The organism is Pseudomonas sp. 3JA (assembly GCF_036961705.1).
Lineage (GTDB): Bacteria > Pseudomonadota > Gammaproteobacteria > Pseudomonadales > Pseudomonadaceae > Aquipseudomonas > Aquipseudomonas fluorescens_Q.
The window spans coordinates 1-57,144 of record NZ_JBAMDJ010000028.1 but is presented as its reverse complement, the minus strand read 5'-3'; the positions used below and the strand labels follow the sequence as shown (position 1 = coordinate 57,144).

The window sequence follows — 57,144 nt, the reverse complement described above, 5'->3', positions numbered from 1 at the left end:
ACTTTCCCCTGGTGCTGTCCATGCGCTCCGTTGCGCCAGCCCTGGCGGCGGGCAATGCGGTGGTGCTCAAGCCGGATCCGCAGACCCCGGTGAGCGGCGGTTTTCTCATCGCTCGTTTGTTCGAGGTGGCAGGGCTGCCCAAGGGCCTGTTGCAAGTGTTGCCCGGCGCGGCGGATGCCGGTGAGGCACTGTGCCGTGACCCTAACGTGCGCATGATCGCCTTTACCGGTTCCACGGGTGCCGGTCGCAAAGTCGCTGAAGTCGCCGGGCGCAACCTGAAGAAGGTCGCGCTGGAGTTGGGTGGCAAGAACCCGCTGATCATTCTTGAAGACGCCGACCTCGACCTCGCCGCCCGCAATGCGGCCTGGGGCGCCTGGCTGCATCAAGGGCAGATTTGCATGGCCACCGGGTTGATCCTTGCCCATGAATCCATAGCCGAAGAACTGACCCGCAAACTGGTGGAAAAGGCCCGGGCCTTGACGGTAGGCAACGCCGCCCAGGGCGAAGCCGCGTTGGGGCCGCTGATCAATCAGCGGCAACTGAAACGGGTGCACGACATCGTCAGCGACTCCGTGCGCGCCGGCGCCCGGCTGGAGGCAGGCGGCGAGCACGATCGACTGTTCTACCAGGCCACCGTGCTCAGCGGCGTGAAACCGGGCATGCGTGCCTTCGATGAGGAAATCTTCGGCCCCGTGGCAACGGTGGTCAGCTTCGCCACCGATGATGAAGCCGTCGAGTTGGCCAACCGCACCGAGTACGGTTTGGCGGCGGCGATCATTTCGTCGTCGGTGGGCCGGGCCATGGCCATCGGTGAGCGGTTGCAGTGCGGCATGTTGCACATCAATGACCAGACCGTCGCCGATGAGTGCATCAACCCGTTCGGCGGGCGCGGCGCCTCGGGCAATGGCGGCAGCGTCGGCGGCCCGGCGGACTGGGACGAATACACCCAATGGCAGTGGGTGACGGTCAAGGACAAGGCGCCGGTCTACCCCTTCTGACAGGCAGGTTTACAGGGCCCGATGAGCTGAGGGCCCTGCGAGTACACAAAAATAATAAGAGGACTCAACATGAAACTCGACAACAAGATTGTGCTGGTCACCGGTGTCTCGTCAGGCATTGGTGCTGCCACGGCAAGCCTGCTGCGCACTCATGGCGCCCACGTGATTGGCGTCGACCTCAAGGCGCCGCACATGACCCTGGACGGTTTTGTGCAAGGTGATTTGAGTAGCGCCGAAAACATCGAACGGTTGCTGCCGCAGCTACCCGCACGGCTCGACAGCCTGTGCAACATCGCCGGGGTGCCGGGCACCGCAAACCCGCAACTGCTGGCGCGGGTCAACTACCTTGGGTTGCGCCACTTGAGCCGTGCGCTGCTGCCGCGCATCAACGCGGGCGGCAGCATCGTCAATATCGCCTCGATCCTCGGCGCCGAATGGCCGTTGCGCTTGGAAGAGCACAAGGCGCTGGCGCGCATCGAGGATTTTGCCGCCGCGCAAGCCTGGCTGGCCGACCACCGGGTGCCGGACCAGACCTGCTACCAGTACTTCAAGGAAGCCTTGATCGTCTGGACCTATCTGCAGGCCCAACCCTGGTTTCTTGAGCATTCGGTGCGCATGAACAGTGTTGCGCCAGGCCCGGTGTTCACGCCGATCCTCGACGACTTCGTGAGCATGCTCGGCGAGGCCCGGACCCAGGCCGATGCCCATCGCATGAAACGTCCTGCTTACGCCGATGAGGTGGCGGCGGTGATCGCTTTCCTGTGTGCCGACGAGTCGCGCTGGATCAACGGCGTCAACCTGCCGGTCGATGGTGGATTGGCCTCCACCTACATCTGAATGCGCATCCGTAGAACGGTGCAAGCCGCTACCCGAGCGTGTTGGCTGCAAAGCCATGCCCAAAAATAACAATAATGAGAAGCGTCCATGGATAACCTCAAAGATTGCTTTGGTTTCAAGCATTGCGCCCTGTTCCTGGCGTTATGCAGCACCGGTGTGATGGTCGAAAGGGTCCAGGCCATGCAAATGGACCTGGGTGACTCCGACTGGAAACTGCGCTGGGACAACACCATCAAGTACAGCCAGGCCTGGCGCCTGCGGGGGCAGGACAGCCGCCTGACCAACGCCTCGACCGCCAACGGTCTGTACCCTTCGATCCAGAGCCAGGGCGATAAGAATTTCAGTCGCGGCCTGGTCTCCAATCGCCTGGACCTGTTTTCCGAAATGGACCTGAGCCGGCAAAACTATGGTCTGCGCGTGAGCGGCGCAGCCTGGTACGACGATATCTACAACCAGGACACCGACAGCAGCGAGCAGCCCCACTTCCTCAGCGAAACCCGCAAGCTCCACGGCCGTGACGCGGAAATTCTCGACGCCTTCGTGTTCCTGCGCGGTGACCTTGGCGAAGACTCCCAGGGCGTGGTGCGGGTAGGCCGGCATAGCCTCATCTACGGTGAAAGCCTGTTCTACGGCGGCAACGGCATCGCCAATGCCCAGGGACCGAGCGATGTGGTCAAGTTGCTCAGCGTGCCGGGGACCCAGTTCAAGGAGATCCTGCGGCCGGTCAATCAGATTTCCGGGCAGTTGCAGATCAACCCGCAGTTGTCGGTGGGGGCTTACTATCAGTTCGAGTGGGAGCGCTCCAACGTTCCCGGTGCCGGCAGCTACCTGAGCGATGTCGATGCCATTGGCTACGGTAGTGGTCCGTTGCGCGAAGTGTTTGGCAACGACACCGTCAATGCCGGTGACTTGAAGCCGCGCAATTCGGGGCAGGGCGGTATGCAGATCCGCTACAAGCCTGATGGGACCGAACTGGAGCTGGGTTTCTACGCCGCGCAGTACCACGACAAAGCCCCGAGTGGCCTGTACGCCTACCTCGACGGGCCCGCCTCGGCGGCCACTGGCTTGCCGATCCTGGGTTCCTATCGCCAGGTCTACGCCGAAGACATCAAGACCGCCGGCGTCAGTTTCTCCACTGCCCACGGGCCGTTCAACTTCGCCGGTGAAACCTCCGTGCGCTGGAACGCGCCGCTGGTCAGCAATCTGCAAGTGGTCGCGCCAGGCCTGGACGTCGATGGCGGTAACGATGAGCTGTTTGCCCGAGGCAAGACCGCCCACGCCAACCTGTCGGCGATTTACCTGTTGTCGCCCACCTCGTTCTGGGACGGCGGTTCCGCGCTGGCCGAACTGGCCTGGAACCGTACCTTGAGCGTGACCAAGAACGCGGCGGCCCTGGACTCCAATACCACCCGCGATGCCACGGCGTTGCGGGTACTGCTGGAGCCGGCGTACTTCCAGGTGATCGACGGCATCGACCTGACCGTGCCGATTGGCATGGGCGTGGTACTCGATGGGCGTTCGTCGGCCGTCAGCAAGGCAGGCTTCGGCAACACCCACTCCGGTGACTGGAGCGTCGGGGTCAAGGCAACCTACCTGCAGCGTTGGGACGTTGGCCTGAACTACGTGAACTTCTTCGGCGCACCGAAAGCCGGGCTGCGCGAGGACGGCAATTTCAGTTACGGACAGTCGTTGGCCGACCGCGACTTCGTCTCGCTCTACGTGAAAACCTCATTCTAATAAGGTGGATTCGCCATGCAGAACAACACATTGCTCAACACCTGCCTCCTGACGCTGGCCCTGGCCGGGGTGAGCCTGGCCCAGGCGGCGGTGTCGCCTGAACAGGTGGCACGCTTGAAGTCTGAACTCACGCCCCTCGGCGCCGAGCGCGCCGGTAACGCCGATGGCAGTATCCCGGCCTGGGACGGTGGCTACACCAAGGTCGTGGCCGGCTACAAACCGGGCGATAAGCGTCCCGATCCGTTTGCCGGCGACAAGCCGCTGTACTCGATCAAGGCTTCGAACATGGAGCAGTACGCCGGCCAACTGGCGGAAGGTACCAAGCTTCTGCTGAAGAAATACCCGGACTACCGGCTGGACGTGTACCCCACTCACCGCTCGGCGGCGGCGCCGCAATGGGTGTATGACAACACCGCCAAGAATGCCGGCCGCGCCACGTTGGATGTCGAGACCGAGAAAGTCAGCGGTGCCTTCGGCGGCATTCCGTTCCCGATCCCGGACAACGGCACGCAGGTGTTGTGGAATTACCGCTTGTCCTGGCAGGGGGCCGAGACCATCAGTGCGCCGTTCGATACGTGGCTGATGACCGCTGGCGGCAAGAAAGTCCAGGCCACCCGTGCCCTGTTCAGCTACCAGTTTCCCTACTATTCCGAGAACGGTAGCCCGGAACAATTCGCTGGCAAGTACCAGGTCGGCAAGTTATTGACTGAGCTGCCATCCTCCAAGGCCGGTGAAGGCCTGATGACCCATTGGGACCTGGACCCGGGCAACCGTGCGGCCTGGCAATACCTGGTCGGCCAGCGCCGAGTGCGGCGGGCGCCGAACATCGCCTATGACACGCCGGACTTCGTCACCTCTGGCGTTGGTCTGTTCGACGAAGCGTTCATGCTGTTCGGCCCCACCGATCGCTACGACCTGAAGTTGGCGGGCAAGAAAGAACTGATCGTTCCCTACAACAATAATCGCGCCGGCCTGGTCAAGAGCGACGAGCTGGTCAAGCCGAACTTCCTCAACCCTGACCTGGTGCGTTGGGAGAAGCATCGGGTCTGGGTGGTCGAGGCCACGCTCAAACCCGGCAAGCGTCATGTGGTGCCGCGTCGGACCTATTACATCGATGAGGATTCCTGGCAGATCCTGTTGGTCGATGGCTATGACGCCCAGGGCAAGCTGGGACGGCAGATGTATTCGCTGACGCTGTTGGCCCCGGACATGCCGGTCCTCACCTCACAGGTCATGTGGGGCAGCTACAACCTCGATACCGGCGCCTATTTCCTCAATTCGTCGAGCAATGACCTGGCGGTCCAGTACCAGAAGATCGCCACGCCTTCGGCGTCCTTCTACACCCCGGATGCCATGGCGAACGAAAACATGCGTTGAACCCTGGAGCACCGCGGCGGGTGAGAGGCTCGTCGCGGATGCTGGTGATTTTCGAAGTGGGAAAAGACATGAACGTTGAACAATGCTTTGCGAGTTTTGCCCGGCGCTGGGGAGCCTGTGTCCTGGCGTCGTGCCTGTTGGCCAATAGTGCCATCGCGGCACCGGCCACGACGTTCGCCGCGCTCCAGCAATCGGCCTTACCGACGGCCAAGGCACCGCGTGCGGTGTTGCTTGGCTTGACCCGGGCCGGGGAGCGTCTGGTGGCGGTCGGTGAGCGCGGCATTGTGTTGCTCTCGGACGATTCCGGAACGACCTGGCGCCAGGCCCGCGTGCCGGTCAGTGTCAGCCTGACGGCGGTGCAATTCGTCGATGCCGAGCAGGGTTGGGCGGTCGGTCATCTGGGCGTGGTGTTGCACACTCAGGACGGCGGGGAAACCTGGCAGAAGCAACTCGACGGTCAGCGTGCCATCGCCTTGGCGGTGCAGTTCGCTGAGCGCGATGTCAATCAACCCGACGGTACCAGCCACTTGGCGCAGGCACGGCGCATGCTCGATGACGGACCGGATAAACCGTTTCTCGACCTGTACTTCAGTGACCGACTGCACGGCTACGTCGTGGGCGCCTACAACCAGATCTTCCGTACCGACGACGGCGGACGAAGCTGGCAGCCGTGGATGCGGCATGTGGACAATCCCCAGGGCTTGAACCTGTATGGCATCCGCGCCGTGGTCAACGATCTGTGGTTGGTGGGTGAGCGCGGTTTGCTGTTGCGTTCGACCGACGCCGGGCAGTCATTCCAGGCCTTGAAGTCGCCGTATGAGGGCAGCTTCTTCGGTCTGCTCGGCACCCGCGACGGGGCCTTGGTGGTCTATGGCCTGCGCGGCAACGCCTGGTGGTCCGGGGATCGTGGCAACAGTTGGCGCCGCCTTGATACTGGTATCGAATCGACACTGGCGAGCGCCCTCCAACTGCGCGACGGCGGCCTGTTGTTGGCCAGCCAGAGTGGTGAGCTTTTATTCAGCCATGACCAGGGGCGAAGCTTTGACAAGCGGCAGAGCCGCAGCGGCGGGACGCTCGCTGCCGTGCAACAGGCGGTCGACGGCAGCCTGACCAGTGTCGGCTTGACCGGCGTGGCCGCTGACCAGGATCCGCGGGCCGCAGGTCAACCTTGAAACTTCACGGTGTAGCGCTATCGGGCCACGGCTCGTGCAACAGGAGTCAAACTTGAAAGACGATAAAACTCAAACCGTGATCGGCCGCCAGGAAGACTTTGACCGGGCGTCTGGCAACTTCGCCGAGCGAGCGATCTTCAACCATCGACCGCTGGTGATCCTGGTGTGCCTGCTGGTGACGTTGGTGCTCGGTTGGCAAGCCACGCGCATCGGCATCAATGCCAGCTACGAGAAGACCATTCCCACGGGGCATCCCTATGTCGCCAATTTCCTGGAGAATCGCAAGGAACTGAGCGGCCTGGGCAACTCGCTGCGCATCGCCGTGGAGGTCAAGCAGGGGAGCATTTTCACCAAGGACTACCTCGACACCCTGGCCAGGCTCAACGACGAGCTCTATCTGCTGCCGGGCGTCGACCGCCCCTACATGAAATCATTATGGACCCCGACCACGCGCTGGACCGCCGTGACCGAAGACGGGCTCGACGGCGGCACGGTGATCCCTGACGACTACGATGGCTCGGCCACCAGCCTCGAGCAGGTGCGAACCAACGTGGCCCGCTCCGGGGAAGTCGGTCAATTGGTCGCCGGCAACTTCAAGTCCAGCGTGATTTTCGTGCCGTTGCTGGAAATCAATCCGCAGACGGGCAAGGCGCTGGACTATGGCGAGTTTTCCCGGCAACTGGAGGCGCTGCGAGACAAGTACCAGACCGATGACCTGCGGATTCATGTCACCGGCTTTACCAAGATCGTCGGCGACCTGATCGAGGGCATGACCCAGGTACTGCTGTTTTTCGTGGTGGCGGTGCTGGTGACGGTCTTGGTGCTGTTTGGCTACACCCGTTGCGCGCGAAGCACCTTGGTGGTGGTGATCTGTTCACTGGCGGCGGTGCTTTGGCAACTGGGGTTGCTGGCGCTGCTCGGTTATGAACTGGACCCATACTCGGCCTTGGTGCCGTTCCTGGTGTTCGCCATTGGCATGAGCCATGGCGCGCAGAAAATGAACGGCATCATGCAGGACATCGGCCGTGGCACCCACCGGGTGGTCGCCGCGCGCTATACCTTCCGCCGACTGTTCGCCGCCGGCATCACCGCTTTGCTCTGCGATGCGGTGGGCTTCGCGGTGTTGCTGCTGATCAACATCCGGGTGATCCAGGACCTGGCAATCACCGCCAGCCTTGGGGTGGCGGTGCTGATTTTCACCAACCTGATCCTGCTGCCGATCCTGCTCAGCTATATCGGCGTCAGCCCGGCGGCGGCGCAGCGCAGCCTGAGTGCGGAAACCACCGAGCAACAGGCGCAGATCAAGCATCCCCTGTGGCGTGTGCTCGATCTGTTCACCCAACGGCGCTGGGCCACGGGCGCCATGTTGACTGGCTTGCTGTTGGCCGCGTCTGGTTTTGCCGTGAGCCTGCACCTGAAAATCGGCGACCTGGACCCCGGCGCTCCAGAGTTGCGTGCCGACTCGCGCTACAACCGCGATGCGTTGTTCATGACCCAGAACTATGCGGCCAGCTCGGATATTTTCGTGGTCATGATCAAGACTCCCGAGGATCAATGCACCCGTTACGCCAGCCTGTCCGCGGTAGATGCGCTGGCCTGGCAACTGGAGCAATTGCCCGGCGTGGAATCGACCACCTCGATGGCCGCGCTGAGCAAGATCGCCACGGTCGGTTACAACGAAGGCAACTTCAAATGGTATGAACTGATCCCCAATGACGGCGCACTGGGGGCCGTGCAAACCCGTGCCCCGCGAGAACTGTTCAATCAGGGCTGCTCGATGCTGTCGCTGTACGTTTACCTGGCCGATCACAAGGCTGACACCTTGAACCGGGTGGTGGAGGCCAGTGAGCAGTTCATCGCCGGGCACCAGATGCCGGAGGTCAAGTTCATGCTCGCGGCCGGCAGTGCGGGGATCGAAGCGGCGACCAATATCGTGGTGAAGAAGTCCATGCGCGAGATGCTGTTCTGGGTCTACGGCGCGGTCAGCCTGCTATGTCTGGTGACCTTCCGCAGCTGGCGCGCAACCCTGTGCGCGATGCTGCCGCTGATGCTCACCTCGATCCTGTGCGAGGCGCTGATGGTGGGGCTGGGCATGGGGGTGAAAGTCGCGACACTGCCGGTCATTGCACTGGGCGTGGGCATCGGGGTCGATTATGCGCTCTATGTGTTGAGCGTGATCCTGGCGCGAATGCGGGCCGGTGACACCTTGGCCCAGGCGTATTACCAAGCGCTTCTGTTCACCGGCAAAGTGGTGTTGTTGACGGGCATGACTTTGGCTGTGGCGGTGTCGACCTGGGCGTTCTCGCCGATCAAGTTTCAAGCTGATATGGGGATTTTGCTGGCCTTCATGTTCTTGGTGAACATGCTGGGAGCCTTGATCTTGCTGCCGGCGTTGGCTTGGTTGCTGTTGCCGCAGAGGGTGTTTTTAAAAAAGCCTGAGTTGAGTCGGCAGGGGCGGTGGGTTAGAGGGTGATGGGGGATATGGCGCTGCGCAATACCTGCGTTAAGCCAGCGTGGTTAATGGGGCGCCGAGATCAACGTCCACCGCGAGGTGGCCTGATAGCCGAGCTGGTTCTTTGGTGATCGCGTTTCCTCTGTGGGAACGAGCTTGCTCGCGATGACGGTGGTCCAGTCACATGCATGTCGGGCTTGCCGGCCTCATCGCGAGCAAGCTCGCTCCCACAGGGTTTTGTATCGAATCTAGGTGTTGTGAACACATCACCATCCCCAGAACTGCAGCCACCAGCCATAACCCACCAGGCTGCTGGCCAAGACCAGGCAGGCCATGGCTGGCCATCGTCGGATCGGTGGAGTCTGCGCCTGCTGCAGGCGTTTGCAGCCCAGCCATAAACTCCAGGCTATCGCCGCTATCAGCAATACGGCCCGAGCCGGTTGTACCCATTCCAGCAGTAGGCCTTCATAGCGCAGCAGCTTGACCGTGGTGGCCGACAAGCCGAGGAACAACCCTGCACCGCCAAGGGGCGTCAGGGTGATGGCTAAGGGCGGATATTGTGTGCTGTCACCCGAGAGGCGTGCCGCCAGGCGCATCAGCAGCATCAGCGAAGTGCCTATCAGTAGCGCACTCATGCCCAGGTACGCGACGATGCAAAAACCATCGAGCCAACTGAAACTGTCATTGAGTTGCGGATAGTGCGTCAACAGCCACCAGGGCGCGTTGTCCTGGAGTGCCCAGAGCCAATCATGACTGACCAGCCATTGGGCCAGGCTTTGCTTGAGGTTGATGAACCATGGGCTGACAGTCCACTGGAAGGCGCCCATGGCCAGGCCGATGACACCGAACAACAGCAAGCGAACATCCCAGGGCGAGAGGGTGTTAGCCGTCGAGTGCAGGATTTCCTCGCTGCTGGAGCGGGCAATCAGGCGCACCGCATCGCGCTGGCCGCTGCAGCGACCACAGGCGTGGCAATCGGCGGCGCCACGCATGCGGCGGATGTCCAGCAAGGGCGCGCAGTTGGGAGGAGGGCGACGCGGTGCTGGGTTTTCCAGCCAGCGTTGTTCGTCCACCTGAAAGTGCACCGGCGCCAAGCGAGTCAGCAGGGAAAAGACGCCGCTGACCGGGCACAGGTAGCGGCACCACACCCGCTTGCCCCGGGCGAACAACAGGCCGACGATCACCGCAGCGACGGTCGAGCCGCCCAGGATCAGCAACGCCGCCTGGGCGTAGTCGTAGACGCTGATCAGTTGACCGTAGAGGGTCGTCAGGCAGAACGCCAAGGTCGGCCAGCCAGCCCAGCGCAAGCCGCGCGGCACCCCTAAGCCCTTGCCGTACTGGCTGGCCCATTCGCTCAAGGCGCCTTCCGGGCACAGCACGCCACACCAGAGCCGCCCGAACAACACGATCGACAGCAACACGAACGGCCACCACAGGCCCCAGAACAGAAACTGCGCCAGCAGCGTGAGATTGTCGAACAGGCGTGCCTGCCCGCTGGGCAATGGCAGCAGGGCCGGCACCACCAGCAGCACCGCGTAGAACAGCACCACCGCCCATTGCACGGCACGAATGGTTGCACCGTGGCGCCGCATGCCGTCGCCCAGGCGTTGGAGCCAGGGGTTCAGGTCGGGCATGGCAGGTTTTCCGCCTTGCGTGGCCGCAGCCAGCCCGCGACGACGCCCCAATAGCCCAGCCACACCAGCAGCGTCATCGCACTCGGGCTGGCCCGATACCCGGTGAAGTCCGCCAGGAACCCGCCGAAACCATGGCCGTCATCGAGTATCGCGCTGCTGTCCCAAAGCGCGTCGCCAATGGCGCGATACACCGCCTCGGGCCAATCCATCGCGAGCAGTTGCCCGCCGACGCGCTCGATACCGCTGACCAGCAACGCCGCCCCCAACAGCAGCAGGATCGCTTCGCTGATGGCAAAGAAACGCGGCCATGAAATGAACCGGCGGCTGCTGTGCAGCAAGGAGACGGTCAGCAGCGACAGCACCAGCCCGGCCAGCGCGCCCACAGCGAACAAGCCCAGTTGCGGCCCTTGCAGGCGCCCACCGGCACCATACAAGAACACCACGGTTTCACTGCCTTCGCGACTGACCGCCAGCAGGGCCAGCACCAACAGGCCCAGGCCGCCCTGGCGGCTCAGGCGCTGGTCGGCGTGGCGCGCCAGGTCATGCTTGAGCGTCCTTGCGTTTCGATGCATCCAGCCGACCATCTGCACGATCAGCAGGCTGGCGACCAGTGCCAGCGACGCTTGGAACCATTCATTGGCCGTCCCGCTCATGGCCTCGCCGGCCAGCAGGATCAGGCCGGCCAGCACGCCCGAAAGCAACAGGCCCAGCGCCGCGCCGGTCCATACATAGCGCAACAGCTGGCTGGCCTGGTGTTGCCGGCTGACCCAGGCCTGGAGAATCCCGATCACCAACAACGCCTCGACGCTTTCGCGCCATACAATGAACATCGATTGAGTCATGCAAATGCCTCCTGCAGACCAACTACTGAGCGAGAATCCCGCCCTCGGGCAGTTGCGGATTGAATTCGTCGAAAAACGGATAGTGCCCCGGGCGCAGTGGGTGGATGACCACGAAGGTCGTGACACCGGGCGAGAGCACTTTCTCGACGCGCAAAGGCGTGCTTTCGAACTCCGCCGGGCCTTGGCCGATGTTCTTGAGCACGATCTTGAAGCGTTGCCCAGCCGGTACTTCCAGTTGCGACGGCGTGAAATGCCCGTCGCGTATGCTCAGCTCGTAGGTCGGCAGTTCGGCATGGGCGATCGAGGGCAGCAGCAAACCGGCCAGCGTCAACCAGGCCAGGCGTCGATGAGGCGCGACGTGCCGTGGGCAGGATGAGTGGCGCATGCTCAGTACCCGCCTTTTTTACCGATCCCGGCGTAGACGAATTCGTAATGCAGTTCGCAACGTTCGAACCATGGCGCCACGCCGGTTTCCTTGTCGGTATGACGGCCGAGGGAGCCATGGCCGCCAGGTGGCAGGAGGGTGAACGTCAGTTGATATTTGCCAGGGCCGAGCAGCTTGACGTTGTCGCCATAGTGCGGCCCGTCGTTGGCGACCATGGCGTGGAAGTCACCCTTGAGTTCGGTGTCGTTGCCTTGTTTCTTCAGTTGGAACGACACATTGAGGTAGGGCACGAAACTGCCTTCCTGGAAGCCCTGCTTATTGTCCGCCGTGGCGCGGATGTCGGCCTCCAGGTGCACGTCGGAATCGGCAGTGGCGCGCATCATCCCGGCCGGGGCCATTTCAATCGGCTGCAAATACACCGCACCGACCTCCAGTCCCGGGCACAGTTGCGGTTCGCCGATGGGGTATTCCTTGGCCTGGGCCAGCGGTGCGAGAAACAGCAGGGCCAGAGGCAGAGTTGCAAGTGTGCGCATGATGACTTCCTGGTTGGCTAAATGATGGCGCCGAGTCTAGGAAGCTTTGCTGCGAATAATAATGATTCTTGTCAATTTTTAGCGCGAATTTTCCTACAACGAGTGGCGACTCGTTCTTGCGCGGTTGTTCTTGATCGCGATCAAGGGGCACGGCGCCCCGACGCGGTAGGGTGCGGGTACACCCATCCGTTATACGGGGTCGTCATGGCAAAGCCCTTTCCCATCAGTCCCAAACATCCCGAGCGCATTTGCTGGGGGTGTGATCGCTACTGTCCGACCAGTGCGCTGGCCTGCGGCAACGGTGCCGATCGAACGATGCATCCGGCTGAGATGATTGGGGAGGATTGGTATCTGCACGGGGATTGGGGGTTGGAGCTGGTCGATATCACCGCCAAGGTCATCGATCCAAGCGCCACTCACCCGAAGGAATGAAATAACCTGTAGTGAGGGGCCCCCTGTGGCGAGGGAGCTTGCTCCCGCTCGGCTGCGAAGCAGTCGTAAACCGGCGGGTGGGGTGTGTCTGATGCTGCGCATTTGGCAGGTTTAGGGGCCGCTTCGCAGCCCAGCGGGAGCAAGCTCCCTCGCCACAATGGATCATACGCACCTTAGAGCTTCGGCAACTGCCCGATCCGCCCCATCATCTCGGTCACGATCTGCAAGTCCAACAGGAACTGCTCGACCGTCTTGAACTCGTTGTCGTTGTGACCGGTGTACTTGACGTCGGGCATGGCCAGGCCGAATTGCACGCCATTGGGCAAGTCATGAACCGAAGTGGCGCCGGCAGAGGTGCCGTATTTGTGTTCCATGCCCAGGTTTTCACTTGCCACGGCCAGCAGTGCCTTGACCCATTCCCCCTCGGGGTTGCGATACATCGGCTCGTCAATGGAATAGTCGAAGGCCACCGCGACGTGGGACTTCTTGCTCCAGGCGGCCAGTTTGTCGGCGATTTCAGTCTTGAGGGCTGCTGTGGTCTTGCCCACTGGCACTCGCAGGTTGACCGCCACCTTGAAGGTCTTCTCGTCCATGCCGACGTAGGTCAGGGACGCGGTCAGCGGGCCCATGAAAGCATTGGAAAAACCAATTCCCAGTTTGCTGCCCAGATAGTCCAGGCCCCAGTTGTCGGCGGCATAGCGGGCGGCGTCGGTGATGTGGTTGCGTTTGAGCGCGACCTTGCCGTCCAGGCCATGGATGAAGTCCAGCATCCTTGCCACCGGGTTGACGCCTGACTCGGGTTCGGAGGAGTGGGCGGACACGCCAGTGAAGGTCAGTTGGACATCCTTGCCGACAACCTGGCTGGCCACCTCGAAGTGACCGCCATTGCGCTTGGCATAGTCGGTACCGGCCTTGAGCAGGCTGGTAGCCAGTTCGGCGGGCTTGTCGCTGGCGAAGGTGGCAACGGACGTCGACGGAATCTGATTGGTCGCCAGGCCGCCCGTCAGCGCGGTAATTTCTGCCCCCTTGCCCTGTGCAGCGCGTCGGGTAAAGTTCGCCATGATGGTGCCATAGCCTTTCTCGGCGATCACTACGGGGTAGCCGCCATCCAGCGCCAGGTTGTAGTTGGGCGTCGGGTTGCGTTCGAAGTAATAGGGGATGGCGCCGCCAGTGGTTTCCTCGGTGGTGTCGACCAGCAGCTTGAAGTTGCGCGCCAGCGGCAGTTTCTCTTCCTTGATGATTTTCATGGCATAGAGCGCGACCACGATGCCGTTCTTGTCGTCCTCGGTACCGCGGCCGTACATGCGGTCGCCCACCAGGGTGACCTTGAACGGGTCGAGGCGGGTGCCATCTTTCAACACCCAGTTTTCCGGCGTTACCGGCACCACGTCGGCATGGGCGTGAATGCCGACGACTTCGTCACCGCCGCCTTCGAGGGAAATCTCATAGACGCGGTTGTCGACATTGCGGAAGTTGAGGTTGAACGCTTCGGCCAGGCTTTTGATCTTGTCGGCGATCTTGAGAAATTCCGGGTTCTCGTGCTGGGCGACGCCGTCCTTGCGAAAAGTCGGGATGGCGACCAGTTCCTTCAGCGTCTCGGTGGCCGCTTGGCCGTATTTCACTCGGGCATAGAGACCTAACAGGCGATGGATTTCATTCTGCTGTTCAACTGAAAGGGTTTTGTTGCCTTGGAACGCGCTGATGGCCGGGCCGAGGTTCGCGGCTTTGCCCGGGTCGCTCTTGGCCACGTCGGCCAGGAACTGCCTGAAATCGGTGGCTGAGGTGTTGGAGAAGGTTTTGACGATGGCTGCGCCCTGTTGGGCGGTGATGTTGGCGAGTGCTGGTGTGGTGATCGAGGCGAGGCTGGACAGCAGCAGGGTGGTCACTGCCAGATGTTTGAGCGAGAAGTCCATTGCTGGGCATTCCTTTGCAGGCGGTAGGAGACAAGTGTCTGATTTGATGACACAAACGCTTGCAACCTAACACCACGAGGAAAGGGTGGGGGAGACCTGCAGGAAAATCTGTCGCACAGCGAAGCAAAAACGGCGCAGAAATGAAAAAATGGCGCAGAGCCATCAAACAGCCGAGAACCCATGTGGCAGCGAGCCTGCTCGCGAAGGCGGCGATACATTCAGCCTCAATGCAATCAGGCCCACCGCTATCGCGAGCAAGCTCGCTGCCATAGGTGCGCATTGCTTAATGCGGTGCGCGGGGGATCGTCTTGAGCAGGTCTTCGGGGCTGATGTGGCCGACCACGGGCTGCGCCGTGCTGCCAGGCAATGGCAGGTCGAGAATGTGTCCCTTGATCTTGCCGACCACATGCATTTCGCAGGGTTTGCAATCGAACTTCAGCGTCAGCACTTCATCACCGTGTATCAGCTGCATCGGCGCCACCTTGGTGCGCACACCAGTGACGCCCTTGGCCTGCTTGGGGCAGAGGTTGAACGAGAAGCGCAGGCAGTGCTTGGTGATCATCACTGGTACGTCTCCCGTTTCCTCGTGGGCCTCGAACGCCGCGTCGATCAGCTTGACGCCGTGACGATGATAGAAGTCCCGGGCCTTCTGGTTGTAGACGTTGGCCAGGAACGACAGGTGCGATTCCGGGTACACCGGCGGCGGGTTGGTCTCGGCCTTGCGGCCACCGCGTGGGTGGGCTTTGATGCGGGCGCTGGTCAGGGCCTCGATGGCTTCGCGGCGCAAGGCCTTGAGCTGCGAGTTGGGGACGAAGAACGCCTGGGGCGCATCCAGCTCGATCGCGGTGGCATGGTATTCGGTGGTGCCCAGTTGGCCGAGCAGGTCGTGCAATTGCTCCAGGGCCTGTTCCGGCTTGTTGGCCTGGCCGAACGGTCCGTCCAGGGCGACGCTGGCGCTGATGCCTTCTTCGCTGGTGGCGGTCAGTTCCAGGCGCTCTTCGCGCAGGCGCGCAATCCAGGCCAGGCCGACGCGGCGTTCGGAGGAGGTCTTGAGCAACGCTTGCTGCCAGTTGTGGTCCAGGTTGCGGCTCAACGGGTGGTTTGGGCGCAACTGGTACATGCCGGCCGGCATCTCGTTGGGTTCGACACGGTAGCGGTAACGCTTCTGGCCGTCCTCTTCGAACTCACCCTTGGGCTCGGCGATGTTGGCGCGGAAACCGACGACTTCGCGCTTGACCAGTACATTGAGACCGTCGCCGTTGGACAGCGGATCGAAGGTCACCACGTGCAGGTCACGTTTGCCGACTTTTTCCACCACGCCCACCGGCACGCCCGTAAAGGTCGGCGAATCGAAGGCGCCGATGTCGATCTTGCGTTCGCTGACGAAATAGTCGGTGCTGCCACGGTGGAAGGTCTTGTCCGGGTCGGGGACGAAGAAGTGCGCGGTGCGGCCGCTGGACGCGCGGGCCAGGTCCGGACGGTCTTCGAGGACATCGTCCAGGCGCTGGCGGTAATAGGCGGTGATGTTCTTCACATAACCCATGTCCTTGTAGCGGCCTTCGATCTTGAATGAACGCACGCCGGCTTCGACCAGGGCGCGGATGTTGGCGCTCTGGTTGTTATCTTTCATCGACAGCAGGTGTTTTTCGTAGGCAACCACCCGGCCCTGGTCGTCCTTGAGGGTGTAGGGCAGGCGGCAGGCCTGGGAGCAGTCGCCACGGTTGGCGCTGCGCCCGTTCTGGGCGTGGGAGATGTTGCACTGGCCGGAAAACGCCACGCACAGCGCGCCGTGGATGAAGAACTCGATGGCCGCCTCGGTCTCGTCGGCGATGGCGCGGATTTCCTGCAGGTTCAGCTCACGGGCCAAGACCAGTTGCGAGAAACCAGCCTGGTCGAGGAACTTCGCTCGGGCCAGGGTACGGATGTCGGTCTGGGTGCTGGCGTGCAGCTCGATGGGTGGAATATCCAGCTCCATTACCCCCAGGTCCTGGACGATCAGCGCATCGACGCCGGCATCGTACAACTGGTGGATCAGTTGGCGGGCTGGCTCCAACTCATTGTCGTGCAGGATGGTGTTGATGGTGGTGAACACACGGGCGTGGTAGCGATGGGCGAACTCCACCAGCCGGGCAATATCGCCCACTTCGTTGCAGGCGTTGTGACGTGCGCCGAAACTCGGGCCACCGATGTACACGGCGTCGGCGCCATGCAGGATGGCCTCGCGGGCGATGGTCACGTCGCGGGCGGGGCTGAGCAATTCCAGATGATGTTTGGGCAAGGACATTTGTTTTTAGTCAGGCTGGTCACGGTCGAAGCGAGCATTGTAGCCGCCAGGCGCCTTGCAGGCACCTGTGGACTTGGGTTAGCACGACCTTGACCGATACGCGGCGGTCCTGCTGGGGTCACCCAGGCGTCGAGCCGGCGCTGCACCAGCGGTTGCGCCCGGTGTTCTTGGCCAGGTACAGGAAGGCGTCCGCGGCCCTGATCAGCATAGCCGGGGTGACGTCCTCGCCGCTCGGCTGGCAGGTGGTGACGCCCGCGCTGATGGTCACGATGCCCAAGGGATGGTCGCCATGTTCAATGTTCAAGGCCCTGACCGCTTCGAGGATTTGCTGCACGACCTGGGTGGCGCCGGCGCTGTCGGTGTTTGGCAGCAGCACGGTGAACTCTTCACCGCCGTAGCGGACAGCCAGGTCGCCCGGCCGCTTGATGGTCTGCCTGAGCGCGGCTGCAATCGCCCGCAGGCAATCGTCCCCGGCGGCATGGCCGTATCTGTCGTTGAAACGCTTGAAGTAATCGACGTCGAGCATGATCAGGGCCAGGGACGAACCCTGGCGCCTGGCCAGGCGGATCTCATCGGCCAGGGCGATGTCCAGCCGCCTGCGGTTGCCCAGCCCGGTCAGGCTGTCGGTCAGCGCCATGTCGCGCATGGCCTGGTGGGCGCTGCGAATCTGCTTCTCCATGGCCATGCGGTAGCGCAGTTGGCTCAACACGATGAGCCCGAAGCCCACCAGTATCGCGATCAGGAAAATCAGCACCAAACCGGTCTTGAGCAGGTCGCGGCGCCAGGGCGCGATGATCGATTCGCGGGACAAGCCGGCTTCCACCACCAGTGGGTAAGTGGTCAGCGCCCGGTAGCCGTATAGGCGCTCGGTGTCGTCGACGACGGCCTTGGCTTCGGCAACCCCTTGGTTGGAGGTGGGTAAATGTTCTCTGAAAATCACGCTGTTAACCAGGCTCTTGCCAATCACCGAAGCGACGAAGGGACGTCGGACCAGGATCGTTCCGCTGCGCTTGGCCAGGACCAGCGCGCCTTTGCCATCGATTTTGAAGTCGCCGTAGTAGTCGACGAAATAGCTCACCTTAACTGTTCCCAGCAATACGCCGGCAAACGAGCCATCGGGATTGTTCAGGCGGCGGGAAATGGGAATGATCAGGTCATTGGTGGAACGGCTCTTGACGACGTCACCGATGCGCACGCCTTGATCGTTGTGGGTGCGGTGGTATTGGAAGTAGTCGCGGTCGGCGTTGTTCGCCATTTCCGGGATCGTCTCCTTGTCCGTCGCCAGCCATTGGCCGTCCGGGCCATAGATAAACAACCCGTGCAGTTGCGGCATGATGGCGGCCTGCTGCACCAATAGTTTATGGATGCGTGGGATATCCATGTTCTGCAGGCCATCGCCCTCCACTCGTTCGGCGAGGGCGGCGGTGACCACATCCACTTGTCGAATGGTGTCTTCAGCGTGCTGGGCCGTCGCCCGCGCCAGGTTCGTCACTGAATCCCGGGCAGATGCAAAAGCGGCGCGGTAGTCGCGCCAGGTCCGCCAACCTTCGACGGCCAGGAAGGCCACAACCACCACCAGCATGAAGCTCACGGTGAGCCGCAACGCCGCTCCGGCCTGGGCGCTCTGGGGAGAAAAGACCTCATCAGTGTTTTCAATCTTTGGCTCTGGCCGTTTGCGTCCGAGCATCAACATTTCCTTTTACGACGGGTCTGCACACTATTGATGCGCAGCCTATCTTATTCGATTTCAGCACGTTAGCTTTTGCTACGACGAGGCAGGTACAACCGGCGACACACGATTGGGGAGAGAGGTTTCATGAAAGTTGGCGTCATTTCCGACACCCATGGTCTGCTCCGCCCGCAAGCGCTGGCAGCATTGCAAGGGTGTGAGCGTATCATCCATGCCGGTGACATCGGCAGCCCCGAGATCCTGGATCAATTGGCGTCGATTGCGCCATTGCACGTGGTGCGCGGCAATAACGACCTGGGGGCCGATTGGGCCGGGCCGCTTGCTGACCGCCTGCAATTCGACCTGTGTGGATGGCAGGTCTTGCTGGTTCACGACATTGCCGATGTACAGGACTCGCTCGACCCGGGCGTGAACTGGGTGATCAGCGGCCATTCCCACAAGCCGGGCATCGAATGGCGTGGCGACCGGCTGTACCTGAACCCTGGCAGCGCCGGCCGGCGGCGGTTTACGCTGCCGGTGACGCTGGCGTTGGTCGAGGTGAGCGCTGGCGCGATCGAGCCGCGGCTGGTCCAGTTGCTGGAGTGATGGACACGCTTACTTGAAGTATTTGTCGACGTAGGAGCCAGCGTTTCCAGTGCCAGGAATTGTGTGAGCTGAGCTTTCACAGTTATCTGGCCGAGCACTCCAGCGAATGGGAGCTGCTCGCGTCGCGCCTGACGCTGGAGGACGATGAGTTCGCGTATGGCAACACGCTGGATTTGCTCACCGCAGAGCCTGACCTGGTAGGGCTTTATGTGGCCGGTGGTGGCATCGCCGGCGTATTGCGGGCCTTGCGCAGCCTCCAGAAACAGAAGATTCGCTTGCCTGTGGTGGTGTGCCATGACCTGACGCCGTTGACACGCGAGGCGTTGAAGACGGGGCTAGTCCAGGCGGTGCTGTCTCATCCCGTCGTGACCATGGCCGAACAGGCAGTCGAAGCCTTGGTCGAGGCGGCGACTGCCACCTCGCCAGGCGCGGCGCCGAGGCGGGTGGTGCCGCTTCAGATCGATGTGCCGGAAAGCACCTGAATGTTTGATGCATTCTCAGCCGCCGCTTTCGCGAACAGGCTGGTTCCGTCGGCTCCTGGGTATTAAGCCTCTTGGCCTGCTTGAGCCTCTGTCAGGGTCGGATAGTCCGTATAACCCCGCTCGTCGCCCTGGTAGAACGTCGATGCGTCAGGGGCGTTCAGCGCCTGGCCCCGTTTGAAACGCTCCACCAGGTCCGGGTTCGCCAGAAACGGCGTGCCGAATGCCACCAGGTCGGCTTCTCCACGGCTGATGGCAGTGGCCGCGCGTTCGGCGCTGTAGCCGCCATTGGCAATGTACGTCCCGCCGAAGCGACGCTTGAGTTCCAGGAAGTCGAACGGGCCTTCGCCCAATTCCACGATGTGCAGGTAAGCCAGGCCGTAGCGGCTGAGCATTCTGGCGGTGTAGTCGAAGGTCGCTTGCGGGTTGCTGTCGCTCATCGAGAAGTAACTGAAGATCGGCGACAGGCGCACGCCGACACGGCTGGCGCCGAAGACTTCGATCACCGACTCGACCACCTCCTTGAGGAAACGGGCACGGTTCTCGATCGAGCCGCCGTAGGCATCGGTGCGTTGGTTGGTGCCATCACGCAAAAATTGGTCGATCAGGTAACCGTTGGCGCCATGAATTTCCACGCCGTCGAAGCCGGCCAGCTTCGCGTTGGCCGCGGCCTGGCGGAAGTCGGCGACCACACCGGGGATTTCATCGAGCTCCAGGGCCCGTGGCAGTTCATAGGGCTTGAGGCCTTCGGCGGTGTAGATCTCGCCATCGGCCTTGATTGCCGAAGGGGCTACGGGTTGGGCGCCGTTGACCTGCACCAGCGGATGAGAAAGACGGCCTACGTGCCAGAGCTGCAGAAAGATCTTTCCGCCCTCGGCATGAACCGCGTCGGTCACCTGTTTCCAGCCGGTGATTTGCTCAGGGGTAAAGATCCCTGGCGTTCTCAGGTAACCCTTGCCCTGGGCCGACACCTGGGAACCTTCGCTGATGATCAGGCCGGCGCTGGCCCGTTGGCTGTAGTACTCGGCCATCAGGGGCGTGGCGGCGTCACCGGTACCTGCGCGGCTGCGGGTCATGGGGGCCATGATCATGCGGTTTTTCAGGGACAGCTTGCCGACTTGGGCGCGGGACAGCAGAAGATCGAGACCGACGTTGCTCATGATTCACCTCAAAAGAGAACAGATAGGATTGAGTCGAGGGGCGGCTAGGCCAGCCGGCCCTCTTGTTGCAAAAGGGCGCCGATGCGTTGGATTTCTTGCTCGCCTTTTTCCAGGGCTGCCTCGCTGGTGTGCACGGAGTAATAACCCATCACCAGGCCGTGGGGATGCTTGACCGCCGAGCCGAGCACGAAGGAGGTCGCGCCCCGGGCAACGATGTCGATGGCTGCGCCGGACTCTTCGAAGACCACCATTTCCCCGGTATTGACGCGACCGCCGGCGTCGAGGCTGCCGTCGTTGACCGCCAGCCAGGCGACGGTGTGCCCGGCCGGTGGCGTATAGCGCCAGCGTTCTTGGTCTTTCAACTGCACGGCCAGGTAGTTCATGTCCGCAGGGGCTGCAACGCTGCTGCGAGCCGCGCCATATTGGCCGAGCAGCACCCGCACCGGACCTTCCCGGGGGATATCGGCGGGTGCCAGGTAGACGCTGTGGGCCGGAGCGTTTTCTTCAGCGGCCGGCAGCGCGACCCAAAGCTGGAAGCCGTGGATCGACGAGCTGCCGACTGGCCGCGCGTCGTGCCATACGCCGTTACCAGCTTGCATCCACTCCATGCCACCGCTGGGCAGTACACCCGATTGCCCGGTGGTGTCTTCGTAGGCCACCTGACCTTCGATCATGTAGGTCAGCGTGGCGATACCGGAATGCGGGTGCATGCCGAAACCTCTGTGCATGGCATCGGCGTTGAAGGCGAAGAGGTCGAGAAACACGAATGGCTTGCAGAGCTGGCCCAGGTCACCGGGACTCATGAGCCGGGTGATCGGCCCGTGGCTATTGCCGGAGGTGCGATGGACGATGGCGCGGGGCGGTGCTGCGACGATGCTGTTCATGGGGTGCCTCCAAGTCTTGGGCGTTGGGCCTCGATGCGAGAAGGATAAGTGCCTGCCAATAGATTGATTAGCCGATACAATCGGATTGAACTCATCCATAAAACGAAGGAATGTCAGTGCCATGCTCGATCTCAACGATGTTGCGCTGTTCGTTCAGGTGGTCCGCAGCGGCAGCTTCGCCGAAGCCGCCAGACGCTTGGGCATGCCTTCCAATACCGTCAGCCGACGGGTTCAGCAGTTGGAGGCCCAGCTTGAATCGCGACTTCTGCAGCGCTCGACCCGCAAACTCACGCTGACTCATGCGGGCCAGGGGTTTTATGAGCGCTGTGTGGATTCGGTGGACGGCCTGATGGATGCCGGACAGGAACTGATGATGGGCAGCGACGAACCCAGCGGCCTGGTGCGCATCGCGGCGATGGCGGATTTTTTCGATTTCTTCCCGATGCAATGGGTGGCCGATTTTTTAGCCGCGCATCCCCGGGTGCAGCTTGATTTCGTACTCAGCGACGCCCGGGTCGATCTGATTGCCGACCGCATCGACGTTGCCTTTCGCGGCGGTCCCTTGCAGGACTCGGGGTATGTCGGTCGCCAACTGCTCAAGAACGACGGTGACGGCATGGTCGCCAGCCCCGCGTACATTGCCGCGCGCGGTGCACCGCTTTCGTTGCAGGATCTGGCTCACCACGACGGCGTGAGTTTCGCTCATCCCGGCGGTATGACCCACTGGCGATTCGTTGGCCCGGACGGCATCGAGGAACAGGTGCAGATCGCCAGCCGATTCCACGCCAACACCGCCCAGGCGTTGCGCAGGGCGACCGTCGCCGGCCTTGGCATCGCCGTGTTGCCGGGGGCGCTGAGCAGTCTCGACCTGGAAGCCGGAAGGCTGGTGCGTGTCCTGCCACAATACCAACGCGTCGGCTTCGGTCTGAATGTGCTCTATCCGAGCCGGCGGCAGTTGCCGCTGGCGGTTTCGGCTTTCATCGGGTTGGTGATGGAGAAGCTTGAGCTCAAGGCGTTTCCGGCGCGGATGCAGTGAGTGAGCCATCCAGGCCGGTGTCGTGGCGGGATAAGCCCGTTGTGCCGCACCTCAATACCGTGGCGAGGGAGCTTGCTCCCGCTGGCTGCGCAGCAGCCAAAAAACTGGACGCAATCCGCCTGACAGACCTTGGTGATAGGTTGGGGCCGTTGCGCAGCCCAGCGGGAGCAAGCTCCCTCGCCACAAAGGCATTCCCTCTCCAAGATGTGGATGTCAGGGGTGGCGCTACCGCGTGCATCGACCTTCTTGCCACACCGCTAAACCGCTCTTGTGGCGAGGGAGCTTGCTCCCGCTGGCTGCGCAGCAGCCTAAAAGCTGGACGCAATCCGCCTGACAGACCTTGGTGGTCGGTTTGGGGCCGCTGCGCAGCCCAGCGGGAGCAAGCTCCCTCGCCACCGGTTCCGTATGTCTCAGCTGCAAACAAGGCTCGCCTTGTTCCCTTGGGCATCCCCCCGGCAGTAGCCCATTTTTTTCCTTCCCAGCAACGATAAAAACCCTCGTTTCGCAAATCTTCCCCCGCCAACACAATCGCCTCGACATCTGATCTCGATAGCTGCAAGCGCAGCACCACAAAAGATAGAAACCCGAGGCGGCGCTATGCCGGCCTGAACCAAACCTACTGCCGGAAGTGCACAGACATGCCCGTTGAAACCCTACGCATCGATACGCTCGTCATAGGCGCCGGCCAAGCCGGCATCGCCATGAGTGAGCACTTGAGCCGGCAAGGCGTGCCGCATCTCGTGGTGGAGCGAAGCCGCATTGCCGAAGCTTGGCGCACATCACGTTGGGATTCGCTGGTCGCCAATGGCCCGGCCTGGCATGACCGTTTTCCGGGGTTGGAATTCGAGGGGCTCGGTCCTGATGACTTCGCGACAAAGGACCAGGTGGCCGATTATTTCGAAGCCTATGCCAACAAGTTCAACGCACCGATCCGTACCGGCGTGGAGGTCAGGAAAGTCGAGCGCAATGTCGGCCGTCCGGGGTTCACCGTTGAAACCTCTGAAGGCTTGATCGAGGCGATCCATGTCGTCGTCGCCACCGGGCCCTTCCAGCGACCGGTGATTCCACCGATTGCGCCGGACATGGCGACGGTCACCCAGCTTCACTCGGCCCAGTACCGTAATCCCCGGCAATTGCCCGAAGGGGCTGTGTTGGTGGTGGGCGCCGGGTCGTCGGGGGTGCAGATCGCCGATGAACTGCAGCGCACCGGCAAACAGGTCTATCTCTCGGTGGGCGCCCACGATCGTCCGCCCCGGGCCTATCGCAACCGCGATTTCTGCTGGTGGCTGGGTGTGCTGGGCGAGTGGGATGCGGAGGCGGTCCAGCCAGGCAAGGAGCACGTCACTATCGCGGTGAGCGGTGCCCGCGGTGGCCATACCGTGGATTTTCGCCGGCTGGCCCACGAGGGCATCACCCTCGTGGGGCTGACGAAATCGTTCAATGGCAGCGTGGTGACCTTTGAACCGAATCTGGCCGAAAACATCGCCCGCGGCGACGAAAACTACCTGGCGCTGCTGGATGCCGCCGACGCCTACATCGCCCGCAACGGCCTGGACCTGCCGCTCGAACCTGAAGCTCGTCACCGGCTGCCCGATCCGCAATGCCTGACCCAGCCGATCCTGGAACTGGACCTGGTCGCCACCGGTGTGACCAGTGTCATCTGGGCCACCGGCTACTCGGTGGATTACAGCTGGCTGAAGGTCGACGCCCTCGGCGCCAATGGCAAGCCTCGGCATCAGCGTGGCGTTTGCAGTGAACCGGGCCTGTATTTCGTCGGCTTGCCCTGGCTGTCGCGACGGGGCTCGGCGTTCATCTGGGGCGTCTGGCATGACGCCCGGCATATTGCCGACCACATCGTGAAGCAACGCATTTATCTCGCCTATCAGGATGCTGCCCAGCGCCAGGCGTCGGCACTCGACAGCGATTCACAGCGTTCGAAAACCAGTCTCACGGGAGTTCGTTGATGCCTACTCACACGCGCATTCGCATGTTCAATACCAAGGACACCTACCCGAACCAGACGCTGGACAACGATCTGTGCCAGGCCGTGCGCGCCGGCAACACCGTCTATGTGCGCGGCCAGGTCGGCACCGACTTCAACGGTCAACTGGTGGGCCTGGGCGATCCTCGCGCCCAGGCCGAACAGGCCATGCGCAACGTCAAGCAATTGCTGGAAGAGGCCGGCAGTGACTTGAGCCACATCGTCAAGACCACGACGTACCTGATCGACCCGCGTTATCGCGAGCCGGTGTACCAGGAGGTCGGCAAGTGGCTCAAGGGCGTGTTTCCGATCTCCACCGGCCTGGTGGTCAGTGCCCTGGGCCAGCCGCAGTGGCTGATGGAAATCGACGTGATTGCGGTGATCCCCGAATAAGGAGTGCAGCATGACTTTTTCCATCGTCGGACGCTGCGCCGAAACTGGCCAGTTAGGCATCGCCATCAGTTCCTCGAGCATTGCCGTCGGTGCCCGTTGCCCCTGGTTGCGCGCGGGCGTCGGCGCGGTGTCGAGCCAGAACATTACCCTGCCGGCCCTGGGCCCGCAGGTGCTCGATGAACTGGCCGGCGGCCTGGCGGCGCAAGCAGCGCTGGAGCGGACCCTGGCGCGCAACGGCTACGGCCAATACCGGCAGGTGGCGGTGATCGATGCCGAGGGCCGCACGGCGATTTTCAGCGGCGAGCATACCCTGGGCACCCACAACGCCGTGGCCGGTGAGCAATGCGTGGCGGCTGGCAATCTGTTGGCCAGCGCTGCGGTGATCGAGGCCATGATCACGACCTTCGAGCGGGGCGGTGGTTGTCTTGCGTCACGCTTGATGAGCGCGTTGCGGGCCGGGCAGGCGGCGGGCGGAGAGGCCGGGGCGGTGCATTCGGCGGCGCTGTCGGTGGTCGATGACCTGACCTGGCCCATCGTCGATCTGCGGGTGGATTGGGCCGAGGAAAATCCCATCGGCGAGCTGGAAAAACTCTGGCTCGCCTATCAGCCGCAATTGCAGGATTACCTGACCCGTGCGCTCAACCCGACCCTGGCGCCGAGTTATGGAGTGCCGGGTGATGAGTGAGCTGCGCAGTCGCGCGCTGCTTGCCGAGCTGGTGAGCTTTGCCACGGTCAGCCGCGATTCGAACCTGGCCTTGATCGAGTTCGTGCGCGACTACTTGCAAGGGCTGGGCGTGAACAGCGAGCTGATCTACAACGCCGAGCGAACCAAGGCCAACCTGCTGGCGAGCATTGGCCCGGCGGTGCCCGGTGGCGTGGTGTTGTCCGGGCATACCGATGTGGTGCCGGTGGACGGGCAGGCCTGGACGGTCGATCCGTTCTGCCTGACCGAGATGGACGGTAAATGGTTCGGGCGCGGCACGGCGGACATGAAGGGTTACCTGGCCTCGGTGCTCGCGGCAGTGCCGGAGTTATTGTCCAGCCCGCTTCGGCGACCGGTGCACCTGGCGTTTTCCTATGACGAAGAGGTGGGTTGCCTGGGCGTTCACAGCTTGCTGGAGGTGTTGGTTCGGCGAGTTCCGCAACCGGCCCTGTGCCTGATTGGCGAACCCACCCAACTCCGACCGGTGCTGGGGCACAAAGGCAAGCTGGCGATGCGTTGTCATGTGCGAGGGGCGGCCTGCCATTCGGCCTACGCCCCTTATGGGGTCAACGCTATCGAACAGGCGGCGCGCCTGATCGGGCGGTTGGGCGAGATCGGCGCGCAACTGGCCGAACCCTCGCGGCACGACCCGCGCTTCGACCCGGCGTTTTCCACGGTGCAGGTCGGGGTGGTCCACGGCGGCACGGCGCTGAACATCGTTCCGGCGGACTGCCGTTTCGATTTCGAAGTGCGCGCCTTGCCGGATTTCGATCCCCTCGTGGTGGCTGAGCAATTGCAAGGTTATGCCGAGCAGACCCTGCTGCCGGCCATGCAGGCGGTGGCGGGGGATACGGCTATCCGCTTCGAACCGTTGTCGGCCTACCCGGGCCTGGCCACTTCGCCGGACAGCGCGGCCGCCCGACTGGTTGCGCAACTGTGCGGCAGCGACGCGTTCGGCACCGTCGCCTTTGGCACCGAAGGCGGCCTGTTCCATCAGGCCGGCGTGCCGACGGTGGTCTGTGGTCCCGGCAGCATGGACCAGGGGCACAAGCCCGACGAATACGTGAGCGTTGAACAAATGGCCGCCTGCGACCGCTTGATGGATCGACTGGCGAGCTATCTCTGTGAACCCAATGATTGCTGACCGCAAGGTGCCTGAGGAGGACGATTTCAAGGGAAGGAGATTCCTCGCGGTCAGCCAGGCGACACCCATGAACAGGCCGACAAGAGCCTTTGCTGTAGACCTTGCCGCCCGTATTTACGGTCACTTTTGAGTCCCGTCACCGGCTCGTGCGGGCGAGCTGGTATTTTCGAGGAACCGCTTCATGTCCAGATCCTTGCGTTGCAATATTGCGTGTGCCCTGGCGTTGCTGAGTACCAGTGTCCTGGCCGCGCCACAGAGCCTGACCGTGATTTCCTTCGGCGGCGCCACCAAGCAGGCCCAGGACAAGGCCTACTTCCAACCTTTCAACGCCAGCGGCGCGGGAAACATCGTGGCTGGCGAATACAACGGTGAATTGTCGAAGATCAAGGCCATGGTCGCCGCCGGCCACACCAGCTGGGACGTAGTCGAAGTGGAGAGCCCCGAGCTGTTGCGTGGTTGCGAGGAGGGGCTGTTCGAGAAGCTTGACCTGGGGCGCCTGGGCGACCCGGCGAACTATGTGCCGGGAGCGCTCAATGAATGTGGGGTCGCCACCTACGTCTGGTCGATGGTCCTGGCTTATGACCAGAGCAAGCTCGCCAAGGCACCCAAATCCTGGGCGGATTTCTGGAACGTTGCCGAGTACCCGGGCAAGCGCGGCCTGCGCAAGGGCGCCAAGTACACTTTGGAAATCGCCTTGCTGGCCGACGGGGTCAAGGCGCAGGACGTGTACAAGGTGCTGAACACCCCGGAAGGCGTGTCCCGGGCATTCGCCAAGCTCGACCAGATCAAGCCGAACATCCAATGGTGGGAAGCCGGCGCGCAACCGGCGCAGTGGTTGGTGGCGGGGGACGTGGCGATGAGTGCGGCCTACAACGGACGCATCGCGTCGGCGCAGAAAGAAGGCATGAAGCTGAGCATCGTCTGGCCGCAGAGCCTCTACGACCCGGAGTACTGGGCCGTGGTCAAGGGCACGCCGAACAAGGCCCTGGCCGAGCAGTTCATTGCCTTTGCCAGCCAGCCGCAGACCCAGAAGGTGTTTTCGGAAAACATCCCTTATGGGCCGGTGCACCGCAAGACACTGGCGCTATTGCCGACGGCGGTACAGGAGCAGTTGCCCACCGCCGAGGCCAACCTGGCTGAGGCCCAAGCCGTGGACGCGGAATTCTGGGTCGACCATGGCGAGGAACTGGAGCAACGCTTCAACGCCTGGGCCGCTCGCTAGACATATCCCTTGTGGCGAGGGAGCTTGCTCCCGCTGGGCTGCGCAGCAGCCCCGACACCAGGCGCCTCGGTGTATCAGCCTGACCGCGTTCGGCTTGCATGGGGTCGCTGTGCAACCCAGCGGGAGCAAGCTCCCTCGCCACGGGGTTGGTGTTTTACTTACAGGCCGGGGCGGGCAGTTGTGCCTGGCCTGCCGTGGCTCAAGGCAGCCATTGCCTGAACTGTTCCTTGCAGTAGTCGACAAACAACTGCGCCGGTTTGGTAAGGTGCGCGCGCTTGAGCCAGCCGGCCACCAACGCCGACCCCGTCACGTCCTCGGCGATGTCGACGCACACCAGGTGTTGCCCATCGTAGGTGCAGGTGGAGTGCGGGCGGGTCACCAGTACGGCAAAACCAAAGGACTGGCCGACCATGCCCCGCACCATCTCAATGGAGGGCGAGCTGAAGACAATGTTGGGCGTCAGGCCCAGCTCTTCGAAGATGCTCACGAAATAGGTGCGACTGGGCTGCACGTCCAGCAGGATCATCGGCTCCAGCGCCAGGTCACGCAGCGACACTTGGGCCTGATCGGCAAAGCGATGCCCCTGCGGCAACAATGCGTAGGGGCGTTGCGGCGCGGTCAGCGCTTCGGTCTCGATGGTACTGTCGAGGTCGTGTTCATAAAAAATCGCCAGGTCGAAACGCCCCCCCGTGAGACCTTGCACCAGCTCCTGTTGCTCGCCATCCTGCACGCGGATTTCCACCCCTGGGAAGCGCTCGCGAAAGCCCGCGATCAGCCGTGGCAGGTAGAGCGGGGCGACGGTTTCGAAGCAGCCGATGTCGATCTGTCCGCTGACCACATCGTTATCGGCCAGCGCGTTCTGCTCGAACTCCCGGGCCATGCGCAACAGCTCCTGGGCCTTGCGATAGAAGCGCGCGCCGCCGGGCGTCAGCGATACTCCTTGGGCGTGATGACGAATGAGCAATTGCACACCGAAACTGTCTTCCAAGCCCTTGATGGCGGAGGCGATCGACGGTTGGGCGATGTACAGCTTGCGAGAGGCTTCGGCGACGCTGCCACATTCGACGGTGGTGACGAAGTACTTCAGCTGACGCAAGGAATAGGACGCCACGGCACACCTCGATCCGGATGATTTCTGCCTACCTTACCTTGTGCACGGAGGGCGATGGGCGGGCATTGATGCGGATTTTGCTGGGCAGTGACGATATTTAGGCTGGCTTGGGGACGAGCACCGAAAAAAACGCCTGCCCAAGGATCGTCGGCAGGCGTCTGGGAAAGACCGGCGCAGAAAGGAGGGACTGGCCGGGGGCGGAAACGGGTTTCAGGCTACTGGGATCAACGGGTCGGCGGCAGCCAGGGCGGTGGCGCGATCAGCCGCGGGCGGGTAGATCCAGACGGTGTTGATCTGGGTCTTGAGTTCCTTGGCTTCCTGCCCGACCAGTTTGAGCTGGCGATCCCAACCTTCGGTATACACCGCACCCCAGGCGCCCAGATCCAGGCAGGTCACATACTTGGGTTGGCTGTAGGCCATTGGCGCCACGCCCAGCAAGTCGGCCGCGACGTTGTTGCCGGCATAGCGGCCCAGGGCGATGGCGTGCTGGCAGGACATCGCCGCATAGTTGCCCAGCGTGTCGGTGGCGGCGTAGGCCACGTCACCGCTGGCGAATATGTCGTTCTGGCCCAGGACTTTCAGGTTGGCATCGACGTGCAGGCGCCCTTGGCGATCGCGGGTAGCGGGTACCTGCTGGGTCAACGGACTGGCGCGGAACCCCACGGTCCAGATCACGGTATGGGACTCGATACGCTGGCCGCTCGACAGGGTGACGCCACCGGCATCCACCGATTCGACCGAGGCGTTGAGGATCCACTCGATACCCAGGTGTTCGGATGCTTCGACAATGGATGGACGTATACCGTCGCCCAACGCTGCACCAATCTGCGGTCCGCGGTCCACCACGATGACCCGGATGTCGGCATCCTCGCCGAGGACCGCGCGCAGGCGTGCGGGCATTTCGGTGGCGGTTTCGATCCCGGTAAAGCCGCCGCCGGCCACCACCACGGTGTTGCGGGCCGGGCTGTCCGGCAGATTTTTCAGCGACTTGATATGGGCTTCGAGACGGCTTGCCTGTTCGATTTCATCAACGTCGAAGGCATGCTCCATCATGCCCTCAAGGTCGGGGCGAACCAGTTGGCTGCCCGCCGCGAGCACCAGGCGGTCATAGCCCAGGGTGCCTTGGGTACCGAACACATCCACATAGCCAACCCGCTTGTTCTCGACATCGATGCTGCTCGCCGAACCCTGGACGAATTTCACACCCACCGCGTCGAACAGACTGCCCAGCGGTGCCGCCATGGTGTGGACGTCCGGCTCGTAGAAACGAGGGCGAATACGCAGCTCAGCCTGGGGGGCCAGGATGCTGATCTGCACGTCATGACGATCGTGTTGGTCCAGCAGCCGGGCCGCGCTCAATGCGCTCCAGACCCCGCCGAAACCTGCGCCAACAACCAGAATATGTTGTTTCATGATGAGCTCCCGAAGACAAAATCGATACGTTGAATTGTTTAACTGTTTCAGCGTGACCGTGTCGCGAAGTACTCCAAAAGTGCCTGGCTGCATTGAGTTGCTATCGAGCACATTCAGTTTCGGTTCGCTGTAGGGAAGCTTATTGGCAAGACCTGTTTTTGACACTTCTACATAAGGTCATCGCGCCTATGCCTGGGTAGGGGGGATCTATACGAAGGTATGAGGGCGCGACGTAGTCAAGTGGTCCGGGCAAGTACCGATTCGATGCAGGCGATCAATTCGGCGCAGTCGAAGGGTTTCGGGAAAAACGCCACCGGTTCGGGCGTACCGGCGCTGACACGGGGTGGCACGCCAGGATATCCGGTGATGAAGATGATCGGAGTATGAATGCCCAGGGTCGACAATCGATCGTACATCTGAATGCCCGTCATGCCAGGCATTTGAATATCCGATATCAGGCACGCTGTGTTTTCAAGTTCGCAGGAAGATAAAAAATCCAGGGCGCTGGTATATGTTTTAACTCGATATCCGTGGGAGCGTAACAAGCCATCCAGGGCGATTAGAACTGACTCATCGTCATCAATTATCGAGAGCGTTGCGGTGTTGGACATGTCGATACCTGGGGGGTGATATCAGGTAGCCATAAAGGCGCCCGTGTCACTGCAAGATACGCCGTCCAATGGCCCCGCCAAGTATACGTGTGTATGAAAGGGGGCCTGCGCCGAAACGCTCGACTGGCTATCGGCCTGTGTTAGTCAGGCACTGCTCCAGCACCTGGGCCATGCGCACCAGATCGGCAAACGAGTGTGCGCACATCTTGCGCATGGCTTGGCCACGGTGAATCTTGACCGTGATTTCACTCAAGCCCAGTTCCCCGGCGATCTGCTTGTTCATCAGGCCTGACACCGCCAGTGCCATGACCTGCTGCTCCCGGGGCGTCAATGTGGCGTAGCGGTCAAGCACTTGCTGATGGCCGCGTTCGGCGTCGCGCCGCTGGCGGTCCTGGTGATGGGCGGCGGTCACGGCGTCGATCAGGTCTTGCTCGCGGAACGGTTTGGCGAGGAAATCCACGGCACCGGCCTTCATCGCCCGTACGGTCATGGCGATGTCACCGTGACCGGTCATGAACACAATCGGCAGTCGAACGTTGGCTGCGGCCAGCTCCCGTTGGCAATCCAGGCCGCTGGTGCCTTGCAGGCGCACATCCAGGACCAGGCAACTGGGCTGGTCGGGCCTGGGATGGTTCATGAACTGTGCGACCGAACCAAACAGATGGACCTGCAAGCCGATGGAGCGCAGCAGGCTGCCGAGGGATTGGCACAGCGATGCGTCGTCATCGACGATATAGACGATGGGGGCATTGTCGATGATTGGGCTCGAGGGCTGGAGGGAGGTCATTGCCCGTTCTCCGATAAAGCGGTACCGGTGAGCCGCGGCAGCGCGAACCTGAACGAGGTGCCCTGGCCGGCCTCGCTGGTTGCCCAGATCCTGCCGTCATGGAAGTCGATGATGGACCGGCAGATGGACAGGCCCATGCCCAGGCCGTTTTCCTTGGTGGTAAAAAACGCATTGAACAAGCACGGCAGGACCTCGGGGGCAATGCCGGTTCCCTGGTCAGTCACCTCCAGCAGCACTTCGTCACTCTCCGTCCAGGTGCGTATATGCAGGGTTCGTGTATGTACCTTGACCCCGTCCATGGCGTGACAGGCATTGATGATCAGGTTGATGATCACTTGCTGCAGTTGCACCCGGTCTGCGCTGACCTGGCCGTCGGTCGCTGCCAGATCCACCTTGGCCCGGACTTTATGATGAGCCAGTTGCTGCTGGACCAGGTTCAGAGTCTCGCGGACGATGTCGTCCAGTCGCTCGGGCTGGCGCAACGGGTCGCACTTGCGCGACAGCGCCCTGATACCGCTGATGACCTCGCTGGCGCGACAGCCGTTGGCGACGATTCGGTCGAGGCAATCCAAGGCTTCCCCGAGATCGGGTTGCGGGCGCTTGAGCCAGCGGCGACAGGCCTCGCCGCTGCTGGTGATGGCCGTCAGTGGCTGATTGACCTCGTGGGCAATGGACGCGGCCATTTCCCCCAAAGAGGTCAAGCGAGTGACGTGGGCCAGTTGGCTCTGGGCGCGAAACAACGCTTCTTCGGCCTGCTTGCTGGCAGTCACGTCCATGAGTGCGCCGAGATACTGGAAACGGCCATGCTGGACGAGCAGGGGGCTGGCGATCATGTGAATGTGCTTGATGCGTCCATCAGGCATCAGCAGCCGCAGCTTGACCTCGATCTGCGGTTCGCCAGCGGCGGCCTGCTGGAAAACCCCGCGTGCCAACTCGAGGTCTTCAGGATGGGTGCGCTCCAGCATCATCGACACCGTTGGCGTCTTGCTGGGCGGGTACTCGAAAATCCGTGCCGATTGCTCCGACCAGGACAACGCTTGTCGATCACCGCGAAAGCCCAGGCTGCCGGTCTGGCTCAGACGCTGGGCGCCGGTCAGGTAAGCCTCGTTGTGCCGCAGGCTGTCGGAAGCCTGCTTGCTGCGCAGGGCCAGGAACGCAATGGCGGACAGCGCGGTCAGGCAACGGAAGAAGCCGGTGGTAGATTCCCAGCGGTGATAGCCGCCGTTATACAAGAACATCGCGGTGAGCAAGCCCATGCACATCAGCGCGACGGTGATCACCAGATTGATGGAGAACAGGTTGGCCGCCATCAACAGCAAGGTGATGTACAGCAGGGTTGGCGCCAGGTCGGAATGGGTTTCGGAATTGATGATGACAATCCCGCAGGCCACCACCAGGCCTACCGCCCAGCCGAGGGCGTTCACCAGTGGTTGGGTGCTGATTCCCATCGACGGCCGAGGCCCGCTCCGGCTTGGGCTGTATCGAAGGCTGTCATAGACGTTCTTGAACATCGCGGAGGGTAGGGGCACGCTGGCAGACCTTTTGTTTTTACGTGGTCTCGCTCTGGAGTGTCGGGGCGACAGAGCATCGGTTGGTATCTTAGAAGCGCCGCCTTGCCTGAGGTAGGACATAAAACCCTGAAATCCCGCCAAGCTGAGCCAAAGAGAGGGGGCCGCTGCGCGGCCCAGCGGGAGCAAGCTCCCTCGCCACAAAGGCGGTGTTCTCCCGGGCCTGGATACATACATACCGAAGTATCGATGACGTTGCCCAAAGGGTGAGTCGAGTGTCCCCACGTACAACAGACCTGGCACGCCTCGGGGATTACGCTTTCAACACCTCGTCGCCGTAGGCCTTGATGGAGGGCGCAGGCGATGATCTTGTCCACTTCCGACTCAATGGCCTGGCGCCTGGGGCGACGACTATGATGAACAGAAATGACCTGCGTCGTGCTGACATCAATCTGCTGGTGGTCTTCGAAACCATGATGCACGAGCGAAACGTGACCCGTGTCAGCGAAAAGCTGTTTCTCGGCCAGCCAACGATCAGCAGTGCCCTGGCGCGCTTGCGGTTGATGTTCGATGATCCCTTGTTCATCCGTTCGGGACGGTTGATGGAACCGACTTCCCGGGCGCGGGAAATCTTCTCCAACCTGTCACCGGCCCTGGATGGTATCGCCGCCGCCTTGGGCCGCTGCCAGGCGTTCGAACCGGCCACCAGCGAGGCGACCTTCCACATCGGCCTTTGCGATGACGTCGAGTACGCTCTGCTGCCGGAACTGTTGCGTCGGCTGCGGGTCGAGGCACCGGGCACCACATTGGTCGTGCGCCGGACTGATCAATGGCAGGTCTCCCAACTGTTGGTCAGTGGCGAGATTTCCCTGGGCATCAGCCCGACGCTGGAACTGCCGGCCAATGCCCGGCGCAAGACACTGCGGCCGATTCGACCGATGCTGTTGCGCGCCGATTCGCAGCCCGGCGAGCTGACCCTGGACGAATTCTGCCGTCGGCCCCATGCCGTCGTATCGTCCATGGGCAATGTCATCGATGATTCGGACCGCGCGTTATGCCTGATGGGCCGCCAGCGCCGAGTGGTGTTGACCGTGCCGCAGTTCAGCGCCTTGCCCGTGCTGTTGGCCCAGAGCGACATGATTGCCATCGTGCCGGATTACGTTGCCCAGGCGATGGCCATGGTGACCGGCATGCGGGCGCAAGCGGCCCCGATCTGCTTGCCCCAGCACGAGCTTTCCATGGTCTGGCGCGGCGCTTCGCACAATGATCCGGGGGAGCGTTGGTTGCGTGCCCGTTGCAGCGCGCTCCTGGCCGAGCAAGCCGACCCGCAGGAGCATTCCAGGCGAGTGGCCTGACGGACAGTTGCGCAAGGTTTTCGCATTCAGCGGGAAAACCGGCTGCGATACTCCCGGGGGGATATCGAGAGATGGCGCTGAAACGTGTGGCGCATTCGTTCCTCGTCACCGAAACCGCAGGATCGGGCGATCTGGTCGATGTTGCGCTGGGAGTCTTCGAGCATTCGACGCGCCGCTTCAAGGCGGAACATCTCGATGGCTTTGGCCGGGGTCCGGCCGGTCTGGCGTTTGTAGACCCGGGCAAAATTGCGCGGGCTCATCCTGGCCTGCCGGGCCAGCCGCTCGACGGTGAGGTTATTGTCGTCCAGGTGCTCGGAAATCCACACGTGCAGTTCGTCGAACCCGGCGCTCTCTTGCATCTGCAATTGCAGCAGTTGACTGAACTGCGCCTGCCCGCCGGGGCGCTTGAGAAACACCACCAGCTCACGGGCCACCTGCAAGGCCACATCGCGACCACAGTCGGCTTCGACCAATGCCAGTGCCATGTCGATGCCGGCGCTGACACCGGCCGAGGTCCACACATTGCCCTGCTGGATGAAGATCGCATCGAGGTCCACCTCAACCGACGGGAAACCGCTCTTGAGCATCTCGCACATGGCCCAATGGGTGGCGGCCCGGCGTCCGTCCAGCAAGCCGGCCTGGGCCATGAGGAAGGTGCCGCTGCACACCGATGCCGTGCGCCTGGCCTGGACCGAGGCCTTGCGCAGCCAGTGCACCAGATCGACACAGTCGATCATCGCCTGCCGAATGTCCGGTGCGCCGGGCACGATCAGCGTGTCGATGAGTGTCCCGTCGAGCTCATGCAGTGCACGGGTATCAACGACCAGGCCTTCGGCGCTTTGCATTAACCCACCAGCCAGGCTCGCGGTGTGCATGGCGTAGCCGGGCAGGCCGCGCTCGGTCATGGCTTTGGTGGCGGCCCAGAACACGGTCTGGGCCCCGGTCAGGTCCAGCAAACCCATCTGCGGGTAGGCCAGGAATACCAGGGGGCGCGGTTGGGAAACGGATTCGGTGGCGATGCCGATATCCAGGGACATCTCGTTCATGTTCGCTTCGCGCCGGGTGTTCGTCAGGGGAGGTCTGCAAGGTTATCAAGTGATCGTGCCCGTGAGTGCGGCTTCATGGGCTCGGATACTGAATATTTAGGTGCTATTGATATGCTATTAAGGTATTTAAATTAATATTTTTATAGCTTTAAAGTCGTGGCCTTCAGTCTTTTCACCTACTGTGAGGTTCACCAGACCATGGCTTTCAAGCGTCCTGCGCTCACCTTGTTGGTTTCCCTGGCGGCCACCGCGCTGCTCAATCCCTTGGCCCACGCCGAGGGCAAGATCAGCATTGCCCAGCAATTCGGTATCGGCTACCTGATCCTGGATGTGGTGCGCGACCAGCAGCTCATCGAGAAGCATGGCAAGGCCCAGGGCCTGGATATCAAAGTGGACTGGAACAGCATTTCCGGCGCGACGGCGATGAACGAGGCCTTGCTGACCGGCACCCTGGATGTGGTGTCGGCGGGCGTTCCGCCGATGCTGACGATCTGGGATCGGACCCGCGGCAAGCAGAACGTCAAGGCCATCGCCTCGCTGGGGTCGATGCCCAACTACCTGCTGACCAACAACCCGAACGTGAAGAGCCTCAAGGACTTCACCGACAAGGACCGGATCGCTGTCCCGGCCGCAGGGGTCGGATTCCAGTCGCGCACGTTGCAGATCGAAACCGCCAAGGTGTTCGGCAACGATCACTTCAAGAAATTCGACGACATCTCGGTCAGCCTTCCGCACCCGGATGCGACGGCGGCGCTGATCGCCGGCCAGTCGGAGATCAATTCGCACTTCTCCAGCCCACCATTCCAGTACCAGGCACTGCAAAGCCCCAATGTGCACAAGGTGCTCAGTTCCTATGATGTGCTGGGCGGGCCGGCGACGTTCAACGTGCTCTACACCACGGAAAAATTCCACGACGAAAACCCCAAGACCTACAAGGCGTTCTACGATGCCTTGGTGGAGGCGCAAGGCATCATCAAGGCCGATAAGCCGGCCGCTGCCCAGACCTACATCCGCGTTGAACAGTCCAAGTTGCCGCTGGTGCTGGTGGAGAAAATCGTCACCGACCCCGAAATCGACTTCACCGTCGTTCCGCAACGCACCTACATCTATGCCGAAAAACTGCATGAACTGGGCGTGTTAAAAAACAAGGCTGACAGCTGGAAGGACTATTTCTTCGAAGAGGCCCATGCCGACGCCGGCAGCTGAATCCGGGCCGATTATCCGTTTTCGGCACAATTGCCCGATCGGCCCACGGGGCGGAATGGAACTTGCCTGAGCTTTGACCCGTAAGCCCTGGAATCATCAAAGGTCGGGTCAATGAACAACTCCAACATGGCGCAGCCAGTGGTCTCGTCGGACCTGTTGCCGACGCTGCCGATCAATCGGTTCCGCACCGCTGACATCGATGAGCACGCCCGCAACATGGGGGGTTGGCAGGTCTGCTATGACCAGTTGACCCCCGGGCGTTTCGACGGTGAGTTGATCGAGTTCCGCTCGGACTGGATGCAACTGGTGCGCGACCGCTCTAATCAGGCCATGACCAAGCAAGGCATGGCCTGGGAGGGCGCCATCACCTTCAGCGTGCCGTTGAGTGCCGATGGACCGGTCTTTTGCTCCGGGCACCCGATTATCGAGCCCAGCCTGTTGGTCGCCCGTGGCCAAAACCTGCCCGAGCTGCGCACCCCCCAGCATCTGGATCTGCTCGGTGTCGCCATCGACGAGCAGGCGTTGGAACATGTGCTGGAGCGCCAAGGCAGTCGCTTTCGAATTACCGATCTTCCCAAGTGTTACCGTCTTGGCAATTCGACGCTGCCCGCCGAGCTTGCGGCGTTGTTCGATGAGCTTGAAGGGGGCGAGCAGGGGCGTGATTCGTTGCTGGGGTACGAGTCGATTCGCCGGGGCTTGCGGGACACGGTGATGTTGCACATATTGGAACTGGTGGCGCCGGACGAAGCGCCGCCGCTCAGCCCCACGGCGCGCAAACGCATGGTCGACCGCGCCCGGGAATATGCCTTGACCCATGTCGATGAGCCGCTGTCGATCCTCGACCTGTGCAACCACATCGGTGCCAGCCGACGCAAACTGCAGTATTGCTTCCAAGAGACCCTGGGCATCAATCCGGTGGCTTATCTGCGGGCGTTGCGCCTCAATGCGGTGCGCCGTGAGCTGCGCAATGGCGATCAGGTCCTGGGTGTGCAGGAGGTGGCGGCACGTTGGGGGTTCTGGCATTTGAGTCGGTTTTCCAGTGATTACCGGACCCTGTTTGGCGAAACCCCGTCACACACCTTGCGTCGCACGCATCTGTGCTGAAAACGGATAACGGCTGACTGGCCGGCTCCCTAGGATGACCCCGACACCACATGGTCGGAGGGGCATTCGATGTACCAAAACAAAAAAACAAACGTCTGGCACTGTACATGGCTAACCCTGGGGCTGATCGGTGCCTGCACCGCTGCCCATGGCACCGAAAACGGCGCGCCGACCACGGCGGTCGGGGTCTATGATTTCGGCGCGGGCATGATGCCGCCGGCCACGCCCTTTGGCACTGTCGGCCTGCGCACCGCGTTCTATTCGGCCAACGTGCAGAAGGATCGCCACGGCAAGTCCGTGGACAACAATTTCTCCCTGGATGTCTTGTCCATCGGCGTCGCCTACATGCGCATGACCGATTACACGGTGCTGGGCGCCAAGTATGGTTTCGGCGCCGTCGTGCCGTTTTTCCAGATGGACGCTTCGCTACAGGTGCAGACGCCTGTCGGTCCGCTGGACCTTGCGGCCGACCCGTTTCGCCTGGCTGATATCCAGGTATTACCGGTGATCCTGCAATGGACCCTGTCGCCGAACCTGTTCGTCAACGCCCAATTCCAGATCCAGGCCCCCACGGGCGACTACGACAAGGATCGCTTGATCTCGCCGGGTCTCAACCACTGGACCTTCTCGCCGATCCTCAACGCCACCTACATCTCCGACAGCGGCTTCGAGGTGTCTTCCAGCTTTGAAGCCGACATCAACACCCGCAACCACGCCACCGACTACAAGAATGGCGTCGAGTACCGTCACGAATTTGCCGTGGGCCAGCACGTCGGGCCATGGACCTTGGGCGTGGGCGGGTACTACTACCGCCAGTTCACTGATGACGACGCGCCGGGGCTGGAAACCGGCAATCGCGCCCGGGTGTTGGCGGTCGGGCCGGCGGTGAGCTACTTCAAACCCGGCATTCCACCGGTGTGGCTGCATGTCTACAAGGAGCTCGATGCGCGCAACCGCGCCGAGGGCTATACCGCGGCGCTGCGTATTTCCCACAGTTTCTAGAAGGGGCTCGTCATGAACCAATCAAGTTCCGTTTCAACGGCGGCCACCCCGTCGCGCCAGGCCAGTTGGCGCGAAGGCGCAGTACTGATGCTGGGCAGCAGCCTGACGATCATGGGTGCGGTGATGGTCACGCCGGTCCTGCCCCGGTTGGGTGCCGAATTCGGTCCCTTGGAACCGCGCGCCGATCTGTTGGTGCCGTTGGCGATCACCGGTCCCGCCCTGGCGATTGCCGTGTGCGCACCCTTGGCTGGCTGGTTGGCCGACCGGGTTGGACGCAAGGCGTTGCTGGTGATTGCCACGGTGCTCTACGCCTTGCTCGGTGCATTACCGGCCCTGCTCGATAACCTGCCTTCGATTGTCGGTGTGCGGCTGTTGTTCGGGTGCACGGAGGCGGCGGTGATGACCTGCTGCGCGACGCTGATCGCCGACTATTGGCAGGGCGAGGAGCGGTTGCGTTACGTCAACCGGCAGGTGGTGACCATCGGCCTGGTGGGGGCGCTGTTTTTCGTGGTGGGCGGTGTGCTCGGCGAGCACTCGTGGCGTGCGCCATTCCTGTTGTATCTGCTGCCACTGCTGCTGGTGCCGGCCATGATGAAAGTCCTCTGGGAACCGCCGGTGACGAAGCGGCAGAAGGTCGAGCAGCGCGTCGATGAGTCGGCTCCGGCCAAGGTCGCCGTGCTGCCACTGCTGGTCGGCTACCTGATGATTCTGGGCGGCATGGTCTTGACATTCATCATGCCTATCCAGGCGCCGACGCTGTTGGTCAGCTTGGGCATCACCTCCAGCACGCTGATCGGCCTGGCGGCGGGGCTGAGCCTGTTGGCGACCTTGGGCGGTTCGCTGATGTGGCCGTTGCTGCGCCGTCGCTTCGGCATCGCCGGTTGCAACGCATTGTTGCTCGGCTTGATGGGCCTGGGGCTGTGGTTGCTGATGCGCGGACAAAGCTACAACGCTGTGCTGGTGGCGGTGTTCATCCAGGGCCTGGGGGCCGGCCTGCTGGTGCCCAACGTGATGGCGCCGGTGATGAATGCCCTGACCGCCAGCACCCGGGGTCGGGGCTTGGGCGGGTTTACCTCGTGCCTGTACATCGGCCAGTTCGTCAGTCCGCTGGTGGTGGCGTTGGTGGTTGTCTTCGCCGGTGACCTGCGTCACGCCATCCAGTGGCTGGCCCTGGCCAGTTTTGCCTTGGCACTGCTCTGGATCGTTGCCGGCCTGCGCGCACGGGGCCAGGGGCAGGCGAGCACCGTCGGATCACATCAATCGTCGTGACATAAGGAATCTGAAACATGGGTATGCAAGACATCCACCATCTGATGGACAGTGAAGACGCCACGGCGCTGGCCGAGTGGGTCAGGCGTGGCGAGGTTCAGCCCGGCGAACTGCTGGAAACTGCCATCGAGCGTCTGGAGCGGGTCGAGCCGCAGCTCAATGCGGTGGCCGAGCGTTTGTACGATTCGGCTCGGGAGGCGGCGCGCACGCCACAGGTTGGCCAAGGCCTGCTGGCGGGTGTACCGACCTTGATCAAAGACCTGTTTTCGCCGGTCCACGGCGCGGCGATGACTAACGGCTCACGCGCGCTGGGCGACTGTCGTGCGGATTTTGAATCGGAAGTCGTGACGCGTCTGCGCCGTGCCGGGTGCCAAGTGATGGGCACCAGCACTTCGCCGGAGTTCGGCACCTCGTACTCCACCGAGTCCGCGCGCTTCGGCGCCACCCGCAACCCCTGGAGCAGCGAGCACAGCGCCGGTGGCTCCAGCGGTGGCGCGGCGGCACTGGTGGCGGCCCGGGTGGTGCCGTTCGCCCACGGTAACGACGGTGGCGGTTCATTGCGCGTGCCGGCGTCTTGCTGTGGCGTGTTCGGGTTCAAGCCCAGCCGTGGCCTTATGCCGTCGGGGCCGATAGTGGGCGAGGGCTGGGCGGGGATGGGCACGCCCCATGCGATTACCTTGTCGGTGCGCGACAGTGCGGCGCTGCTGGACGCCACCGCCGGGAGGGACCTGGGGGCGCCCTATGCCGCGCCGGTCCAGGCGTTGCCGTATGTGATGGCGGTGCAGGCTGATCCCAAGCCGTTGCGCATTGCCCTGGTCGAGCAACTCGAGCCTTGGCCTACGTCACCCCAGAGCCTTCAGGCGGTGGGCGAGGCCGCGCGGTTGTGCGAGTCCCTGGGGCACCGTGTCGAACCGGTGAGCCTGCCGGTGGGATTGCTGGAGTTTCTCGACCACGTGTTCACCATCATTGGCGCCAGCTCTCGTCACTATGTCGACCTGCTGGGCCAGATGCGTGGGTTTGCCGTGCAGGCCGAAGAGCTGGAGGTGCGCACCCGGATCATCTTGCGGGACAAGGGCAACGTCAGCGGCGCCCAATATGCCGCGGCGGTGGAATGGATTCATGCCCTCGGCCGGCAGTTGGCGGTGTTCATGCAGGATTACGACGTGATCCTGAGCCCAGTCCTGACCCGTGAACCGGTGCTGATTGGCGAGCTGGATCTGCAGGATGTGTGCATGAGCCTGGATCAATTGATCGAGCGCTACCACAGCTATTCGCCATTCACTGCACTGTTCAATGCCAGCGGCCAGCCGGCGATGTCAGTGCCGTTGTCCTGGAGCGCCAATGGCCTGCCGATGGGGGCGCACTTTGCCGGTCGCTTTGGCGAGGAAAACACTTTGCTGGCCCTGGCCGCCCAACTGGAACGCGCCCAGCCCTGGCGCGGCCGAGTTCCACTGGTCAACGCCTGCCGGCGGTGAAACTGTGGGAGCGGGCTTGCTCGCGAAGGCGGTATCAGGTTCAGCAACATGGTTGACTGAATGGTCCGCTTTCGTGAGCAAACCCGCTCCCACAAGCGGGATTTTTGCGGGTAGGGCTCTGGGGTTGTCACAGAGCCCTTGAAGGTCAGTAGCGGATCATCACCGACTTCAGTTCGGTGTAATCATCAATGAATGCACTGCCGAATTCACGGCCTATCCCTGAAGATTTACTGCCGCCAAAAGGCACCGCCGGGTCGAGCAGGGTGTGCATGTTCACCCAGACCGTGCCAGCTTCGATGGCGGGAACCATGCGCAGGGCTTTGCCCAGGTCGTTGGTCCAGAGACTGGCGCTCAGGCCGTAGGGAGTGTCGTTCATCAGCTCCAGCAGTTCCTCTTCACTGTCGTAAGGGAAGAACGTGGCGATCGGGCCGAAGGTTTCTTCGTTGAGCAGGCTGTCGTCGCGGCGATTGGCGAGGATGATGGTCGGCTCCACATAGCAACCCGGTCCATCGATCAGCTTGCCGCCGTGGACGATGGTGTTGTTCTGTGCGCGGGCCTTGGCGAAGAATTCCGCGAGTTTGCGCTGGTGCTGGCGGTTGGTCACCGGGCCGAATTCGGTGCGTTCGTCCAGGGGCGAGCCGATGGTGAGTTTGCTCAGGCGCTGGGCCAGTTTGTCCATGATCGACTCGATCTGCGAGCGATGGACAAAAAACCGTTCCGCTGCGGCACAGATCTGTCCCGAATGCAGAAAGCCTGCCTCGATGATGCCATTGACCGCCACCTCGGGATCGATATCACGCAGGAACCCCGCCGCATTCTTCCCGCCCAGTTCCAAGGTTGCACGGGTCAACCCGGCGCCCATGGCCGCTTGGCCCACCGCCAGGCCGGTGGGCACGGAACCGGTGAATGAGACCTTGTTGGTGCCCGGGTGTTCGATCAGCCCTTTGCCCACTTGGCCGCCGCCGGTCAACACATTCAGGGCACCGGCCGGAAGGCCGGCCTCGATGGCCAGTTCTGCGATGCGCAGGATGGTCAGCGGGGTGAACTCGCTGGGCTTGATGATGATGCTGCAACCGGTCACCAGGGCTGAGGCCAATTTCCAGATGGCGATCATGGTGGAAAAATTCCACGGTACGATACCGACCACCACTCCGACCGGTTCGCGCAAGGTGAATGCGGTATAGCGTTCGCCAGCGAAGGAGGGCAGTGATGGGGTGATCGTCTCGCCGTTGATCTTGGTCGCCCAGCCAGCGTAGTAGCGCAGGAAATGTGCGGCCTGGTCGACTTCGAAGGCCCGGGAGACGTGGATGATCTTCCCGGACTGGCAGGTCTCGATCTGCGCCAGCTCTTCGCGGTTGCGTTCCAGCAGGTCTGCCAACTTGAGCAGCACATGGCCGCGGACCGCGGGTGCCGTTTGGGACCACTGCTTGAAGCCGCGGCGGGACGACTCCACCGCCACATCAATGTCGCCGGAAGTGGCGTCGCTGACTTTGGCGATGACTTGGCCGTTGGCAGGATTGACGACGTCAAGTGTTTGACTGCTCTGGCTTTCGACGTAGCCACCGTCGATGAACAGGGCGTGATGTCTGCCGAGGAAGGCTTCGACCTGAGGCAGCAGGGCAATATCGCTCATGAGGGTTTCCTGATCACGAATAGGGAAAGCCCCGAGGGTAATCCCGGCAGGATCATCCAGCTTGACTGTGCCTGCCGCGCCGTATGTCTGTGGCTGCCAGCCTGGGTGGTTGGCAGCCAGGAGCAAGGCCTCGTGCAGGCAGGGACAAGCCAGCCAGGCCGGTTTGCGATCAGATCCGGGTTTCGACTTGATGGCATAGGGGCGGGCGATGTTTCTCCAGACCAACAAACAGAGACTGGCGTTGACTGCGCAGGTGCAACGCGTGCTGACCGGCGAAACGGAGGACACGCCGCAGCTCGACGCGTATCCGCAACTGCGCACCGTCCTTGAGCAGCATGCACGGCAGGTGGCGAGCGCGACTGCACATCTGCATCAGGTCGAAGCACAAGTGCAGGCGCAAACCCTGCAATGGCAGCATTGCGAGCGTGAGATGCACAGGTTTCGCCAGCAATTGGAGCAAGCCCTTGAGCGCGAGCAGGCGCTTGAAGTTCGTCTGGGCGAACACCGCCAGCAGCTACAGCAACAACGCCAGGATGCGCAGATCTGGGAGTTGCTGCAATCGACCTTGACTGAAGGCTGCTGGGATATCACGGTCGTCAACGGTGACCTCCAGCATCCGGCTAGTGGCATGCGCTTTTCCAGTCAGTTCCGTTCGCTGCTGGGGTATGGGCCGGATGACTTGCCCGATGGCTGGGATGCCCAGGTCGGCATCACCCACCCGGACGACTTGCCCAAGATCATGGCCATTTTCGATCAGGAAATCCTTGGCTCCCAGGGCAGCGGTGAATACGTCTTCGAATACCGGATGCGCCACAAGACCCGGGATTACATCTGGTGTCGTGAACGCGGTCGGGCGGTACGCGACTCGCATGGGCAACTGGTGCGGGTCATTGGTGCGGTGCGTGATATCAGCGATGAGCGCTCGGCCCAGTCCACCCATCAGCGCATGCTCGAACAGAACCAGGTGACCTACGCCCAGATTGCCACGGTGGTGGGGGTGATCAAGGGCATTGCCGACCAGACCAATCTGCTCGCCTTGAACGCCGCGATTGAAGCCGCCAGGGCCGGAGATGTCGGGCGCGGTTTCTCAGTCGTGGCCGATGAGGTGCGCAAGCTGGCGCAGAGCACCCGGCAGGCGACCCATCAGATCCAGACCATGTTGCATCAGCACAAACAGTAAGCCGAGCGGGAGCTGCCGTCGGGGCAGCTCCCGCCACGTTCAGAACGGAACCGCCACCACCAACTGGCTGTAGACGTTGGTGCCGTTGCCGGCAACCTGATTGCCACCGCTGTCCGCATCCTTCTCAGGCTTGTACAGGCCCACCAGCGGCGTGATGATCAGGTGTTCATTCACCGCCCATTCCACGTACAGGTCCAGCTCCTGCGCATCGAGGTTCAGCGCGTCACGGGCATGCAGGGTCTGGTAGTCGAAGAACAGTGCGCCAATGGTCACGGTTTCTGCCGGCTTGAGCTTGAGGCCCACGTGCTGGACGGCGGTATTGCTATTGAACGGGCCGGCATAGTTGCCCGCCACTTCCCCCTGGAACCAGGTGCCATAACCGCGGTTCTGTCCGTTGAACATCGAGTCCCAGCCTTTGGAATAGCGGCTGTAGCGATAGGTCAGGTCCGGTGTCCAGGGCAAGTCGGCGAAGGTGTAGCCGGCTTCGCCGTACCAGGCTTTCTCCGGGCCCGCGTCCTTGTCCTGCCAGGCGTACTCGAAGGCGAAGTGGGCGTTTTCGATGCCAGCATTGCCGGCGCCGCGCAGGCTGTAGATGTCCATGCCTTCGCGCTGTTTCTGGAAGTCGCTGGCGTAGCGGTCATCGACATCGGTGCCATGGATATAGGTCAGCCCCAGGGTGCCAGGCGCGGCGGTATATTCCAGGGTGCTCGCGGCCATCTCGGTGTTGGCTTGGGCGCGGTTGTCGGACTTGATCCACATCAGGCTGCCATGCACGCCTTCCTTGCCGCCCAGGCGCACGACAGCGGTTTCGTCGAAGGCATGCCGGGCCGCCAGGTAATAGGCGCCGCCACGGTTGAGCTCGCCATCGGCCACGCCTTTGCCCAGGTTCAGGCCATCGTCGTTGATGATGAAACCGTCTCCCAGGGTGATCACTTGGCGGCCGTAGGACAGGTCGACACCGTCTTTGCCCAATGCCGGGAACAGGTCCCCCGAACGCCAGCCGGCAAAGGCTTCATCGAACTTGGTGGTGCGTTCGGAGCCGTCGCTCAAGCCGGCTGCATCGCCATCGCCCCAAGTGCCGGAGCTGACCAGGTTGGCCGTCCCGTAGAAACTGCCCAGGTTGCCGAGTGTCTGGTCGATACTCAGGCCATACTTAATGAAGCCTTCGCGCCAGCTTGAACCACCGGTGGTGCCGTCGTAGTTCTTGCGGCTGTTGAACAGCCCGTAGACCGCCAGGAAGTTGCCGGTGACGGTGGTGTCTTCGTCGGAATAAAGCTCATAAGCCTGGGCCGGTGAATCGGCGACCAGCAGGGCGATGCCCAAGCCGATGGCATTGCGCAGCAAAGGTGTACGGCGTGTGTGTCCCATGGTGGGATTCCCCAGTGCGATTGGACAGTAGAGCGCGCATTAAGGGGAGAGGTACCCAGGGAAGTCTTTCACCTGCCTGCCATGGAGTTGATCTAGGCCGCCAGCGCGGCGGTGTTGGCAGGCAGCAACAAAACCGGCGGCAGACATGGGCAAGACGCCCGGCGCGGTGCGGCGCAGAGTAAGGCTGCACGCAACGCCGTTTCGATCAGGGACTGGTTGGGGAAGGCATGATCGCCGGTTCCTGGACGGCTGTGGCATCCATACTAAAAATCCGCTTTCGAGGACCTTGCACCATGTCGATCAATGACAGGCTCACCGAGCACTTGAACCGGGGTTCGGTGGGCTTTCCCACCGCGTTGGCCAGCACCATTGGCTTGATCATGGCAAGTCCCGTGATTCTCACCGCGACCATGGGCTTTGGCATTGGCGGCAGCGCCTTTGCCGTGGCGATGCTGATCGCCGTGGTAATGATGCTGGCCCAGGCGACGACGTTTGCCGAGGCGGCGTCGATTCTCCCGACCACCGGCTCGGTCTATGACTATATCAACTGTGGCATGGGACGTTTCTTCGCGATTACGGGCACCTTGTCGGCCTATCTGATTGTCCATGTGTTCGCCGGCACCGCCGAGACCATCCTGGCCGGTGTCATGGCCCTGGTGAACTTCGAACACCTCAACACATTGGCCGAATCGGCAGGTGGCTCCTGGTTGCTGGGCGTGGGGTTCGTGGTGGTCTTTGGCGTGCTCAACGCGTTCGGCGTCAGCGCCTTTGGCCGGGCCGAAATCATCCTGACGTTCGGCATGTGGACCACCCTGATGGTGTTTGGCGTGCTGGGCCTGATCGCCGCTCCGGCAGTGGAGTTGGAGGGCTGGTTCGGCGCGTCCGTGGTGGGCACCGATATGGTCACGGTGCTGTCGCTGGTGGGCATGGCCATGTTCATGTTTGTCGGCTGCGAATTCGTCACGCCGCTGGCACCGGACCTGCGCCAGTCCGCCCGGACCATGCCCCGGGCCATGATGTTGGGCTTGTTCAGCGTCGCCACCTGCATGTTCATCTACGGTGCGGCGATGAAGCGCCAAGTGGAAAACGTGCTGCTCGATGCCACCAGCGGCGTGCATCTGCTGGACACCCCCATGGCGATTCCACGCTTCGCCGAACAGGTCATGGGCGATATCGGCCCGATGTGGCTGGGCATTGGCTTTCTGTTTGCCGGTGCGGCGACCATCAACACCCTGATGGCCGGCGTACCGCGGATTCTCTACGGCATGGCGGTGGACGGTGCGTTGCCGAAAATCTTCACCTATCTGCACCCGCGCTTCAAGACGCCGTTACTGTGCATCCTGGTGGCGATGCTGATTCCGTGCCTGCACGCGTGGTGGCTGGGCGGCAATACCGACAACATCATGCACCTGGTGCTGGCCGCGGTGTGCGCCTGGAGTTTTGCCTACCTGCTGGTGACCGTGTCGGTGGTCAGCCTGCGGATTCGTCGCCCCGATCTGCCGCGGGCCTATCGCTCGCCGTGGTTCCCGTTGCCACAGATCCTGTCCAGTGTCGGCATTATGCTGGGCATGTGGTTCATCACGCCGCCCGGCATGAACCCGGCAGACATCTACGTGCCCTTCGCGGTGATGCTCGGTGGCACGGCAGCGTACGCCTTGTTCTGGACCCTGGTGGTACAGAAGGTCAATCCATTCAAGCCAGCGTCGGTAGAAGACGTGTTGGCCAAGGAGTTCTCCCATGAGCCAGGGCAACCTGCGGGCGAGTTTGTCGACCCTGCTGCAAAAACTGTCTGAGTTGTTCAGCGCCCAGCGCACCCCGGCCGGGTATCGGCCCGGGGTGACCCTGGAACACCTGCGGCGCAACCTGGCGCTGGCGCAATTCGAGGTGACGGGCCTGACTACGGCGACGGCAGCCACCGACGATGGCAGCTTGCAGTTGGAGATCGTCGAACGCACCGAGTCGCAGTTGTTGATGCACCTGGTGATGACCGAGTTCGTCCTGCGCGTGCCTGCCTCTCGAGAGGGCACGGCGCGCCTGGAGCTGCACCACGGCGGGGCTGTTCGGCGCAGTGGTATTCGCTGCCGGCAGCGGGATGGGCGCAGTGACCTGGCGGACCGGTTGCAGGCGGCGGTGGAGCAGGATCTTGTGCTGTATCAGGCCCTCATGCCCCTGGATTTCAAACGGCTGCGCATCGATTTGCAGGGACGCCAGTGGTGCGTGCGCCTGGAACACATGGGCGGTAGCGAAGTGGTCAATCGCATGCCGGCCTTTCGTCGGTATATCCCGTTGAGCCGCGAGCAGCGCTGCGTCTTGCTGGCAACCTTGAGCGGTCTGCAGCGGGTACTGGCAACGCTCTGATTCTGTTGTGCTGCCCTGGCATCATTCCTGCTACTGCTCTGGTGATCAGGTACTTGTTGCGTGCATATAGATAACATGTTAACTATTGCCGCACAAAAACAATAAGCCACTGCGGAGAATGCCATGAGCATGCAACAGGTTGGGCAGGACGGTCTGGATATCTGGAACCGGGATCTGCGGGCGACTTGCGGCCACTTCGATACCGAGCTGGCCTTCAATCGTTCCCTGTTTATTGGTGAAGTGTCGAATTTCCATCGGGGTGGCCTTGCCCTCGCGAACCTGCGCACCAACGCCGGTAGCATCAAGCGTCACCTACCCAACGCGGATCACGACGATGACCAGGATTGCTTCCTGGTCAGCCAGCGCAGCGGCTACTGCCGCATTACCCAGAACGGCTTGAGCATTCAGCTGGCACCCGGTGAACTGCTGCTGATGGATTCCGTGGGGGCGCTTGAGATCAGCCCGTTCGGCCTGATCGAGCACGCGGTGCTGTCCTTGTCTCGCCAGGACGTGTCGCGACAACTGGGCGGGGAGACCAAGACTTTCGGCAAGGTTTCGTCCAGCAAGGCGTGTGGGCGGATGCTGCATGTCTTGATGGACCAGCTGTGCAGGGACACACCCGACGGCGAGGGCGCCGCGGGCGAGGGTGAAGCGTTGCAGAGTGCCTTCGTTTCGCTGTTGGGCTCGGCCTTGGAGCACAGTAGCGATGCCCGTGATGAGGGGGTTGCGTTGCAGGGCAGCCATCTGCGCAGCTATGTACAGAAGGTCATCGACGAGTCACTGACCCAGCCCGGCCTCAGCCCGGTGGGCCTGGCCAATCGACTGAATATTTCGGTGCGGCATCTGTATCGATTGTTCGAAGAGCAGGATGACAGCGTTTGCCGCTATATCCAGCGGGCCCGGCTCAAGCGCAGCGCTGATGACCTGACCAATCCGTTCCTGCGGGACGAGTCCATTACCTCGATTGCCTACAAATGGGGCTTTACCGATTCGGCGCATTTCAGCCGTTCGTTCAAGAAGCAGTTCGAGCTGTCGCCCAAGGAGTTTCGTTCCAGCCGTTTGCAGGAGGGGCAAGGGATGGCTTGAATGAGGTCGTCGTTGACTGGATGATCGCTATCGCGAGCAAGCCCGCTCCCACAAAGGGATTTGTGATGAACATGATTTTTGTGGGTGACACTGGAAAGTGTGGGAGCGAGCTTGCTCGCGATGACGGTGGTCCATCCACCCTCACCGCAAGCTGACTCCCCCCACTCAGGCTCAAACCTCCGGCAACGTCGACCCCCCATCGACCACCAAAGTCTGCCCGGTCACATAACTGGCCAGGCTCGATGCCAGGTACAGCATGGCGCCGGCGATGTCACTCGGTTGGCCCAATCGACCCAGCGGCACCCGGCGGGCAATGTCCTGGTTGACTTCATCGTCGCCCAGGTTGGCCATGGCCGGTGTCGCGATCATGCCCGGCTCGACCCCATTAACGCGGACATTCTCGGCCGCCAGTTCCAGCGCGGCATTGCGAATGAAACCATTGACCCCGGCCTTGGAGGCCGCGTAGTGGCTGAGCCCTGGATACGCCACCCGCGGGCCGGTGACCGAGGAGGTCACCAGCACGCAGCCTTGGCCCTGGCATCGGAACATCGGCAACGCGGCCTGGGTCAGCCAGAACAGCGCCGACAGGTTCACCGCCAGCGTACGCTCGAGCATCGACGGGGTGATCTCGGCGAACGGTGTCAGCGGAAAATACCCGGCGTTGTGGATCAGGATATCCAGCCTCCCCAAGCGCTGCTCCAGCTCGGCCATCATCCCGAAGACCGCCGTTGCGTCGGCCAGGTCAACCCCCACCGCTTGTACCTGACAGCCCTCGGCGGTCAATTCGTCGGCCACCGCTTCGGCGCGCGCCAGGCCAAGGTCGGCGATGACCACGCGAGCCCCACGCAGGGCAAACGCTTCAACGATGGCCCGGCCAATGCCCTGGGCGCCGCCCGTGACCAATACGGTCTGGCCGCTGAAATCCAGATCCTCAGACATCGCTGGCCTCCATCCGGCTGAAGGCCAGTGTCGGTACATCGACAATGCTGGAGCCGCCATCGGCCACCAGCGTCGCCCCGGTGATGATCGACGCATCAGGGGAGGCCAGGAAACGGCAGACGTTGGCGATTTCCTCCGCACTGGCCGGCCTGCGCAACGGCACGTCGGCGCAGACCCGGTCATACGCCTGTTGCAACGTTTCGCCATGGAACTGCATCAGTGCCTGCATTTCTTCATCGGCCATGGGGGTGCGGACCCAACCTGGGCAGACTGCATTGACCCGTACGCCGTGAGGCCCGTAATCCCTTGCCAGGGAGCGGTTGAGGCCCAACAGCGCATGCTTGGCGGTGGTGTAGCCGCACACGTGGGAGCCTGCCGCCAACGAAGCGATGGAGGCAATCAGCACAATGTTGCCGGCGCTTTCCTGCAGCAGTGGCAGGCACGCCCGGGCGCTGTAGAAGGCGCTGTCGAGGTTGCTGCGCAGGGCCGCTTCCCAGGCCGATGGCTGAGTCTCGGTGGCGCTGCCCATGCCCAAACCACCGGCACAGGCGAGCAGCACGTCGAGTCGGCCATGACGCGTGCGAATCTGCTCGACGAAGCCGTCCCAGGTGTCTGGACAGGCCGCGTCCCCCACCAGCACCAGGCCGCCGATGTCTTCGGCGAGTGCTTCCAGGGGCTCGCGACGGCGGCCGATCAGCACCAGGTTGGCGCCTTCGGCGGCATACAGGCGGGCGCAGGCGGCGCCGATGCCGGTACCGGCACCGGTGATCACCACGGTACGTGATTCAGGCATCGGGATACTCCGTCTGATTGAGTACCTGGCAGTAGGAACTGACCGGGAAATTGGAGAACTCATCGAACGACGCACCGGCGTAGCCGAAGATCTTGCCGTCGCTGCGGTGCTGTTGCAGGTCGATCAGCACCAGGCCCAGGGTCGGGATGATTTTTTCCCGCCAGACGAACAGGTACAACTGATCGGCGATCTTGTAGGTGTCGCAGCGATCGGTGTCGCACAGGCCTTGTTCAACGCCCTTGAGGCACTGCCAGGAGTAGAACTGGTCGTTGAGGTAAATGTGTTCGTAGACCTCGCTCGGGCTGTAGCGATACAAGTTGCGCAGCCCCACCAATTCGGTAGTCGGTGTGTGCGGGCACAGGCCAGGCTGCCAGGGACGATCGAGGCTGCCGTGCAGGAACTGCGCTTGAACCAAGGTCAGGGGCTTGCCGGCCAGCGCCCGGCTGTAGAGGCCTTCGCCGGTTTCTTGCTGGCTCGGCATGCGGCCGATCACGGCGGTGAAGGCGGCGTTGGCGGTATCGAGCACCAGGCTTACCGACAGCGTCAGCTCGCCTTCGCGCTTGATGAAGTCCACCAGGTACAGGCCCGGGCGTACGGATGTGGCCCGGTAGGTCGCGCTGCCGTTGGAGTGCCCATCGACGGCGTTCCAGGACACGGTGTCCTGCTCGAAGCGATGCTCGATCTGCCAACCATTGGCGAAATGCAGGGTGAAGGTCTTGCTGTCCAGGTCGGCCAGGTTTGGCAGGATGAAAGCTCCGGGGGCAAAGCCATCGGCCAGGGCGCCGACGGTGATCCAGTCTGAAGATGTGCTCATTACAAGGCTCCGGTGGTTGAATTAGCCACTCGGATCATGCGGTGCCGGGTAACGGCGGCCTATCAACCAAATGGTTGATCAGAGGAACAGTGCGCTGACCAACTCGGTACGGCTGCTCACGCCTACCTTGCGAAACAGGTGGATCAGGTGAGTCTTGATGGTCGGCAAGCCCACCTCCAACTCCCGGGCCAATTGCTTGTTGCTGACGCCTTGGCGCAGCAGCCAGGCAATCTGGCGCTCCTTGGGCGTCAAGTCGCCCAGTGGGTCCTCATGGCTGGGCAAATGGGCCGCGGCCAGTTGCAGCAAGGCCTGCAACGCGCTGAGTTGGCTCAACTGCTGGCTGGTGAAGACACCTTGCTCGGCAGTGCGCAACAACGAAATCGCGGCTTGAGGCTGACCGTCCCGATGGGCGAAGACTTCCACCACATCGACCACGCCGTAGCGCTGCAGGAAGTCGTGATAACGATGGTTGTCACGCAGCGGTTGGCGGGTCATCGCCAGGCTCAACGGCACCACGGCCAACTCGCTGGACACGCAGTGGCGCGGGTGCAGCGGATCAAATTGGCGATAGTTGTCCAGATAGTCGCGGTGCATCTCGCCGCTCATCTTGTGCAGACTGAAGTCGTGGACCTGCAGTTGCCGATCAACGCAGTAGAACGCCGCCCGGCTGACGGGAACGAGCTGGGTAAATGCGTGCAGGCACTGGCCGGCGATGTCCTGGGTGGGGATGAGGTTCATGGTCGCACCTTCGCCGAGAGGGCTGCCGGTTGGGCCGGCAGCCAAGTCCGATCAGGCTACCGCGAAGTAGTGTTTGACGAAACTCTCACTGACCACTTCCCACAGCACTGGCGTGCCCTTGGTCACGAACCAGCTGTCGCCGGCCTTGTAGCGGGTGCTCTGGCCGGTGGCCTCGTCGGTGAGCACCACTTCACCGGTGACCACGGTGGCGTGTTCGGCGAAGGGATAGACCATCCGGAACTTGCCTTGGGTGGTACCGAAGTAGGCGCTGCTGACGGGGTCGGTTGGTGCGCCGAAGGTCATCTTGCCGAAGGCTTTGACTTCGCCTTCGAGAATCTGCGAACCGAGATCGGCGACGGTGCCCCAGGCGTCCAGGTCGGACAGCTGGATGTCTTTTTTGACGGTGATAAGGGGCATGGCAGTGACTCCTGATGATTAAAAAATAGCGAAGTTGGAAGGGGTTCTTGTGGCGAGGGGATTTATCCCCGCTGGGCGCGCAGCGACCCCTGAAAAAACCTGCATCTGCGCTGCTTATGGGGCTGCTTCGCAGCCAGCGGGGATAAATCCCCTCGCCACAGGGTGTATGTTCAGCCACACATCTCAGCGACGGCCGTTCCAGTAGCCCGACAGCTGGTGCCAGGACTTGCCAGCGGTCAGCAGCAATGGACGAATGGCGTCTTTGCCGATGATGGTCGGGCGATGGATCGAGCTGACCAGGTCGTAGCGCGCCGAGCCTTCGCTCATGCCTTCGGCCAGCACCTTGCAGATGATGTGGCTCGGCGTGACGCCAAAGCCTGAGTAACCCTGGACGAAAAACGCGTTGCTGCGCCCGGGCAGGGTGCCGATCTGCGGGAACAGGTTCGGGCTGCACGCCATCGGGCCACCCCAGGCCAGGTCGATCTTCACGTCCTTGAGGTACGGGAAGATCTTCAGCATCAGGCGCCGGTTCCAGGCCTTGAGATCCTGGGGGATGTGCTCCACCAACGGCGTGGCGGCACCGAACAGCAGGCGGTTTTCGTTGGTGACGCGGTAGTAGTCGATCACCGGGCGAATGTCACTGTAGGCACCGCGAATCGGGCTGATGCGCTGGATCAGTTCGTCCGACAACGGCTCGGTCATCATCTGGAAGGCGTAGGTGTTGATGGTCGAGCGGTGCAGCTCCGGTTCCAGCTTGTTGAGGAAACTGTCGCAGGCCCAGAGCAGCTTGCTGGCCCTGACCGAGCCACGCCCGGTACGCACGGTGATGCGCTCGCCATAACTGACTTCCAGCGCCGGGCTGTTCTCGAAAATCCGTACGCCGTGGCTGACCAGGGCCTTGGCCTCACCCAATAACAGGTTCAGTGAGTGCACATGCCCGCCGCCCATGTGCAGCAAGGCGCTGCCGTAGGCCTTGGAACCGATGATCTGCTGCACCTCGGAGCCGCCGAGAAACCGGATCTCGTGTTTGCTATTGACTGACTTGAAGTCTTTTTCCCAGGCCCGCAGGGTTTTCTCCTGGCGCGCGTTGAAGCCCATGTAGCCGTAGCCGTGGCAGAAGTCGGCATCGATGGCGTACTTGGCGATACGGTCCTTGATGATGTCGGCGCCCAGGTCGCTGATCTCGAAGATCTGGCGCAGGCCGTCTTCACCCACGTCCTTCTTGATCTTTTCCAGGTCATGACCGATGCCGGCCATAATCTGCCCGCCATTGCGCCCAGTGCCGCCGAACCCCAGGTAACGCGCCTCCAGCACCACGATGTTGGTGATGCCTTTTTCGGCGAGCTCCAGCGCGGTATTGATCCCGGAGAAACCGCCGCCAATGACCACAACATCGGCGTCCACGTCCTGTTCCAACGTGGGGAAGCTGAGGTTGTATTTCTTGGTGGCCGTGTAATAGGTGGGCGTTTCGATATTGATCATGACGCAACCTGACAAAGTGAAAGGAAACTCCGTTGCAACGCCATCGCAAGGCATTGCAGGGGATGGCCCTATTAAGAGCCTTGGCAGGGCGCTTGTCTTGATCATCCGTGCCGGGGGATTTGACCGAGCGCGCCATGGCGCCGAAAGCTGCCCCATGAAAAGTACAATCTTGGATCTGGAAGGTGCATTTTTCACCCGCCTGTGATTGGCCATACTGGACCGGCCTTAATCACTGATCCCGCTGTTTGTGCAATCTCAGGTTGCCGGGCAGAGACGGGATTGGCAGATGCCAATAATAAAAGAGCCTGTCCATGAAAAAGCCAAACCCGCTGCTCGAAGACCTCAAGCCCCTCCTGCCGGTCATTGCCGCCAATGCCTTCCAGGCGGAGAAAGACCGTAGCGTCCCTGCCGAGAATATCGCCTTGCTCAAAAGCATCGGCATGCACCGGGCCTTCCAGCCGAAACCCTACGGTGGCCTGGAGATTTCCCTGCCGCAGTTCGCCGACTGCATCGCGCTGCTGGCCGGTGCCTGCGCCAGCACGGCCTGGGCCATGAGCCTGTTGTGCACCCACAGCCATCAGTTGGCAATGTTCCCGGCCAGGGCCCAGCAGGAAATCTGGGGCGATGATCCCGATGCCACTGCCAGCAGCAGTATCGCGCCGTTTGGCCGCACCGAGGAAGTCGAGGGCGGTGTGACGTTCAGCGGTGAAATGGGCTGGAGCAGCGGCTGCGATCATGCCGAATGGGCGATCGTTGGGTTTCGCCGTAAAAACGCCGAAGGCGCCCAGGACTATTGCTTTGCGGTGCTGCCGCGTAGCGACTATGAGATTCGCGATGACTGGTTCGCGGTGGGCATGCGCGGCAGTGGCAGCAAGACGTTGATCATCGACAACGCTTTCGTGCCGGAATACCGGATCCAGAAAGCCAAGGACATGATGGAGGGCAAGTCCGGCGGATTCGGCCTGTACCCCGATAGCAAGATTTTCTACTCGCCATACCGCCCTTACTTCGCCAGTGGTTTTTCCACGGTCAGCCTGGGCGTGGCCGAACGCATGCTGGAGGTTTTTCGCGAGAAGACCCGCAACCGCGTGCGGGCCTACACCGGTGCGGCAGTCGGTGCCGCTACCCCAGCGTTGATGCGTCTGGCCGAGTCGACTCATCAGGTGGCCGCGGCCCGTGCCTTTCTGGAGAAAACCTGGCAGGAGCACGCCGAATACGGTGAGCGCCACGAATACCCCAGCCGGGAAACCCTGGCGTTCTGGCGGACCAACCAGGGCTATGCCACCAAAATGTGCATACAGGCCGTCGACCGCTTGATGGAGGCGGCTGGCGGCGGTGCCTGGTTCGAAAGCAACGAGTTGCAACGGCTGTTCCGCGACGCCCACCTGACCGGCGCCCATGCCTATACCGACTACGACGTTTGTGCGCAGATTCTCGGTCGTGAGTTGATGGGCCTTGAGCCTGATCCTTCCATGGTTTGACCGCCTGTTCGTTGAACCCTAGAACAATAATCGAGGCCGTCCCTTGAGGCGGCCGGGAGTCTTGCATGTCCAGTCTTTGTGATACCGCTTTCGATACCCGCGCGTTCCGCCGGGCCCTGGGTAACTTCGCCACTGGCGTGACCGTGGTCACCGCTGCCACTGAAGATGGCCGCAAGGTCGGTGTGACGGCCAACAGTTTCAATTCGGTGTCCCTGGACCCGCCATTGATCTTGTGGAGCATCGACAAGCGTTCGAGCAGCCATGGTGTGTTCGAAGCCGCCAGCCATTTTGCGGTGAACGTGCTGGCCGCCGACCAGATCGACCTGTCGAACAACTTCGCACGACCCAAGGAGGACCGCTTCGCCGAAATCGAATTCGAAACCGGCGAAGGCGGCGCCCCGGTGTTTGTCGATTGCTCGGCGCGTTTTCACTGTGAAAAATTCCAACAGGTCGATGGCGGCGATCACTGGATCATGATCGGCAAGGTCGTGGCGTTTGATGATTTTGGACGCTCTCCATTGCTCTATCACCAGGGCGCCTACTCGATGGTGCTGCCCCACACTCGCATGACCAGACGGGAAGAGGGCCAGTCCCCCAGCAGTCACTTCCAGGGGCGCTTGAGCCACAACCTGTATTACCTGATGACTCAGGCGCTGCGGGCTTACCAGGCCAGCTACCAGCCGCGTCAGTTGTCCACTGGCTTGCGCACCAGCGAAGCCCGGATGCTGATGGTGCTGGAGAACGACGCCGGGCTGAACCTGTGCGACTTGCAGCGGGAAGTGGCGATGCCGGCGCGCGAGATCGAAGAAGCCGTGGCCAACCTCAAGCGCAAGGGCCTGGTGACCGATGAAGGCGAACGGGTACGCCTGACCGCCAAGGGCATCGATGAGACCGAAGGGCTCTGGGCCATCGCCAAGGAACAGCAGGACAAGGTGTTCGGCCAGTTCGGCGAGGCCCAGGTGGAGCATTTCAAAGCAGTGCTCAAGGGTGTGATCAAGGGCGCTTGAGCTGAAACATGCATCAAGGCTTGGCACCAACCCCTGTGGCGAGGGAGCTTGCTCCCGCTGGGCCGCGAAGCGGCCCCAACACTCCAAG

Annotated in this window: 49 protein-coding genes and 1 pseudogene (1 of these 50 only partly in view); 27 read left to right on the top strand and 23 right to left on the bottom strand. The window is 62.2% G+C overall.

Features of this window, described 5'->3' with window-relative positions:
• The 6 genes from V7773_RS20795 to V7773_RS20770 all read left to right on the top strand — a co-directional run.
• A protein-coding gene (locus tag V7773_RS20795) for a benzaldehyde dehydrogenase (RefSeq protein ID WP_063321434.1) crosses the window boundary here: on the top strand, positions 1-998 show its 3' portion. 475 nt of this gene lie to the left of the window's left edge; 998 of the gene's 1,473 nt are visible here — the last part of the coding sequence; its start codon lies beyond the left edge, outside the window; the stop codon is at positions 996-998.
• A gap of 69 nt (positions 999-1,067) precedes the next feature.
• The gene (locus V7773_RS20790; protein WP_336074868.1) at positions 1,068-1,835 is read left to right on the top strand and encodes a coniferyl-alcohol dehydrogenase; all 768 of its coding nucleotides are present in this window, start codon (positions 1,068-1,070) and stop codon (positions 1,833-1,835) included.
• An 87-nt stretch (positions 1,836-1,922) separates the two neighbouring features.
• Positions 1,923-3,572, top strand: a complete 1,650-nt coding sequence (locus tag V7773_RS20785; RefSeq protein WP_063321433.1) for a DUF1302 domain-containing protein — start codon at positions 1,923-1,925, stop codon at positions 3,570-3,572.
• 15 nt (positions 3,573-3,587) lie between these two features.
• Positions 3,588-4,949 (top strand): DUF1329 domain-containing protein, encoded by a 1,362-nt coding sequence (locus tag V7773_RS20780; protein WP_336074867.1) that lies wholly within the window; start codon positions 3,588-3,590, stop codon positions 4,947-4,949.
• A 68-nt stretch (positions 4,950-5,017) separates the two neighbouring features.
• Entirely contained in the window at positions 5,018-6,121 is a 1,104-nt protein-coding gene (locus V7773_RS20775) for a WD40/YVTN/BNR-like repeat-containing protein (protein ID WP_336074866.1), read from the top strand.
• A 52-nt stretch (positions 6,122-6,173) separates the two neighbouring features.
• Positions 6,174-8,594 (top strand): efflux RND transporter permease subunit, encoded by a 2,421-nt coding sequence (locus tag V7773_RS20770; RefSeq protein ID WP_336074864.1) that lies wholly within the window; start codon positions 6,174-6,176, stop codon positions 8,592-8,594.
• Between the two features lie 245 nt (positions 8,595-8,839).
• On the opposite strand, the gene V7773_RS20765 is transcribed toward V7773_RS20770, so the two are convergent.
• Genes V7773_RS20765 through V7773_RS20750 form a run of 4 tightly spaced genes read right to left on the bottom strand, consistent with a single transcriptional unit; the run spans position 8,840 to position 11,967 of the window.
• Positions 8,840-10,207, bottom strand: coding sequence for a 4Fe-4S binding protein (locus V7773_RS20765; protein WP_336074863.1), 1,368 nt, complete (start codon positions 10,205-10,207; stop codon positions 8,840-8,842).
• A complete protein-coding gene (locus V7773_RS20760) occupies positions 10,195-11,049 on the bottom strand; it encodes an FTR1 family iron permease (protein ID WP_063321429.1) in 855 nt (284 codons plus the stop codon). The genes V7773_RS20765 and V7773_RS20760 overlap by 13 nt, the downstream gene beginning before the upstream one ends.
• 22 nt (positions 11,050-11,071) lie before the next feature.
• The gene (locus V7773_RS20755) at positions 11,072-11,434 is read right to left on the bottom strand and encodes a cupredoxin domain-containing protein (RefSeq protein WP_063321428.1); all 363 of its coding nucleotides are present in this window, start codon (positions 11,432-11,434) and stop codon (positions 11,072-11,074) included.
• A 2-nt stretch (positions 11,435-11,436) separates the two neighbouring features.
• Complete coding sequence (locus V7773_RS20750; protein ID WP_063321427.1) at positions 11,437-11,967, bottom strand: iron transporter; 531 nt, start codon at positions 11,965-11,967, stop codon at positions 11,437-11,439.
• Between the two features lie 204 nt (positions 11,968-12,171).
• On the opposite strand from V7773_RS20750, the gene V7773_RS20745 reads away from it, so the two are divergent.
• On the top strand, positions 12,172-12,399 hold the full coding sequence (locus V7773_RS20745) for a DUF3079 domain-containing protein (protein ID WP_027911723.1): 228 nt from the start codon (positions 12,172-12,174) through the stop codon (positions 12,397-12,399).
• Positions 12,400-12,572: 173 nt separating this feature from the next.
• Here the strand turns inward: V7773_RS20745 and V7773_RS20740 are convergent, their stop codons facing one another.
• From V7773_RS20740 to V7773_RS20730, 3 genes are all read right to left on the bottom strand, one after another.
• Complete coding sequence (locus V7773_RS20740) at positions 12,573-14,312, bottom strand: dipeptidase (protein ID WP_336074859.1); 1,740 nt, start codon at positions 14,310-14,312, stop codon at positions 12,573-12,575.
• Between the two features lie 283 nt (positions 14,313-14,595).
• Positions 14,596-16,596 (bottom strand): peptidase U32 family protein, encoded by a 2,001-nt coding sequence (locus V7773_RS20735; protein ID WP_336074857.1) that lies wholly within the window; start codon positions 16,594-16,596, stop codon positions 14,596-14,598.
• Between the two features lie 118 nt (positions 16,597-16,714).
• The gene (locus V7773_RS20730) at positions 16,715-18,283 is read right to left on the bottom strand and encodes a sensor domain-containing diguanylate cyclase (RefSeq protein WP_336074856.1); all 1,569 of its coding nucleotides are present in this window, start codon (positions 18,281-18,283) and stop codon (positions 16,715-16,717) included.
• A gap of 129 nt (positions 18,284-18,412) precedes the next feature.
• Here V7773_RS20730 and V7773_RS20725 point away from each other — a divergent pair, with 129 nt between their 5' ends.
• Entirely contained in the window at positions 18,413-18,871 is a 459-nt protein-coding gene (locus V7773_RS20725) for a metallophosphoesterase family protein (protein WP_336074855.1), read from the top strand.
• A 35-nt stretch (positions 18,872-18,906) separates the two neighbouring features.
• Positions 18,907-19,353 (top strand): annotated as a pseudogene (locus tag V7773_RS20720) (substrate-binding domain-containing protein); the annotation flags it as partial.
• A gap of 62 nt (positions 19,354-19,415) precedes the next feature.
• On the opposite strand, the gene V7773_RS20715 reads toward V7773_RS20720, so the two are convergent.
• Entirely contained in the window at positions 19,416-20,510 is a 1,095-nt protein-coding gene (locus V7773_RS20715) for an alkene reductase (RefSeq protein ID WP_336074854.1), read from the bottom strand.
• A gap of 44 nt (positions 20,511-20,554) precedes the next feature.
• On the bottom strand, positions 20,555-21,394 hold the full coding sequence (locus V7773_RS20710) for a pirin family protein (RefSeq protein ID WP_336074853.1): 840 nt from the start codon (positions 21,392-21,394) through the stop codon (positions 20,555-20,557).
• 121 nt (positions 21,395-21,515) lie between these two features.
• Here V7773_RS20710 and V7773_RS20705 point away from each other — a divergent pair, with 121 nt between their 5' ends.
• From V7773_RS20705 to V7773_RS20680, 6 genes are all read left to right on the top strand, one after another.
• Entirely contained in the window at positions 21,516-22,430 is a 915-nt protein-coding gene (locus V7773_RS20705; protein WP_336074851.1) for a LysR family transcriptional regulator, read from the top strand.
• 638 nt (positions 22,431-23,068) lie between these two features.
• The gene (locus V7773_RS20700; protein WP_336074849.1) at positions 23,069-24,394 is read left to right on the top strand and encodes a flavin-containing monooxygenase; all 1,326 of its coding nucleotides are present in this window, start codon (positions 23,069-23,071) and stop codon (positions 24,392-24,394) included.
• Positions 24,394-24,804 (top strand): RidA family protein, encoded by a 411-nt coding sequence (locus tag V7773_RS20695; RefSeq protein ID WP_003201555.1) that lies wholly within the window; start codon positions 24,394-24,396, stop codon positions 24,802-24,804. The genes V7773_RS20700 and V7773_RS20695 overlap by 1 nt, the downstream gene beginning before the upstream one ends.
• Before the next feature lie 10 nt (positions 24,805-24,814).
• Entirely contained in the window at positions 24,815-25,489 is a 675-nt protein-coding gene (locus tag V7773_RS20690) for a DUF1028 domain-containing protein (protein ID WP_336074846.1), read from the top strand.
• The gene (argE, locus tag V7773_RS20685; RefSeq protein WP_336074845.1) at positions 25,482-26,651 is read left to right on the top strand and encodes an acetylornithine deacetylase; all 1,170 of its coding nucleotides are present in this window, start codon (positions 25,482-25,484) and stop codon (positions 26,649-26,651) included. The genes V7773_RS20690 and argE overlap by 8 nt, the downstream gene beginning before the upstream one ends.
• A gap of 181 nt (positions 26,652-26,832) precedes the next feature.
• Entirely contained in the window at positions 26,833-27,873 is a 1,041-nt protein-coding gene (locus tag V7773_RS20680) for an ABC transporter substrate-binding protein (protein WP_063321406.1), read from the top strand.
• A 199-nt stretch (positions 27,874-28,072) separates the two neighbouring features.
• Here V7773_RS20680 and V7773_RS20675 read toward each other — a convergent pair whose 3' ends face one another.
• The 5 genes from V7773_RS20675 to V7773_RS20655 form a co-directional block, all read right to left on the bottom strand.
• Positions 28,073-28,984, bottom strand: coding sequence for a LysR substrate-binding domain-containing protein (locus tag V7773_RS20675; RefSeq protein WP_336074842.1), 912 nt, complete (start codon positions 28,982-28,984; stop codon positions 28,073-28,075).
• Positions 28,985-29,194: 210 nt separating this feature from the next.
• Positions 29,195-30,397 carry an NAD(P)/FAD-dependent oxidoreductase gene (locus V7773_RS20670; RefSeq protein ID WP_336074841.1) on the bottom strand — a complete coding sequence of 401 codons (1,203 nt, stop codon included), beginning with the start codon at positions 30,395-30,397 and terminating at the stop codon, positions 29,195-29,197.
• A gap of 236 nt (positions 30,398-30,633) precedes the next feature.
• Positions 30,634-31,008 carry a response regulator transcription factor gene (locus tag V7773_RS20665; RefSeq protein ID WP_336074839.1) on the bottom strand — a complete coding sequence of 125 codons (375 nt, stop codon included), beginning with the start codon at positions 31,006-31,008 and terminating at the stop codon, positions 30,634-30,636.
• 127 nt (positions 31,009-31,135) lie between these two features.
• Positions 31,136-31,795 (bottom strand): response regulator transcription factor, encoded by a 660-nt coding sequence (locus V7773_RS20660; protein WP_336074837.1) that lies wholly within the window; start codon positions 31,793-31,795, stop codon positions 31,136-31,138.
• Entirely contained in the window at positions 31,792-33,243 is a 1,452-nt protein-coding gene (locus V7773_RS20655) for a sensor histidine kinase (RefSeq protein WP_336074911.1), read from the bottom strand. The genes V7773_RS20660 and V7773_RS20655 overlap by 4 nt, the downstream gene beginning before the upstream one ends.
• A 473-nt stretch (positions 33,244-33,716) precedes the next feature.
• Here V7773_RS20655 and V7773_RS20650 point away from each other — a divergent pair, with 473 nt between their 5' ends.
• A complete protein-coding gene (locus V7773_RS20650; protein ID WP_336074834.1) occupies positions 33,717-34,658 on the top strand; it encodes a LysR family transcriptional regulator in 942 nt (313 codons plus the stop codon).
• A gap of 26 nt (positions 34,659-34,684) precedes the next feature.
• On the opposite strand, the gene V7773_RS20645 is transcribed toward V7773_RS20650, so the two are convergent.
• A complete protein-coding gene (locus V7773_RS20645) occupies positions 34,685-35,695 on the bottom strand; it encodes a GlxA family transcriptional regulator (RefSeq protein ID WP_442963493.1) in 1,011 nt (336 codons plus the stop codon).
• Positions 35,696-35,902: 207 nt separating this feature from the next.
• Here V7773_RS20645 and V7773_RS20640 point away from each other — a divergent pair, with 207 nt between their 5' ends.
• From V7773_RS20640 to V7773_RS20620, 5 genes are all read left to right on the top strand, one after another.
• The gene (locus V7773_RS20640) at positions 35,903-36,910 is read left to right on the top strand and encodes an ABC transporter substrate-binding protein (RefSeq protein ID WP_336074828.1); all 1,008 of its coding nucleotides are present in this window, start codon (positions 35,903-35,905) and stop codon (positions 36,908-36,910) included.
• A 111-nt stretch (positions 36,911-37,021) separates the two neighbouring features.
• Positions 37,022-38,014, top strand: coding sequence for a helix-turn-helix domain-containing protein (locus V7773_RS20635; RefSeq protein WP_336074827.1), 993 nt, complete (start codon positions 37,022-37,024; stop codon positions 38,012-38,014).
• A gap of 69 nt (positions 38,015-38,083) precedes the next feature.
• Positions 38,084-39,016, top strand: a complete 933-nt coding sequence (locus tag V7773_RS20630; protein ID WP_336074826.1) for a SphA family protein — start codon at positions 38,084-38,086, stop codon at positions 39,014-39,016.
• A gap of 12 nt (positions 39,017-39,028) precedes the next feature.
• On the top strand, positions 39,029-40,285 hold the full coding sequence (locus V7773_RS20625; protein ID WP_336074825.1) for an MFS transporter: 1,257 nt from the start codon (positions 39,029-39,031) through the stop codon (positions 40,283-40,285).
• A gap of 17 nt (positions 40,286-40,302) precedes the next feature.
• Positions 40,303-41,760, top strand: coding sequence for an amidase (locus V7773_RS20620; protein ID WP_336074823.1), 1,458 nt, complete (start codon positions 40,303-40,305; stop codon positions 41,758-41,760).
• A 145-nt stretch (positions 41,761-41,905) separates the two neighbouring features.
• On the opposite strand, the gene V7773_RS20615 is transcribed toward V7773_RS20620, so the two are convergent.
• Positions 41,906-43,393, bottom strand: coding sequence for an aldehyde dehydrogenase family protein (locus tag V7773_RS20615; RefSeq protein WP_336074821.1), 1,488 nt, complete (start codon positions 43,391-43,393; stop codon positions 41,906-41,908).
• 208 nt (positions 43,394-43,601) lie between these two features.
• Here V7773_RS20615 and V7773_RS20610 point away from each other — a divergent pair, with 208 nt between their 5' ends.
• On the top strand, positions 43,602-44,573 hold the full coding sequence (locus V7773_RS20610) for a methyl-accepting chemotaxis protein (protein WP_336074818.1): 972 nt from the start codon (positions 43,602-43,604) through the stop codon (positions 44,571-44,573).
• Positions 44,574-44,612: 39 nt separating this feature from the next.
• Here the strand turns inward: V7773_RS20610 and V7773_RS20605 are convergent, their stop codons facing one another.
• Positions 44,613-45,941, bottom strand: a complete 1,329-nt coding sequence (locus V7773_RS20605) for an alginate export family protein (RefSeq protein WP_336074816.1) — start codon at positions 45,939-45,941, stop codon at positions 44,613-44,615.
• 293 nt (positions 45,942-46,234) lie between these two features.
• Between V7773_RS20605 and V7773_RS20600 the strand changes: the two genes are divergently transcribed.
• From V7773_RS20600 to feaR, 3 genes are all read left to right on the top strand, one after another.
• On the top strand, positions 46,235-47,734 hold the full coding sequence (locus V7773_RS20600) for an APC family permease (RefSeq protein WP_336074814.1): 1,500 nt from the start codon (positions 46,235-46,237) through the stop codon (positions 47,732-47,734).
• Positions 47,679-48,299 carry a DUF3156 family protein gene (locus tag V7773_RS20595; RefSeq protein ID WP_336074812.1) on the top strand — a complete coding sequence of 207 codons (621 nt, stop codon included), beginning with the start codon at positions 47,679-47,681 and terminating at the stop codon, positions 48,297-48,299. Before V7773_RS20600 ends, V7773_RS20595 begins: the two co-directional genes overlap by 56 nt.
• A 123-nt stretch (positions 48,300-48,422) precedes the next feature.
• Positions 48,423-49,385: a transcriptional regulator FeaR gene (gene feaR, locus V7773_RS20590; protein ID WP_336074810.1), complete on the top strand. Its 963-nt coding sequence runs from the start codon at positions 48,423-48,425 to the stop codon at positions 49,383-49,385.
• Positions 49,386-49,556: 171 nt separating this feature from the next.
• On the opposite strand, the gene V7773_RS20585 is transcribed toward feaR, so the two are convergent.
• The 6 genes from V7773_RS20585 to V7773_RS20560 form a co-directional block, all read right to left on the bottom strand.
• Complete coding sequence (locus V7773_RS20585) at positions 49,557-50,324, bottom strand: SDR family oxidoreductase (RefSeq protein WP_336074809.1); 768 nt, start codon at positions 50,322-50,324, stop codon at positions 49,557-49,559.
• Entirely contained in the window at positions 50,317-51,117 is an 801-nt protein-coding gene (locus V7773_RS20580) for an SDR family NAD(P)-dependent oxidoreductase (protein ID WP_336074808.1), read from the bottom strand. The genes V7773_RS20585 and V7773_RS20580 overlap by 8 nt, the downstream gene beginning before the upstream one ends.
• Positions 51,110-51,931, bottom strand: coding sequence for a molybdenum cofactor biosynthesis F family protein (locus tag V7773_RS20575; RefSeq protein WP_336074807.1), 822 nt, complete (start codon positions 51,929-51,931; stop codon positions 51,110-51,112). The genes V7773_RS20580 and V7773_RS20575 overlap by 8 nt, the downstream gene beginning before the upstream one ends.
• A gap of 78 nt (positions 51,932-52,009) precedes the next feature.
• Positions 52,010-52,669 carry a helix-turn-helix transcriptional regulator gene (locus V7773_RS20570; RefSeq protein ID WP_336074806.1) on the bottom strand — a complete coding sequence of 220 codons (660 nt, stop codon included), beginning with the start codon at positions 52,667-52,669 and terminating at the stop codon, positions 52,010-52,012.
• A 51-nt stretch (positions 52,670-52,720) separates the two neighbouring features.
• Complete coding sequence (locus tag V7773_RS20565; protein WP_092141253.1) at positions 52,721-53,086, bottom strand: cupin domain-containing protein; 366 nt, start codon at positions 53,084-53,086, stop codon at positions 52,721-52,723.
• Between the two features lie 183 nt (positions 53,087-53,269).
• Entirely contained in the window at positions 53,270-54,568 is a 1,299-nt protein-coding gene (locus tag V7773_RS20560) for an NAD(P)/FAD-dependent oxidoreductase (protein WP_336074804.1), read from the bottom strand.
• 311 nt (positions 54,569-54,879) lie between these two features.
• Between V7773_RS20560 and V7773_RS20555 the strand changes: the two genes are divergently transcribed.
• Together V7773_RS20555 and V7773_RS20550 are read left to right on the top strand one after the other, a co-directional pair.
• Complete coding sequence (locus tag V7773_RS20555) at positions 54,880-56,049, top strand: p-hydroxyphenylacetate 3-hydroxylase oxygenase component (RefSeq protein WP_336074802.1); 1,170 nt, start codon at positions 54,880-54,882, stop codon at positions 56,047-56,049.
• A gap of 65 nt (positions 56,050-56,114) precedes the next feature.
• The gene (locus V7773_RS20550; RefSeq protein ID WP_336074799.1) at positions 56,115-57,056 is read left to right on the top strand and encodes a p-hydroxyphenylacetate 3-hydroxylase reductase component; all 942 of its coding nucleotides are present in this window, start codon (positions 56,115-56,117) and stop codon (positions 57,054-57,056) included.
• The last annotated feature ends 88 nt before the right edge of the window (positions 57,057-57,144 follow it).

Excerpts from the sequence above, each read along its gene's own strand:
- V7773_RS20665 (WP_336074839.1), bottom strand. The coding sequence starts at position 31,008 with ATGTCCAACACCGCAACGCTCTCGATAATTGATGACGATGAGTCAGTT.
- feaR (WP_336074810.1), top strand. The coding sequence starts at position 48,423 with ATGAGCATGCAACAGGTTGGGCAGGACGGTCTGGATATCTGGAACCGG.
- V7773_RS20655 (WP_336074911.1), bottom strand. The coding sequence starts at position 33,243 with ATGGGAATCAGCACCCAACCACTGGTGAACGCCCTCGGCTGGGCGGTA.
- V7773_RS20730 (WP_336074856.1), bottom strand. The coding sequence starts at position 18,283 with ATGCTCGGACGCAAACGGCCAGAGCCAAAGATTGAAAACACTGATGAG.
- V7773_RS20775 (WP_336074866.1), top strand. The coding sequence starts at position 5,018 with ATGAACGTTGAACAATGCTTTGCGAGTTTTGCCCGGCGCTGGGGAGCC.
- V7773_RS20600 (WP_336074814.1), top strand. The coding sequence starts at position 46,235 with ATGTCGATCAATGACAGGCTCACCGAGCACTTGAACCGGGGTTCGGTG.
- V7773_RS20580 (WP_336074808.1), bottom strand. The coding sequence starts at position 51,117 with ATGCCTGAATCACGTACCGTGGTGATCACCGGTGCCGGTACCGGCATC.
- V7773_RS20625 (WP_336074825.1), top strand. The coding sequence starts at position 39,029 with ATGAACCAATCAAGTTCCGTTTCAACGGCGGCCACCCCGTCGCGCCAG.
- V7773_RS20765 (WP_336074863.1), bottom strand. The coding sequence starts at position 10,207 with ATGCCCGACCTGAACCCCTGGCTCCAACGCCTGGGCGACGGCATGCGG.
- V7773_RS20780 (WP_336074867.1), top strand. The coding sequence starts at position 3,588 with ATGCAGAACAACACATTGCTCAACACCTGCCTCCTGACGCTGGCCCTG.
- V7773_RS20670 (WP_336074841.1), bottom strand. The coding sequence starts at position 30,397 with ATGAAACAACATATTCTGGTTGTTGGCGCAGGTTTCGGCGGGGTCTGG.
- V7773_RS20690 (WP_336074846.1), top strand. The coding sequence starts at position 24,815 with ATGACTTTTTCCATCGTCGGACGCTGCGCCGAAACTGGCCAGTTAGGC.
- V7773_RS20705 (WP_336074851.1), top strand. The coding sequence starts at position 21,516 with ATGCTCGATCTCAACGATGTTGCGCTGTTCGTTCAGGTGGTCCGCAGC.
- V7773_RS20630 (WP_336074826.1), top strand. The coding sequence starts at position 38,084 with ATGTACCAAAACAAAAAAACAAACGTCTGGCACTGTACATGGCTAACC.
- V7773_RS20650 (WP_336074834.1), top strand. The coding sequence starts at position 33,717 with ATGATGAACAGAAATGACCTGCGTCGTGCTGACATCAATCTGCTGGTG.
- V7773_RS20635 (WP_336074827.1), top strand. The coding sequence starts at position 37,022 with ATGAACAACTCCAACATGGCGCAGCCAGTGGTCTCGTCGGACCTGTTG.
- V7773_RS20645 (WP_442963493.1), bottom strand. The coding sequence starts at position 35,695 with ATGTCCCTGGATATCGGCATCGCCACCGAATCCGTTTCCCAACCGCGC.
- V7773_RS20585 (WP_336074809.1), bottom strand. The coding sequence starts at position 50,324 with ATGTCTGAGGATCTGGATTTCAGCGGCCAGACCGTATTGGTCACGGGC.
- V7773_RS20755 (WP_063321428.1), bottom strand. The coding sequence starts at position 11,434 with ATGCGCCACTCATCCTGCCCACGGCACGTCGCGCCTCATCGACGCCTG.
- V7773_RS20610 (WP_336074818.1), top strand. The coding sequence starts at position 43,602 with ATGTTTCTCCAGACCAACAAACAGAGACTGGCGTTGACTGCGCAGGTG.
- V7773_RS20750 (WP_063321427.1), bottom strand. The coding sequence starts at position 11,967 with ATGCGCACACTTGCAACTCTGCCTCTGGCCCTGCTGTTTCTCGCACCG.
- V7773_RS20555 (WP_336074802.1), top strand. The coding sequence starts at position 54,880 with ATGAAAAAGCCAAACCCGCTGCTCGAAGACCTCAAGCCCCTCCTGCCG.
- argE (WP_336074845.1), top strand. The coding sequence starts at position 25,482 with ATGAGTGAGCTGCGCAGTCGCGCGCTGCTTGCCGAGCTGGTGAGCTTT.
- V7773_RS20560 (WP_336074804.1), bottom strand. The coding sequence starts at position 54,568 with ATGATCAATATCGAAACGCCCACCTATTACACGGCCACCAAGAAATAC.
- V7773_RS20575 (WP_336074807.1), bottom strand. The coding sequence starts at position 51,931 with ATGAGCACATCTTCAGACTGGATCACCGTCGGCGCCCTGGCCGATGGC.
- V7773_RS20760 (WP_063321429.1), bottom strand. The coding sequence starts at position 11,049 with ATGACTCAATCGATGTTCATTGTATGGCGCGAAAGCGTCGAGGCGTTG.
- V7773_RS20785 (WP_063321433.1), top strand. The coding sequence starts at position 1,923 with ATGGATAACCTCAAAGATTGCTTTGGTTTCAAGCATTGCGCCCTGTTC.
- V7773_RS20790 (WP_336074868.1), top strand. The coding sequence starts at position 1,068 with ATGAAACTCGACAACAAGATTGTGCTGGTCACCGGTGTCTCGTCAGGC.
- V7773_RS20620 (WP_336074823.1), top strand. The coding sequence starts at position 40,303 with ATGGGTATGCAAGACATCCACCATCTGATGGACAGTGAAGACGCCACG.
- V7773_RS20565 (WP_092141253.1), bottom strand. The coding sequence starts at position 53,086 with ATGCCCCTTATCACCGTCAAAAAAGACATCCAGCTGTCCGACCTGGAC.
- V7773_RS20605 (WP_336074816.1), bottom strand. The coding sequence starts at position 45,941 with ATGGGACACACACGCCGTACACCTTTGCTGCGCAATGCCATCGGCTTG.
- V7773_RS20740 (WP_336074859.1), bottom strand. The coding sequence starts at position 14,312 with ATGGACTTCTCGCTCAAACATCTGGCAGTGACCACCCTGCTGCTGTCC.
- V7773_RS20595 (WP_336074812.1), top strand. The coding sequence starts at position 47,679 with ATGAGCCAGGGCAACCTGCGGGCGAGTTTGTCGACCCTGCTGCAAAAA.
- V7773_RS20700 (WP_336074849.1), top strand. The coding sequence starts at position 23,069 with ATGCCCGTTGAAACCCTACGCATCGATACGCTCGTCATAGGCGCCGGC.
- V7773_RS20710 (WP_336074853.1), bottom strand. The coding sequence starts at position 21,394 with ATGAACAGCATCGTCGCAGCACCGCCCCGCGCCATCGTCCATCGCACC.
- V7773_RS20550 (WP_336074799.1), top strand. The coding sequence starts at position 56,115 with ATGTCCAGTCTTTGTGATACCGCTTTCGATACCCGCGCGTTCCGCCGG.
- V7773_RS20660 (WP_336074837.1), bottom strand. The coding sequence starts at position 31,795 with ATGACCTCCCTCCAGCCCTCGAGCCCAATCATCGACAATGCCCCCATC.
- V7773_RS20735 (WP_336074857.1), bottom strand. The coding sequence starts at position 16,596 with ATGTCCTTGCCCAAACATCATCTGGAATTGCTCAGCCCCGCCCGCGAC.
- V7773_RS20695 (WP_003201555.1), top strand. The coding sequence starts at position 24,394 with ATGCCTACTCACACGCGCATTCGCATGTTCAATACCAAGGACACCTAC.
- V7773_RS20715 (WP_336074854.1), bottom strand. The coding sequence starts at position 20,510 with ATGAGCAACGTCGGTCTCGATCTTCTGCTGTCCCGCGCCCAAGTCGGC.
- V7773_RS20570 (WP_336074806.1), bottom strand. The coding sequence starts at position 52,669 with ATGAACCTCATCCCCACCCAGGACATCGCCGGCCAGTGCCTGCACGCA.
- V7773_RS20640 (WP_336074828.1), top strand. The coding sequence starts at position 35,903 with ATGGCTTTCAAGCGTCCTGCGCTCACCTTGTTGGTTTCCCTGGCGGCC.
- V7773_RS20745 (WP_027911723.1), top strand. The coding sequence starts at position 12,172 with ATGGCAAAGCCCTTTCCCATCAGTCCCAAACATCCCGAGCGCATTTGC.
- V7773_RS20725 (WP_336074855.1), top strand. The coding sequence starts at position 18,413 with ATGAAAGTTGGCGTCATTTCCGACACCCATGGTCTGCTCCGCCCGCAA.
- V7773_RS20615 (WP_336074821.1), bottom strand. The coding sequence starts at position 43,393 with ATGAGCGATATTGCCCTGCTGCCTCAGGTCGAAGCCTTCCTCGGCAGA.
- V7773_RS20680 (WP_063321406.1), top strand. The coding sequence starts at position 26,833 with ATGTCCAGATCCTTGCGTTGCAATATTGCGTGTGCCCTGGCGTTGCTG.